At 67.9% G+C, this 57,671-nt stretch carries 53 protein-coding genes and 1 tRNA gene (1 of these 54 running past the window's edge); 39 read left to right on the top strand and 15 right to left on the bottom strand.

What is annotated here, in order from left to right; all coding sequences use genetic code 11:
- Window positions 1-635: the start of an amino acid permease gene (locus tag NN2_RS22660; RefSeq protein WP_063015871.1), read on the bottom strand. Its footprint begins 889 nt before the window's first position; the window shows 635 of its 1,524 coding nt (coding positions 1-635); the start codon lies at window positions 633-635; its stop codon lies beyond the left edge, outside the window.
- A 217-nt stretch (window positions 636-852) separates the two neighbouring features.
- Here NN2_RS22660 and NN2_RS22655 point away from each other — a divergent pair, with 217 nt between their 5' ends.
- Complete coding sequence (locus NN2_RS22655; RefSeq protein ID WP_063015870.1) at window positions 853-1,521, top strand: TetR/AcrR family transcriptional regulator; 669 nt, start codon at window positions 853-855, stop codon at window positions 1,519-1,521.
- 53 nt (window positions 1,522-1,574) lie between these two features.
- On the opposite strand, the gene NN2_RS22650 is transcribed toward NN2_RS22655, so the two are convergent.
- The gene (locus NN2_RS22650; protein WP_063015869.1) at window positions 1,575-2,276 is read right to left on the bottom strand and encodes an HNH endonuclease family protein; all 702 of its coding nucleotides are present in this window, start codon (window positions 2,274-2,276) and stop codon (window positions 1,575-1,577) included.
- A gap of 188 nt (window positions 2,277-2,464) precedes the next feature.
- Between NN2_RS22650 and NN2_RS22645 the strand changes: the two genes are divergently transcribed.
- The 3 genes from NN2_RS22645 to NN2_RS22635 are packed head-to-tail and all read left to right on the top strand — an operon-like array spanning window position 2,465 to window position 6,898.
- Window positions 2,465-5,323: a DEAD/DEAH box helicase gene (locus tag NN2_RS22645; RefSeq protein ID WP_063015868.1), complete on the top strand. Its 2,859-nt coding sequence runs from the start codon at window positions 2,465-2,467 to the stop codon at window positions 5,321-5,323.
- Window positions 5,320-6,108, top strand: coding sequence for an SWIM zinc finger family protein (locus NN2_RS22640; protein WP_063015867.1), 789 nt, complete (start codon window positions 5,320-5,322; stop codon window positions 6,106-6,108). The genes NN2_RS22645 and NN2_RS22640 overlap by 4 nt, the downstream gene beginning before the upstream one ends.
- Before the next feature lie 16 nt (window positions 6,109-6,124).
- A complete protein-coding gene (locus NN2_RS22635) occupies window positions 6,125-6,898 on the top strand; it encodes a helical backbone metal receptor (protein ID WP_063015866.1) in 774 nt (257 codons plus the stop codon).
- Here the strand turns inward: NN2_RS22635 and NN2_RS22630 are convergent.
- The 3 genes from NN2_RS22630 to icmF all read right to left on the bottom strand — a co-directional run bounded on the left by NN2_RS22630 (window position 6,871) and on the right by icmF (window position 12,918).
- On the bottom strand, window positions 6,871-8,385 hold the full coding sequence (locus NN2_RS22630) for a flavin-containing monooxygenase (protein WP_063015865.1): 1,515 nt from the start codon (window positions 8,383-8,385) through the stop codon (window positions 6,871-6,873). The genes NN2_RS22635 and NN2_RS22630 overlap by 28 nt on opposite strands.
- Before the next feature lie 93 nt (window positions 8,386-8,478).
- Complete coding sequence (locus tag NN2_RS22625; protein ID WP_063015864.1) at window positions 8,479-9,564, bottom strand: amidohydrolase family protein; 1,086 nt, start codon at window positions 9,562-9,564, stop codon at window positions 8,479-8,481.
- A gap of 84 nt (window positions 9,565-9,648) precedes the next feature.
- A complete protein-coding gene (gene icmF / locus NN2_RS22620; protein WP_063015877.1) occupies window positions 9,649-12,918 on the bottom strand; it encodes a fused isobutyryl-CoA mutase/GTPase IcmF in 3,270 nt (1,089 codons plus the stop codon).
- A 219-nt stretch (window positions 12,919-13,137) separates the two neighbouring features.
- Here icmF and NN2_RS22615 point away from each other — a divergent pair, with 219 nt between their 5' ends.
- The 7 genes from NN2_RS22615 to NN2_RS22585 all read left to right on the top strand — a co-directional run bounded on the left by NN2_RS22615 (window position 13,138) and on the right by NN2_RS22585 (window position 19,740).
- Window positions 13,138-14,658, top strand: a complete 1,521-nt coding sequence (locus NN2_RS22615) for a CoA-acylating methylmalonate-semialdehyde dehydrogenase (RefSeq protein WP_063015863.1) — start codon at window positions 13,138-13,140, stop codon at window positions 14,656-14,658.
- 4 nt (window positions 14,659-14,662) lie between these two features.
- Window positions 14,663-15,802, top strand: a complete 1,140-nt coding sequence (locus NN2_RS22610) for an acyl-CoA dehydrogenase family protein (protein ID WP_063015862.1) — start codon at window positions 14,663-14,665, stop codon at window positions 15,800-15,802.
- Between the two features lie 82 nt (window positions 15,803-15,884).
- Entirely contained in the window at window positions 15,885-16,967 is a 1,083-nt protein-coding gene (locus NN2_RS22605; protein WP_063015861.1) for an enoyl-CoA hydratase/isomerase family protein, read from the top strand.
- Window positions 16,968-16,972: 5 nt separating this feature from the next.
- Window positions 16,973-17,881, top strand: a complete 909-nt coding sequence (mmsB, locus tag NN2_RS22600; protein WP_423423535.1) for a 3-hydroxyisobutyrate dehydrogenase — start codon at window positions 16,973-16,975, stop codon at window positions 17,879-17,881.
- A 16-nt stretch (window positions 17,882-17,897) separates the two neighbouring features.
- Entirely contained in the window at window positions 17,898-18,674 is a 777-nt protein-coding gene (locus NN2_RS22595) for an enoyl-CoA hydratase (protein WP_063015859.1), read from the top strand.
- Window positions 18,675-18,727: 53 nt separating this feature from the next.
- On the top strand, window positions 18,728-19,228 hold the full coding sequence (locus NN2_RS22590; RefSeq protein WP_169812434.1) for a DUF3558 family protein: 501 nt from the start codon (window positions 18,728-18,730) through the stop codon (window positions 19,226-19,228).
- 5 nt (window positions 19,229-19,233) lie between these two features.
- Entirely contained in the window at window positions 19,234-19,740 is a 507-nt protein-coding gene (locus NN2_RS22585) for a DUF3558 family protein (protein WP_104407629.1), read from the top strand.
- Window positions 19,741-19,747: 7 nt separating this feature from the next.
- Here the strand turns inward: NN2_RS22585 and NN2_RS22580 are convergent, their stop codons facing one another.
- The 3 genes from NN2_RS22580 to NN2_RS22570 form a co-directional block, all read right to left on the bottom strand.
- Complete coding sequence (locus NN2_RS22580) at window positions 19,748-20,830, bottom strand: Hsp70 family protein (RefSeq protein ID WP_063015856.1); 1,083 nt, start codon at window positions 20,828-20,830, stop codon at window positions 19,748-19,750.
- Between the two features lie 73 nt (window positions 20,831-20,903).
- Entirely contained in the window at window positions 20,904-21,440 is a 537-nt protein-coding gene (locus tag NN2_RS22575) for a MarR family winged helix-turn-helix transcriptional regulator (RefSeq protein ID WP_030518305.1), read from the bottom strand.
- Between the two features lie 62 nt (window positions 21,441-21,502).
- Window positions 21,503-22,912: a metallophosphoesterase gene (locus tag NN2_RS22570; protein ID WP_063015855.1), complete on the bottom strand. Its 1,410-nt coding sequence runs from the start codon at window positions 22,910-22,912 to the stop codon at window positions 21,503-21,505.
- 143 nt (window positions 22,913-23,055) lie between these two features.
- On the opposite strand from NN2_RS22570, the gene NN2_RS22565 reads away from it, so the two are divergent.
- Window positions 23,056-24,090 carry an extracellular solute-binding protein gene (locus NN2_RS22565; protein ID WP_063015854.1) on the top strand — a complete coding sequence of 345 codons (1,035 nt, stop codon included), beginning with the start codon at window positions 23,056-23,058 and terminating at the stop codon, window positions 24,088-24,090.
- Window positions 24,091-24,094: 4 nt separating this feature from the next.
- On the opposite strand, the gene NN2_RS22560 is transcribed toward NN2_RS22565, so the two are convergent.
- The gene (locus tag NN2_RS22560; protein ID WP_063015853.1) at window positions 24,095-24,769 is read right to left on the bottom strand and encodes a hypothetical protein; all 675 of its coding nucleotides are present in this window, start codon (window positions 24,767-24,769) and stop codon (window positions 24,095-24,097) included.
- A 194-nt stretch (window positions 24,770-24,963) separates the two neighbouring features.
- Between NN2_RS22560 and NN2_RS22555 the strand changes: the two genes are divergently transcribed.
- A complete protein-coding gene (locus NN2_RS22555; RefSeq protein WP_146098777.1) occupies window positions 24,964-25,374 on the top strand; it encodes a hypothetical protein in 411 nt (136 codons plus the stop codon).
- A gap of 7 nt (window positions 25,375-25,381) precedes the next feature.
- Here the strand turns inward: NN2_RS22555 and NN2_RS22550 are convergent, their stop codons facing one another.
- A complete protein-coding gene (locus tag NN2_RS22550; protein WP_063015851.1) occupies window positions 25,382-26,551 on the bottom strand; it encodes an FAD-dependent oxidoreductase in 1,170 nt (389 codons plus the stop codon).
- A 105-nt stretch (window positions 26,552-26,656) separates the two neighbouring features.
- Here NN2_RS22550 and NN2_RS22545 point away from each other — a divergent pair, with 105 nt between their 5' ends.
- Complete coding sequence (locus NN2_RS22545) at window positions 26,657-27,232, top strand: TetR/AcrR family transcriptional regulator (protein ID WP_174555003.1); 576 nt, start codon at window positions 26,657-26,659, stop codon at window positions 27,230-27,232.
- Window positions 27,233-27,370: 138 nt separating this feature from the next.
- Here the strand turns inward: NN2_RS22545 and NN2_RS22540 are convergent, their stop codons facing one another.
- Together NN2_RS22540 and NN2_RS22535 are read right to left on the bottom strand one after the other, a co-directional pair.
- On the bottom strand, window positions 27,371-27,859 hold the full coding sequence (locus NN2_RS22540) for an FBP domain-containing protein (protein WP_063015849.1): 489 nt from the start codon (window positions 27,857-27,859) through the stop codon (window positions 27,371-27,373).
- Between the two features lie 82 nt (window positions 27,860-27,941).
- Complete coding sequence (locus NN2_RS22535) at window positions 27,942-28,535, bottom strand: TetR/AcrR family transcriptional regulator (RefSeq protein WP_227462901.1); 594 nt, start codon at window positions 28,533-28,535, stop codon at window positions 27,942-27,944.
- Between the two features lie 153 nt (window positions 28,536-28,688).
- Here NN2_RS22535 and NN2_RS22530 point away from each other — a divergent pair, with 153 nt between their 5' ends.
- Both NN2_RS22530 and NN2_RS22525 read left to right on the top strand, forming a co-directional pair.
- Window positions 28,689-30,104 carry an MFS transporter gene (locus NN2_RS22530; protein ID WP_063015847.1) on the top strand — a complete coding sequence of 472 codons (1,416 nt, stop codon included), beginning with the start codon at window positions 28,689-28,691 and terminating at the stop codon, window positions 30,102-30,104.
- A 162-nt stretch (window positions 30,105-30,266) separates the two neighbouring features.
- Complete coding sequence (locus NN2_RS22525) at window positions 30,267-31,205, top strand: undecaprenyl-diphosphate phosphatase (protein WP_063015846.1); 939 nt, start codon at window positions 30,267-30,269, stop codon at window positions 31,203-31,205.
- A gap of 11 nt (window positions 31,206-31,216) precedes the next feature.
- Here the strand turns inward: NN2_RS22525 and NN2_RS22520 are convergent, their stop codons facing one another.
- The 3 genes from NN2_RS22520 to NN2_RS22510 all read right to left on the bottom strand — a co-directional run bounded on the left by NN2_RS22520 (window position 31,217) and on the right by NN2_RS22510 (window position 32,384).
- Window positions 31,217-31,621 carry an SgcJ/EcaC family oxidoreductase gene (locus NN2_RS22520; RefSeq protein ID WP_063015845.1) on the bottom strand — a complete coding sequence of 135 codons (405 nt, stop codon included), beginning with the start codon at window positions 31,619-31,621 and terminating at the stop codon, window positions 31,217-31,219.
- Between the two features lie 261 nt (window positions 31,622-31,882).
- A tRNA-Arg gene (locus NN2_RS22515) sits at window positions 31,883-31,955 on the bottom strand.
- 120 nt (window positions 31,956-32,075) lie between these two features.
- Entirely contained in the window at window positions 32,076-32,384 is a 309-nt protein-coding gene (locus NN2_RS22510) for a hypothetical protein (RefSeq protein ID WP_063015844.1), read from the bottom strand.
- A gap of 135 nt (window positions 32,385-32,519) precedes the next feature.
- On the opposite strand from NN2_RS22510, the gene argS reads away from it, so the two are divergent.
- The 23 genes from argS (at window position 32,520) to murA (ending at window position 57,409) form a co-directional block, all read left to right on the top strand.
- Window positions 32,520-34,178 carry an arginine--tRNA ligase gene (gene argS / locus NN2_RS22505; protein ID WP_063015843.1) on the top strand — a complete coding sequence of 553 codons (1,659 nt, stop codon included), beginning with the start codon at window positions 32,520-32,522 and terminating at the stop codon, window positions 34,176-34,178.
- 40 nt (window positions 34,179-34,218) lie between these two features.
- Complete coding sequence (gene lysA / locus NN2_RS22500; RefSeq protein WP_063015842.1) at window positions 34,219-35,649, top strand: diaminopimelate decarboxylase; 1,431 nt, start codon at window positions 34,219-34,221, stop codon at window positions 35,647-35,649.
- A complete protein-coding gene (locus NN2_RS22495; protein WP_063015841.1) occupies window positions 35,646-37,046 on the top strand; it encodes a homoserine dehydrogenase in 1,401 nt (466 codons plus the stop codon). Before lysA ends, NN2_RS22495 begins: the two co-directional genes overlap by 4 nt.
- Window positions 37,043-38,140 (top strand): threonine synthase, encoded by a 1,098-nt coding sequence (gene thrC / locus NN2_RS22490; protein WP_063015840.1) that lies wholly within the window; start codon window positions 37,043-37,045, stop codon window positions 38,138-38,140. The genes NN2_RS22495 and thrC overlap by 4 nt, the downstream gene beginning before the upstream one ends.
- 97 nt (window positions 38,141-38,237) lie before the next feature.
- Window positions 38,238-39,197 (top strand): homoserine kinase, encoded by a 960-nt coding sequence (gene thrB, locus NN2_RS22485; protein WP_063015876.1) that lies wholly within the window; start codon window positions 38,238-38,240, stop codon window positions 39,195-39,197.
- 432 nt (window positions 39,198-39,629) lie between these two features.
- Complete coding sequence (gene rho, locus NN2_RS22480) at window positions 39,630-41,633, top strand: transcription termination factor Rho (protein ID WP_104367467.1); 2,004 nt, start codon at window positions 39,630-39,632, stop codon at window positions 41,631-41,633.
- 873 nt (window positions 41,634-42,506) lie between these two features.
- A complete protein-coding gene (gene rpmE / locus NN2_RS22475; RefSeq protein WP_030518286.1) occupies window positions 42,507-42,743 on the top strand; it encodes a 50S ribosomal protein L31 in 237 nt (78 codons plus the stop codon).
- A gap of 90 nt (window positions 42,744-42,833) precedes the next feature.
- On the top strand, window positions 42,834-43,916 hold the full coding sequence (gene prfA, locus NN2_RS22470; RefSeq protein WP_063015839.1) for a peptide chain release factor 1: 1,083 nt from the start codon (window positions 42,834-42,836) through the stop codon (window positions 43,914-43,916).
- Window positions 43,916-44,815: a peptide chain release factor N(5)-glutamine methyltransferase gene (prmC, locus tag NN2_RS22465; protein ID WP_063015874.1), complete on the top strand. Its 900-nt coding sequence runs from the start codon at window positions 43,916-43,918 to the stop codon at window positions 44,813-44,815. Before prfA ends, prmC begins: the two co-directional genes overlap by 1 nt.
- Before the next feature lie 71 nt (window positions 44,816-44,886).
- Window positions 44,887-45,552 (top strand): L-threonylcarbamoyladenylate synthase, encoded by a 666-nt coding sequence (locus NN2_RS22460; protein ID WP_036498542.1) that lies wholly within the window; start codon window positions 44,887-44,889, stop codon window positions 45,550-45,552.
- A gap of 11 nt (window positions 45,553-45,563) precedes the next feature.
- Window positions 45,564-46,715 carry an MraY family glycosyltransferase gene (locus tag NN2_RS22455; protein WP_030518282.1) on the top strand — a complete coding sequence of 384 codons (1,152 nt, stop codon included), beginning with the start codon at window positions 45,564-45,566 and terminating at the stop codon, window positions 46,713-46,715.
- A 22-nt stretch (window positions 46,716-46,737) separates the two neighbouring features.
- Window positions 46,738-47,190, top strand: coding sequence for a Cg1360 family ATP-synthase-associated protein (locus tag NN2_RS22450; RefSeq protein WP_063015838.1), 453 nt, complete (start codon window positions 46,738-46,740; stop codon window positions 47,188-47,190).
- Between the two features lie 319 nt (window positions 47,191-47,509).
- Window positions 47,510-48,286 (top strand): F0F1 ATP synthase subunit A, encoded by a 777-nt coding sequence (gene atpB / locus NN2_RS22445; RefSeq protein WP_081879867.1) that lies wholly within the window; start codon window positions 47,510-47,512, stop codon window positions 48,284-48,286.
- 70 nt (window positions 48,287-48,356) lie between these two features.
- Window positions 48,357-48,605 (top strand): ATP synthase F0 subunit C, encoded by a 249-nt coding sequence (locus NN2_RS22440; RefSeq protein ID WP_025347580.1) that lies wholly within the window; start codon window positions 48,357-48,359, stop codon window positions 48,603-48,605.
- Window positions 48,606-48,610: 5 nt separating this feature from the next.
- Window positions 48,611-49,165 (top strand): F0F1 ATP synthase subunit B, encoded by a 555-nt coding sequence (locus NN2_RS22435; protein WP_036526120.1) that lies wholly within the window; start codon window positions 48,611-48,613, stop codon window positions 49,163-49,165.
- Between the two features lie 89 nt (window positions 49,166-49,254).
- Entirely contained in the window at window positions 49,255-50,064 is an 810-nt protein-coding gene (locus tag NN2_RS22430) for a F0F1 ATP synthase subunit delta (RefSeq protein WP_030518278.1), read from the top strand.
- A gap of 60 nt (window positions 50,065-50,124) precedes the next feature.
- Entirely contained in the window at window positions 50,125-51,762 is a 1,638-nt protein-coding gene (gene atpA / locus NN2_RS22425) for a F0F1 ATP synthase subunit alpha (protein WP_063015837.1), read from the top strand.
- A gap of 54 nt (window positions 51,763-51,816) precedes the next feature.
- Window positions 51,817-52,785: a F0F1 ATP synthase subunit gamma gene (locus NN2_RS22420; RefSeq protein ID WP_063015836.1), complete on the top strand. Its 969-nt coding sequence runs from the start codon at window positions 51,817-51,819 to the stop codon at window positions 52,783-52,785.
- A gap of 26 nt (window positions 52,786-52,811) precedes the next feature.
- Window positions 52,812-54,260 carry a F0F1 ATP synthase subunit beta gene (atpD, locus tag NN2_RS22415; RefSeq protein WP_039776817.1) on the top strand — a complete coding sequence of 483 codons (1,449 nt, stop codon included), beginning with the start codon at window positions 52,812-52,814 and terminating at the stop codon, window positions 54,258-54,260.
- 6 nt (window positions 54,261-54,266) lie between these two features.
- Window positions 54,267-54,641, top strand: coding sequence for a F0F1 ATP synthase subunit epsilon (locus NN2_RS22410; RefSeq protein ID WP_030518274.1), 375 nt, complete (start codon window positions 54,267-54,269; stop codon window positions 54,639-54,641).
- A 439-nt stretch (window positions 54,642-55,080) separates the two neighbouring features.
- The gene (locus NN2_RS22405; RefSeq protein ID WP_030518273.1) at window positions 55,081-55,503 is read left to right on the top strand and encodes a DUF2550 domain-containing protein; all 423 of its coding nucleotides are present in this window, start codon (window positions 55,081-55,083) and stop codon (window positions 55,501-55,503) included.
- Between the two features lie 24 nt (window positions 55,504-55,527).
- Window positions 55,528-56,136, top strand: coding sequence for a cob(I)yrinic acid a,c-diamide adenosyltransferase (locus NN2_RS22400; RefSeq protein WP_063015835.1), 609 nt, complete (start codon window positions 55,528-55,530; stop codon window positions 56,134-56,136).
- Window positions 56,137-56,146: 10 nt separating this feature from the next.
- Complete coding sequence (gene murA, locus NN2_RS22395; protein ID WP_063015834.1) at window positions 56,147-57,409, top strand: UDP-N-acetylglucosamine 1-carboxyvinyltransferase; 1,263 nt, start codon at window positions 56,147-56,149, stop codon at window positions 57,407-57,409.
- Window positions 57,410-57,671: the final 262 nt, after the last annotated feature.

Raw genomic sequence — 57,671 nt, 5'->3', positions numbered from 1 at the left:
CCGCGTTCGGTATGGGTGAAGAACAGGGCGATGACGGCGAGCACACCCACGATTTCGACGGTGACGCCGATCGAATTGATCCGGGCCATCAGATCGATGCCGATCACATTGATCACCGTCGTGATCACGAGCAGCACGCTGCCCAGCAGGACCGCGTTCGCCGCGCCGTCGGTGGAGGTGAGGGCGGTATCGGTGCCGACCAGTTGGAAGCCGCTCCAGATCGAGGGCAGGACCACCTGTAGCGCGATGGCGGCCGCGGCGGCGGTGACGATCTGGGCGATGATCATCATCCAGCCCGCGAACCAGCCGACCACCTCACCGGCGAGCCGGCGCGACCACTGGTAGATGCAGCCCGAGATGGGATAGCGCGCGGCGAGTTCCGCGAAATTCAGCGCGACGAGGAACTGGCCGGCGAACACGATCGGCCAGGTCCAGAAGAACGCGCCGCCGCCGAAACCGTAACCGAATCCGAAGAATTGGAAGATGGTGGTGAGGATCGAGACGAAGGAGAATCCCGCGGCGAACGAGGCGTAACGGCCGAGTTTGCGATGCAGCACCGGCTGATATCCGAAACGTTCGAGATCGGCGCTGTCACCGATCGGGGATTGCGAGGGGGGATCGAGCGTGATGGCCATGGGCTGTCCTTCGGCGTCGCGGCCAATATCTATCAGGTGACAGTTTTGCGGGCCGGATCGCGCTTTCGGTGACGGCTGTGTATCGCTTGCGGTAACCCGCGTAACGTCTGCGTTGCCGGTATTTCTGTCGAGTGACAGATATTTCACAACCGCAGGTGGGACGTGGTGCGCGGCGTAGAGCCGGTCCGCGTGGCGGTGGCGATGGCAGGATGAGACGGTGACACACCTGGGTCCGGGCCGTCCTCGCGTCGATCAGCGCAGCCGTCGCGGGCGGACACCGCGCGCCGAGATCCTCGACGCCGCAGCGGAATTGTTCACGGCCAACGGGTACGGCAGCACGTCCACGCGCGGTATCGCCGACGCGGTCGGTATCCGGCAGGCGTCGCTCTATCACCACTTCGCCGCCAAGGACGACATCCTGGACGCCCTGCTCGCCGAAACCATCACCGGCCCTTTGGAATTGGCCGAGCGGTTGCGTGCCGAACCCGATCCGGCCGCGGTGCGGCTGTACGCACTGGCCCGGGCCGACGTGCGCCAGCTGTGCGCCGCCAAATGGAATCTCGGCGCGCTGTATCTGCTGCCCGAACTGCGCAGCGACCGATTCGCCGACTTCCGCAGCCGCCGGGCCCGGTTGCGCCGCCACTACGAGGAACTGGCGGCGGCGGCGATCGAGGCCGCACCCGCCGGCGTCCCCGGCGCGCATGTCCTGCCCTTCCGGATGGTGGAAACGGTTATCAACATTCGCTCCGACGAGGGCACCGCCCCCGACTACGCGGAAACCGCCATCCCCGACGCCGCGCTGCGGGTACTCGGTGTCACCGACGACCCGGCCGCGCTGCGCGCCGCCGCCCAGCGGCTGCTCCGGCGACTGGATGCGGGCGAATAAGTTCGACCGGGCCGGCAAACAGTTCGCGAGTATCGGCCGAGCCGATCGTCGCATCAGGGGCATTGCCGTGCGATGCGGGCGAGCGCGGCGTGGTCGGCGGCGGTGATCGGCAATCGGTACTGCGCCGCGGTGGTGAGATATTTGCCGGCGTAGAAGCAGTGATAGGCGCCGGCGGGGGGAAGCCAGTCGGCGGGTGTGCGGTCGCCCTTGTCCATATTGGCCGGGCCGTCGACGGCCAGCAGATTGAATTCGATGTCGTTGGCGAAGCGCATCCGCTGTTCGGGCGACCAGGCCGCCGCACCCAGATCCCAGGCGGCGGCCAGCGGGTAGACGTGGTCGATCTGCACCTCCCGGGCCCGCGCCTTGTCGAAGGTGATCGCGCGGCCGGTGTACGGATCCCGCAGCGTGCCCGCGAGCACCACACAATCGTCGGTACCCGGCCGGAATCGCACCTCGCGCAGCTGCCGTGCCAGCACTCCGTTGCGCGAATCGCACCCGTCGTGCCCGCCCGGCCCGTCCTGGTCGTCCGACCACGCCGGTCCGAACACGCATCCGTGCCCCGTCCCGCAGTCCCGGTCGTACCCGCCCGGGTGCGGCCGCCGGGCCACCACGGCCACCGCACCCAGCAACTGCTCGATCCGGGCCCGGCTCGGGCTCCCCGGCGCGGGTTCGGGCCCTCCGATCACCCCACACCCCGCCACCGTCACCAGCACGACGATCCCCGCCGCCCATCCGAAACCTCGTCCCCACCGCATAACGCAGATCTACCGACCCCGCCCGACAACTTCCGCACCGGAAGTCACGCACGGGGTGCGTTCGTTCGATACGTCCGGATGGCGCGCTGCGGTACAGCCGGGCAGTACCGTCATGCGCGGTCTGTGCACTGCTCGCCTCCGCACCGGCCACGGACGGGCGTGTCGGTGGTGGCTGATTGGATGGGGACATGCTGCACGGTTTGTGGTCGCCCGGATCGGGGTTGGTGCTCTGGCGCCTGCCCGGGTCGGCGGCGCAGCCGGCCGCGGACGCCGGGGGTGAGCTGCCCGATCCGCTGGGGACGATCGCGCGGACTGCGCGGTTTCGGCATCGGGTGCGGGTCCTGGTGGCGGGAGATTCCGGGCCGGAGGTCGTCGAGGTGCGAGGGCACGCCCTGGCGCCGGAGGTGGCCGCCCGCGTCCTCACTCAGCCGCTGCCCGACACGGCGGTGGCGGCGGATCTGCGGTTTCTCGCGCATGCGGCCCGGGGACTGCGGCGCTGGGTCCGGGCGGGGCGGATCGTGCCCGAACTGCATCGCGCCGACGGCGAGTGGTGGGTGCGGTGGCGGCTGGTCGGCGGCCGGCGGCAACGGGCCTGGCTGGCCGAACTGGCCGCGGCGATGCCGCCCGCGCTGCGGGTGCCCGATGCCCGGTCCGCGTCCTCGATCCTCGAGGATTTCGTCGCCGAACTCGCCGACCCGCTCGTCCGGCTCGAGCTGAGTGTCCGGGAACCGTCGCATCCGCTGACGGCAGCGCTGGTCGCGGAGGTCCCGCTGGAATCGGGATCGCATCGGGTGGCCTCGGTGCTCGACGAGTGGCGCGCGAGCCTCACCGCCGGCGAGCCCGAACTGGTGCTGCGCCTACTCGAACCGGACGACGATCCCGACGACGACCCGCAGGCGGTCGACGCCCTGTGGCGGCTCGAAGTCTGTCTCCGCTCGGAAGGTGAAGCGCCGCAACCGGTTCCGATCCAGGGCGACCCGGCGTTGATCCGGCTCGCCGGGGAGAAGGTGGCGGCCGCGATCCAGGCATACCCGCGGCTGCAGCAGGTCCCGCGCGATCCGTACGGAATGGATTTCCTGCTCCCGACGCCGGTCGTGCAGGAGCTGGTCGCCCACGGTGCGCACGAATTGCGTTCGGCCGGTGTGCATCTGATGCTGCCGCGCGCATGGCGCATCGTCTCGCCGAGTATGCGGCTGCGGGTGCAGTCCCCGGCCGCGACCGAAACCGCGGTCGGACTCAGTGGATTGGTCTCCTACCGCTGGGAACTGGCCCTGGGCGATACCGTCCTCACGCCGGCGGAAATGAGCCGGCTCATCCAGGCCAAATCGGATCTGGTGCGGCTGCGCGGCCACTGGGTGCAGGCCGATCAGCGCAGCCTGGCCGCCGCGGCCGCCTATCTGGAGGGCAAGGTCGACGAACGCCCGGCGACCCTGACCCAGCTTCTGGGCGAGATCGCCGCCACGCAGGTGCGCCAGGTGCCGATCGAGGAGGTCACGGCGACCGGCTGGGTTCGCGAACTGTTCGACGGTGTCCACTCCGGCGATCCAGTCGACCCGCCCGCCGGCTTGAAGGCGCAGCTGCGCCCCTACCAGCTGCGCGGACTGTCTTGGCTCGCGACGATGAATCGTCTCGGTTGCGGCGCCATCCTCGCCGACGATATGGGCCTCGGCAAGACGGTGCAGGTGCTCGCGCTACTTCTGCACGAGAACGAAAGTCCCGCAACCGATTCCGTCCCGGGGCCGACTCTGCTGGTGTGCCCGATGTCGGTGGTCGGCAATTGGCAACGCGAAACCGAACGCTTCGCCCCCGGGCTGCGGGTGCTGGTGCATCACGGCTCGTCACGACGCTCCGGTCCGGAGCTGGACGCGGCCGTGACCGATTCCGACCTGGTGCTGACCACCTACGCGCTGCTGGCGCGCGATGTCGAGGAGTTGAAGCGCCAGCCCTGGGAGCGTGTCGTCCTCGACGAGGCGCAGCACATCAAGAACGCCGCGACCCGTCAGGCTCGCGCCGCCCGCGCGATTCCGGCCCGGCATCGGCTGGCGCTGACCGGCACTCCGGTGGAGAACCGGCTCGAGGAATTGCGGTCGATTCTCGATTTCGCGGCGCCGAACGTGCTGGGCAAATCGTCGGAATTCCACGCCCGCTTCGCGGTGCCGATCGAACGCGAACACGACGAGAACGCCGTCAGCCGCCTGCGCGCCGTCACCGCACCGTTCGTCCTGCGCCGAGTGAAAACCGATCCCTCGGTCATCTCGGATCTGCCGGAGAAGTTCGAGATGACGGTGCGCGCCAACCTCACGGTCGAGCAGGCCGCGCTGTATCAGGCGGTGGTCGACGACATGCTCGCGCAGCTGAAGGCTTCCCGGGGTACCGGCTCCAGCGCGGTGAACATGGCTCGCCGGGGTGCGGTCCTGGCCGCGCTCACCAGGCTGAAACAGGTGTGCAACCATCCCGCGCACTACCTCGGCGACGGATCGGCGCTGCTGCGGCGGGGGCGCCACCGCTCCGGCAAGCTGGCCCTGGTCGAGGATGTGCTGGAGTCGGTGCTGGCCGAGGGGGAGCGGGCGCTGCTGTTCACCCAGTTCCGGGAATTCGGCGATCTGATCACGCCGTATCTGAGCGAGCGGTTCGGCACCGCGATCCCGTTCCTGCACGGCGGTGTCGCCAAGAAGCGCCGCGACGGGATGGTGGAACGCTTCGCCGAGTCCGACGGACCGCCCATCATGGTTCTGTCCCTGAAGGCCGGTGGTACGGGCCTCAATCTCACGGCCGCCAATCACGTGGTGCACCTGGACCGCTGGTGGAATCCGGCGGTGGAGAATCAGGCCACCGACCGCGCCTTCCGCATCGGTCAGCGCCGCGATGTGCAGGTGCGCAAACTGGTCTGTGTCGACACCATCGAGGAGCGCATCGACGATATGCTCACCGGCAAACAGGAATTGGCGAATCTCACCGTCGGCACCGGGGAGAACTGGATCACCGAACTGAGTACCGACGAATTGCGCGATCTGTTCGCGCTCGGCGCCGAGGCGGTCGGCGAATGAGTCCGGCACCCGATTTCCCGGTCCCCGATTTCAGCGTCTACGGGAAGCGCCGCCCGGTGCGCGGCGGCGTCGAACCACGCAGCCGCCGTGGGTCTTTCGCGCGAACCTGGTGGGGCCGGGCCTTTCTGGAAGCTGTGGAGGAGGTCGCGGATGCGGGTCGGCTCTCCCGGGGGCGCACCTACGCCCGCTCGGGGCAGGTGGTCAGCTACCACATCGAGCCCGGGGCGGTGGCCGCCGAGGTCCAGGGCAGTCAACCGCGGCCGTTCACCTCTGTGCTGACGCTGCGGGTGTTGCGCGACGACCGGCTGGACGAGCTGGTCGAGCAGGTCCGCGGCACACCGGGCATGCTCGCCCAGCTCGCCTCCGGCGCCCTGCCGCAGGAGCTCGGTCCGCTGTTGCTGCCCGGCACCGCCGCCGAACTCGATTTCTCCTGCACCTGCCCGGACGACGGCTGGCCGTGCAAGCACGTCGCCGCGCTGTGCTACATCGTGGCCGAACGCCTCGACGAGTCCCCGGCCATCATGCTGACCCTGCGTGGCCTCGATCTCGACACTCTGATTCGCGGGGTGCAGGAGGACAGCGGCCCGACGATCTCCGACGACCTCTACGGCGAGAACGTCGCGCTGCCCGAGCTGCCGGCACCGCAGTTCCGTGCGGCGATCGAGGACCTCGATCCGATTCCCCTGCGGCAGGCGTTGCGGATGACCAGTGAGGACGAAGCCGTCGCCGAGGCCGGTATGCGGGAACTCCGTGCCCTGTACCGCGCCCTCGAGAGCTCCGGCTAGCCCCTATGCTGGCCTCGTGCCCGAAGATCTCGTCGACGATCTGAATGCCGCGGTTGCGCTGCGGCGTCCGGTCCGCCGGGTGATCTCGCTGGTTCCGTCGCTGACCGAAGCGATCGCGGCGAGCCGCCCGGAGTTGCTGCTCGCCGCCACCGACTGGTGTACCCATCCGCCGGAGCTGGCGGTCGAACGGGTGCGGGGGACGAAGAATCCGAATCTGCGCCGGATCGCCGAGCTGGCGCCGGATCTGGTGGTGTGCAATCAGGAGGAGAACCGCCGCCTCGATGTCGAGCGGATGCGCGAGGCGGGAATTCCGGTGTGGGTCACCAGGATTCGCACCGTGGACGAGGCGTTCACCTCGATGACGCGACTGTTCGGTATCGCCCTGGGCGGCGCGGTGCCGTCGTGGCTGACCCAGGCCCGCGCGGTCTGGTTCGCGCCCGCGCCGCATCCGCCGATCGATGCGGTGATCCCGATCTGGCGCAAGCCGTGGATGGTGGTCGGTCGCGATACGTTCACCGCGGACCTGGCCGGACGCCTGGGGCTGAACCTGGTGCACGCCACGGGTCCCGAGCGCTATCCCACGGTGACGGAATCCGAACTGGTACAGGGTGTTCGGCTGGCGGTGCTGCCGGACGAGCCGTACGTGTTCACCGCGACCGACGGCCCGGAGGCGTTTCCGGGCATCCCGGTCGCCCTGGTGAGCGGCCGCGATCTCACCTGGTACGGCCCGTCGCTGGTCGAGGCGCGCGAGCGGCTGACCGCTCAGCTGGCCCGTGTGGTCGGCAGCTGAGCCGGGATCCGTTCGAAGCTGTAGTCGCGTAGATCGAAATGCGCAGCGCGCCAGGCCGCTTCGACGGTGCTCATCGGTTTCAGCGGCACATCGCCGTGTTTGTCGAAGTAGTAGCTGTTCGAGACCGCGCAGCTGTCCTGCCAGAACACCTGTCCGTCGCGGCGTTCGAGCATTTCCCGGAAGTATCGCTCGTTGGCCGCCGCGGTGACCTCGATGCGGCCGGCCCGCTTGCTCCGCGCGTGCCGCAACAGCCGCACAATGTGCTGGGTCTGCATCTCGATCAGCGTGAAATACGACGCGCCGTTGTATCCGTAGGGCCCGATGATCGAGAAGAAGTTCGGAAAGCCCGGCACGCTGACGCCCTCGTAGGCCTGCAGGCGGTTCTCGTCCCACCACTTCTCGAGATCACGGCCGCCGACGCCGGTCATCTCGAAGGTCGGCATGTTGCCCGATTCCATGACCTTGAAGCCCGTCGCGAGGATCAGCACGTCGGCCGGGTATTCGGTTCCGTTCGCCGTGCGCACGCCGGTGGGGGTGATCTCGGCGATCGGATCGGTTTCCAGCGTCACGTTGTCGCGGTTGAAGGTCGGCAGGTAATCGTTGGAGAAACCGGGCCGCTTACATCCGAGCGCATACCGCGGGGTGAGTTTGTCCCGGATCGCCGGGTCGTGCACCTGGCGCCGCAGATGGGCCAGTCCGGAGCGCTCGCCGAGTTTGGCCAGGGGCAGCTTCGAATAGTAGTGCGCCGACAACGGGAAGGTCAGTTCGACGAACGCCTGGCTCGCCAGGCGCGAAACCGCCTGTCCGCCCGGCAGATACCGCAGTGCCCAGCGGGCGGGCGCGGGCAGCGTGGCGTCCGGCCGCGGCAGGCACCAGATCGGCGTGCGCTGGAATACCGTCAGCTCGGCGACCTCCGGGGCGATCGAGGGAATGACCTGCACCGCGGAGGCTCCGGTCCCGATGATCGCCACGCGCTTTCCGCGCAGGTCCCGGTCGTGGTCCCAGCGTGAGGTGTGCATGGTGATGCCCGAAAACGATTCCACGCCAGGAATATCCGGCAGTTTCGGCCGGGTCAGCACTCCGGTCGCACCGACGACGTAGCGCGCGGTCAAGCTCTCACCGTCGCTGGTGCGCAGCGTCCACACCGAGGCGTCCTCGTCGAATTCCGCGGCGGCGATGGTGGTGCTGAACCGGATGCGCGGTCGCAGCCCGTACTTGTCCACGCAGTGTTCGGCGTAGTCCTTCAATTCCCGGCCGGGTGCGTAGACGCGCGACCACCGGGTGCTCTGCTCGAACGAATACTGATAGCTGAACGAGGGGATGTCCACGGCGATGCCGGGGTAGGTGTTCCAATGCCAGGTGCCGCCCACGCCGTCGGCGTCGTCGACGATGAGGAAGTCCCGGAAGCCGGCCTTCCGTAACGCGATGGCCACCCCGATACCGGAAAATCCGGCGCCGACGATGATCACTTCGTGGTCGATGGCCATGACTGCTCCTGTGCCGTCCTCGGCCAGGGCACCTGACTGGCCGCACCTGCCACCAATTAACCGCGCGGTGGCCGGGATGTCAATGGTCCGGCCTCAGGCCAGCAGTTCCGCGTCGATGCCGTAGGTTCGCTGGGCGTTGGTGCGGAAGACCTGCTCGAGCTCCTCGGCGCTGCCGCCGCGGTCGGCCAGTACGTCGATCACCGCCTGCGCGCCGTTGGCGATACTCGTAATCGGTTTGTCCACAGGGTAATTCGAACCCCAGATCAGCCGCTGCGCACCGAAGACGTCGAAGGCGTGGTGCAACAGCGGCGCGGTGCGGTCCAGTAGTTCGGAGACGGGTGTCGGTAGGCCTCGCATCGGCACCGGATGGCCGAGGATCGGCATGGCCAGCCCGCTGACCTTCGCCATCACATTCGGATGGGTTGCGAGCGTGGCGATATCGTCGCGCCACTGTACGAACAGTTCGCGGCGCCGGCCCGGTTGGGTGCCGGTGCTCTTGCCGACCGGGCCGAATATCCCCGCGGGTGTGCCGAGATGGTTGAGCACGATGGTGACCTCGGGATAGCGCTGGGCCAGGGCGGTGACCTGCGGGATCTGATGCGAGTAGACCCAGGCCTCGAACGACAGCCCGCGTTCGGCCAGAACCGCGAAGCCGTCGAGGAAGGCCGAATCGGTCAGTGCGCCCTCGGCCCGGCAGAACGACCGCACCCCGGGGTCCGGATGGTGAGCGACCATGGTGCGGATACCGCGGAACAGCGGTGACGCGGACTGATGCTTGTCGATGAGTTCGGCGAATCCGGGCGCGGCCGGATCGCCGCTGCCGATGATCGCGCCCAGGGCCGGGGTGTCGACCCCGAACGGCAGGCTGGCCACCCACCGCGTTTCGTCGGCCTTGGCATCCGGCGCGCGTCCGGCCCACTCCACCTCGATGTGCACCAGCGCCTCCACCGGCACCGTGCCCAGGTCCTCGCGGTAATCCGCGGGCAGATACGGCCGCAGATACGCATCGGGAGTGCCGACGAAATCGCGGTCCCGCTTGGGAGCGAGCCGAGCGGCCTTGTCGACCGGCACGGGCACGAACCGGAACAGTTTCGCCAGCATGCTGAAATCCCGCGGGGTGTTCAGCGGATCCCACTGATGGATGTGCGCATCCACAACGCTGATACCGGCGAGGTCCATGGCGCCCTTCCGTCGCGTTCGACTGTCCGCTCTCCGGCATTGTCACACGCCCGTACACACCGGCGGGTCACATCCGAACCCTTGTCACACATTGCGGCGGTATTGCCCGCCGACGGTGAAGAAACAGTCGGTGATCTGCTGCAGAGTGCAGACCCGCGCGGCGTCCATCAGCACGTCGAAGACGTTGTCGTCGCCGCGTGCGGCGGCCTCGAGCCGGGCCAGTGCGGCCTGCGCCGGCTCGCGATGCGCGGTGACGAATTCCTCGGTGCGACGCAGCTGCGATTGTTTCTCGGCCTCGGTGCCGCGGGCCAGTTCCAGCACTTGATGGGTTTCCCCGTTCGGATTGCGGAACGTGTTCACTCCGATGATGGGCAGCGTGCCGTCGTGCTTGCGGTGTTCGTAGCGCATCGATTCGTCCTGGATGCGCCCGCGCTGATATCCGGTCTCCATCGCGCCCAGCACCCCGCCGCGTTCGCTGATCCGCTCGAATTCGGCGAGCACCGCCTCCTCCACCAGATCGGTCAGTTCGTCGATGACGAAACTGCCCTGTAGCGGATTCTCGTTCATCGCCAGGCCCCATTCCTTGTTGATGATCAACTGGATGGCCAGGGCGCGCCGCACCGATTCCTCGGTGGGTGTGGTCACCGCCTCGTCGTAGGCATTGGTGTGCAGGCTGTTGCAGTTGTCGTAGATGGCGATCAAGGCCTGCAGCGTGGTGCGGATATCGTTGAAGTTCATCTCCTGGGCGTGCAGCGAACGCCCGGAGGTCTGAATGTGGTACTTCAACTTCTGCGAGCGGTCGTCGGCGCCGTATTTGTCGCGCATCGTGATCGCCCAGATCCGCCGGGCCACCCGCCCGATCACCGAATACTCCGGATCCATGCCGTTGGAGAAGAAGAACGACAGATTCGGTGCGAAATCGTCGATGGCCATGCCACGCGCCAGATAGGCCTCGACATAGGTGAATCCGTTGGCCAGGGTGAACGCCAGCTGACTGATCGGATTCGCGCCGGCCTCGGCGATGTGATAGCCGGAAATCGATACCGAGTAGAAGTTGCGCACGCCGTTGCGGACGAACCATTCCTGGATATCGGCCATCATGCGCAGGCTGAATTCGGTGGAGAAGATGCAGGTGTTCTGCCCCTGATCCTCCTTGAGAATATCGGCCTGGACGGTGCCACGCACCGTGGCGAGGGTGCGGGCACGCAGGTCGGCGGCCTCGTCGCTGCTCGGCTCGCGCCCGTTGTCCTCCCGAAACCGTTGCAGCGCTTGATCTATCGCGGTGTTGAGGAAGAAGGCGAGAATCGTCGGCGCCGGACCGTTGATGGTCATCGAGACCGAGGTGCTGGGCGCGCTCAGGTCGAAACCGTCGTAGAGGGCCTTCATATCGTCGACGGTCGCGATGGAAACCCCCGAGGTGCCGACCTTTCCGTAGATGTCGGGCCGCGGGGCCGGATCGTGACCGTAGAGGGTCACCGAGTCGAAGGCGGTCGAGAGGCGTTTGGCCTCGGCGTGTTCCGAGAGCACCTTGAACCGCCGGTTCGTGCGGAAGGGATCGCCCTCGCCGGCGAACATGCGGGCCGGATCCTCGTTGTCGCGCTTGAACGCGAACACGCCGCCGGTGAACGGGAAGCGCCCCGGCAGATTCTCCGAGCGCAGGAAGCGCAGCAGCTCGCCGTGATCGGTGAAGCGCGGCAGCGCCACGCGCGGAATCGAGTTGTCCGACAACGTGGTCCGTCGCAGCGGCGTGCGAATCTCGCGATCGCGGACCCGCACCACCTGTTCCTCGCCGCGATACGACTCCACGGTCGCGGGCCAATCCCGCAGCAGCGCGGCGGATTCCGGGGTGAGATCCGCGCTCGCCCGCCCGAGCAATCCGGACACCGTCCGTTTCGCGGCCGAGAGATCTTCCGCCGTAGCGTCTTCCGTGCCGGCCGGATCGTCGGTAGCCCCCGCGGGCAGTTCCGCCAGCACCTGTTCGAAGCGCTGCACCCGCTGGGCCGCGACCACCTGCCGCCGGGTCTCGGCGTGGTAATCGCGGACGGTCTCGGCGATCTCGGCCAGGTAGCGCACCCGCCCCGGCGGAATGATCTGTGCGAATCGGGTGGAGGCGCGGGTGTCGACCCGCGGCAGCACCCCGGTCTCCAGCGGCAGGCCGCGCGCACCGAGCAGCCCGGCCAGATGCTGATAGAGCGCGGTCACCCCGTCGTCGTTGAACGTCGCTGCGCTGGTGCCGAATACCGGCATATCCTCCGGCGCCGCCCCGAACGCCTCGCGGTTGCGCACCAGCTGGCGCGAGACGTCCCGCAGCGCATCCTCGGCGCCGCGGCGCTCGAACTTGTTGATCGCCACCACATCGGCGAAATCGAGCATGTCGATCTTCTCGAGCTGGGAGGCCGCGCCGAACTCCGGCGTCATCACATACATCGAGATGTCGACGTGGTCGATGATCGCCGCATCGCCCTGACCGATACCGGGCGTCTCGAGAATCACCAGATCGAATCCGGCCGCCTTGCAGGCCAGGATCATCGCGTCGATATTGGTCGGCAATTCGTGTGCGCCACGGGTGGCCAGCGAGCGGAAGTAGACGTGTTCGCTGTCGAGCGAGTTCATCCGGATGCGGTCACCCAGCAGTGCGCCGCCGCCGCGGCGCCGGGTCGGGTCGACGGCGAGGATCGCCACCCGCAGTTTGTCCTGCTGATCGGTGCGCAACCGCCGCACGAGTTCGTCTGTGAGCGAGGACTTTCCGGATCCGCCGGTGCCGGTGATGCCGAGTACCGGCACGGTGCGGCCGGCGGCCGCGGCCCGCAGTTCGTCCAGATCCGCCGCGGGCAGCGCATCGGCCTGCAGGCAGGTCATGGTGCGCGCCAGCGCATATCGCTCACCCGCCAGCACCGCCTCGATGGCGGCCGGTTCGGTCGACAGATCCACATCGCAAGCCCGGACGAGTTCGTTGATCATGCCGGGCAGCCCGAGTCGCTGGCCGTCTTCGGGGGAGAAGATGCGCACCCCCGCCGCCGCCAGCCGTTCGATCTCCTCGGCGACGATCACGCCGCCGCCCCCGCCGAAGATCTCGACGTGCCCCGCCCCGGCCTCGCGCAGCGCGGTCGCCAGGTATTCGAAGTATTCGACGTGCCCACCCTGATACGAACTGACGGCCACACCCTGGACGTCCTCGGTCAGCACCGCGTCGACCACCTCGTGGACCGCCCGATTGTGGCCCAGATGGATCACCTCGGCGCCCTGCGACTGCAGGATGCGCCGCATGATGTTGATCGCCGCATCGTGGCCGTCGAAAAGGGCCGCGGAGGTGACGAAACGGACGGGATGGACCGGAACGTGCAGGTCGGCCATGTAATCCTCCACCAGAGGCCGGCGTGGGACCGCCGGGCGCCTACGCTTGGCGTCCCGATAGTAGGACGTCAAATCAACTGTACTGTGATGCGGACCACGACGCCATCGGTGGCTTAAATCACATGGCTTCCAATACTTGGATGTCCAACTATAGGATGGCCGCGTACTGCGTCGGCTCCGGCGTGGGCAGGCATCGACCGCATCGAGAACAGGACTGGCATGGTTCGCGAACTCACTCATTTCATCGGCGGGCAGCGGGTGGCCGGGACCTCCGGTAACTTCGGCGACGTCTACGACCCCAGCACCGGGCAGGTCCAGGCGCGGGTGCCGCTGGCCAGTGTGTCCGAGGTCGAGGCGGCCATCGCGAATGCGGCCGAGGCGCAGCGCACATGGGCCGCGTTCAATCCGCAGAAGCGGGCCCGGGTGCTGATGAAGTTCGTCGCCCTGGTCCAGGACGAGATGGATTCGCTGGCCGCGCTGCTGTCGAGCGAACACGGCAAGACCATCCCGGACGCCAAGGGCGATATCCAGCGCGGCCTCGAGGTGATCGAATTCGCGATCGGCATCCCGCATCTGCTCAAGGGGGAGTACACCGAGAGCGCGGGCACCGGGATCGACGTCTATTCGATGCGGCAGCCGCTCGGTGTGGTCGCCGGCATCACCCCCTTCAACTTCCCGGCCATGATTCCGCTGTGGAAGGCCGGACCGGCGCTGGCCTGCGGTAACGCCTTCCTGCTCAAGCCGTCCGAGCGCGACCCCTCGGTGCCGCTGCGGCTGGCCGAATTGTTCCTCGAGGCCGGGCTGCCGGCCGGTGTGTTCAACGTCGTCAACGGCGACAAACAGGCCGTCGACACGCTGCTGAACGACGAGCGGATCAAGGCCGTCGGCTTCGTCGGCTCCACTCCGATCGCGCAGTACATCTACGAGACCGCCACCGCGAACGGTAAGCGCGCCCAGTGCTTCGGCGGCGCCAAGAACCACGCGATCGTCATGCCGGACGCCGACCTCGACGACGTCGCCGACCAGCTGATCGGCGCCGGTTACGGCTCGGCGGGCGAACGTTGCATGGCCATCTCGGTGGCGGTGCCGGTCGGCGAGGAGACCGCGGATCGCTTGCGCGCCAAGCTCGTCGAGCGCATCGGCAAGCTGAACGTCGGCCGCTCCGACGATCCGGGCGCGGACTTCGGCCCGCTGGTCGGCCGCGACGGTGTGGACCGCGTGAACAACTACGTGCAGATCGGTGTCGACGAGGGCGCCGAGCTCGTGGTCGACGGCCGGGGACTGAAGGTCGCGGGCGCCGAGGACGGATTCTTCGTCGGCGCGACGCTGTTCGACCGCGTCACCCCCGAGATGCGGATCTACAAGGAGGAGATCTTCGGCCCGGTGGTCGCGATCGTGCGCGCCGCCGACTACGAGGAGGCGCTGCGCCTGCCGAGCGAGCACGAATTCGGCAACGGCGTCGCGATCTTCACCCGCGACGGCGACACCGCCCGCGACTTCGCCGCGCGCGTGCAGGTCGGCATGGTCGGCGTCAACGTCCCGATTCCGGTGCCGATCGCGTATCACACCTTCGGCGGCTGGAAGGCGTCCGGCTTCGGCGACCTGAACCAGCACGGTCCCGACTCGATCCGCTTCTACACCAAGACCAAGACGGTCACCCAGCGCTGGCCGCAGGGTCTGCGGACCGAACCGGCCGCGGGGGCCGGTGCCGATCACTTCGTCATCCCGACGATGGACTGAGGCGATGTTCGTACTCGACGAGGACGAACAGGCGATCGTGGACACCGCGCGCAGTTTCGCCGACGAACTGCTCGCCCCGAACGCGCTGGAATGGGACGAGCACAAGCACTTCCCGATCGATGTGCTGCGCAAGGCCGGCTCGCTCGGCATGGGCGGCATCTACGTCGGTGAGGACGTCGGCGGTTCCGGATTGCGCCGCGTGGACGCGGTGCGGATCTTCGAACAGCTCGCCACCGGCTGCCCGGCGATCGCGGCCTACATCTCCATCCACAACATGGCCGCGTGGATGATCGACAGCTACGGCACCGAGGCCCAGCGCAACCGCTGGCTACCGGGGCTGACCTCGATGGATCTGCTGGCCAGCTACGCGCTCACCGAACCGGGCGTCGGCTCGGACGCGGCCGCGCTGAGCACCAGGGCCGTTCGCGACGGCGACGACTATCTGCTCACCGGGGTCAAGCAGTTCATCTCCGGTGCGGGCAGCACCGATGTGTATGTCCTGATGGCGCGGACCGACGACGCAGGCGCCCGCGGCATCTCGGCGTTCATCGTGCCCGCGGATACGCCCGGACTCTCCTTCGGCGCCAATGAGAAGAAGATGGGCTGGAACGCTCAGCCGACCCGGCAGGTCATCCTCGACGAGGCCCGGGTGCCGGCCGCGAATCTGCTCGGCGGTGAGGGCAACGGATTCCGGATCGCGATGAACGGCCTCAACGGCGGCCGGCTCAACATCGCGGCCTGCTCCCTCGGCGGCGGCCAGACCGCGCTGGACCGGACCGTGGCATATATGGCCCAGCGCAAGGCATTCGGGGCCCGGCTGCTCGACAACGCGGCACTGCAGTTCGACCTCGCCGATATGCGCACCTCGCTGGAGGCGGCGCGGACCCTGCTGTGGCGGGCGGCGGCCGCCCTCGACGCCGATGCCGCCGACAAGGTGGAGTTGTGCGCGATGGCCAAGCGCTTCGCCACCGATGCCGGATTCGAGGTGGCCAACAAGGCCCTGCAATTGCACGGTGGCTACGGCTATCTGGCCGAGTACGGAATCGAGAAGATCGTGCGCGACCTGCGCGTGCACCAGATTCTCGAGGGAACCAACGAGATCATGCGGGTCGTGGTGGCCCGCTCGGTGGTCGGCGCGGCATGAGCGGTCAGCGCCCGGAGGCGGCAGCCTGCGTAACCACGGAGGGCGCCCGCTCATGCCGAGCGGATACAGCGTAAGGAAGAATATGACCGAAGCAGAAGTACTGTTCGACAAGCGCGACGGCGTCGGCCTGATCACGCTCAACCGGCCCAAGGCCATCAACGCGCTCAATCATCCGATGGCGCAGGCGATTCTGTCGACCCTGCGCGAGTGGGCCGTCGACGACGAGGTCCGCACGGTGGTGCTGACCGGCGCGGGGGAACGCGGGCTGTGCGCGGGCGGCGATATCGTCGCCATCCACACAGACGCGAAGAACGCGGTGGCGCACGGCATTTCGCGCCACGACAGCGCCGATTCGCCGAGCGGCCGGTTCTGGCGCGACGAGTACATCCTCAACGCGCTGATCGGCAACTATCCGAAACCGTATGTCGCCGTGATGGACGGCATCGTGATGGGTGGCGGCGTGGGACTGTCCGCCCACGGCAATCGCCGCATCGTGACCGAGCGGTCGATGGTCGGCATGCCCGAGACCGGTATCGGTTTCATCCCCGATGTGGGCGGTACGTATCTGCTGGCGCGCACACCGGGTGAACTGGGTACTCACGTCGCCCTGACGACGGCGCGCATGGGCGCCGGAGATGCGATCGCGGCCGGGTTCGCCGACTATTTCGTTCCCGCCGAACGCATTCCGGATCTGCTGGCCGAACTGCGCCGCACCGATGCCGACGCCGCGATCGCGGCCGTCGCGCAGCCCGCGCCGGTGTCGGACCTTGCCGCGCAGCGGTCGTGGATCGACGCCTGCTACAGCGCCGACACGGTCGAGGAGATCGTCGCGCGGCTGCAGCGCCACGACGCCCCCGAGGCAGCCAAAGCGGCCGGCGACGTGTTGTCGAAATCGCCGGTGGCACTGAAGGTGACGTTGCGTTCCCTGCGCAACGCCCGCGCGGCGGCGAACCTGGAACAGGCGCTGGACGAGGAGTACCGGGTCTCGGTGGCCGCGCTGACCACGCACGATCTGGTCGAGGGCATCCGTGCCCAGGTGGTCGACAAGGACCGCAACCCGCAGTGGTCGCCCGCCACCCTCGCAGAGGTGTCGGAGGCGCTGGTGGACAGCTATTTCGCCGGTCTGGGCGACCGGGAACTCGGACTGAGCGGAGCACAGGAGTGACGAACGTGACGAAGGTGGCCTTCCTGGGCCTCGGGCATATGGGCGGCCCGATGGCGGCGAATCTGGTGCGTGCCGGATATCGGGTACTGGCCTACGACCCGGTGCCGGCCGCGCAGGAACAGGCCCGCGCCGACGGAGCGGAGGTCTTCGACACCGCCGCGGCGGCCGTGACCGAGGCCGAGATCGTGATCACCATGCTGCCCAACGGCCGCATCGTGCTCGACGTCTACGACAACGTACTGCCGTCCGCCAAGCCCGGGACCCTGTTCATCGACTGTTCCACCATCGACGTCGCCGACGCCAAGCGCGCCGCGGAAGTCGCTGTGGCAGCGGGACATCGGGCCCTGGACGCGCCGGTGTCGGGTGGCGTCGGCGGTGCCACCGCCGGCACCTTGACCTTCATGGTCGGCGGCGAGGCCGACGATTTCGCCGCGGCGCAGCCGGTGCTGGACGTGATGGGCGGCAAGGTCGTGCACTGCGGCGGCGCGGGGGTGGGCCAGGCCGCCAAGATCTGCAACAACATGATGCTGGGCATCTCGATGATCGGGCTGTCCGAGGCGATCGTGCTGGGCGAGAAGCTGGGCCTCACCCACGACAAGTTCTACGACGTGGTCTCCACCGCCTCGGGCCAGTGCTGGTCGCTGACCACCTATTGCCCGGTGCCGGGCCCGGTCCCGACCAGCCCGGCCAACAACGAGTACCGGCCCGGATTCGCCACCGCGTTGATGAACAAGGACCTGGGCCTGGCCGCGAACGCCCTGCGCGACAACGATGTCGAGGGACGGTTCGGTCTGCTGGCGGCCGAGATCTACGAGCAGTTCAACCGGTCGGCGGGGGACCTGGACTTCTCCGCTATCGTCACCGATATTCGCCGCCGTTCCGGCGCGAAGCCGGGCCAGGATTCCGGCGAGTAGCCGAGAAAGGGAAACAGTGACCGACTTCGAAACCATTCTGCTGGAGCGCACCGGACGCGTCGCGGTGATCACCCTGAATCGGCCGAAGGCACTCAACGCGTTGAATACGCAGGTGCTCACCGATATCACCGCCGCACTCGACGAGGTGGAGGCCGATGCCGGCATCGGCGCGGTGGTGCTGACCGGTTCGGAGAAGGCGTTCGCCGCCGGCGCCGATATCAAGGAGATGCAGTCCAAGTCCTATATGGACATGTTCCTCGCCGATTTCTTCCAGGGCTGGGACCGGGTCGGCGCGTTCCGCAAGCCGATCATCGCGGCGGTGGCCGGATACGCCCTCGGCGGCGGCTGCGAGCTGGCGATGATGTGCGACATCCTGATCGCCGCCGACACCGCGAAGTTCGGGCAGCCGGAAATCAAGCTGGGTGTGATTCCCGGCATGGGCGGCTCCCAGCGCCTGACCCGCGCGGTCGGCAAGGCCAAGGCCATGGATCTGATTCTCACCGGCCGCAATATGGATGCCGAGGAGGCCGAACGGGCCGGACTCGTGGCCCGCGTCGTCCCGGCGGCGGAACTGCTGTCCACCGCGTGCGAGGTCGCCGAGACCATCGCCGGCATGTCGCTGCCGTCGGTGATGATCGCCAAGGAGGCCGTGAACCGCTCGTACGAGACCACGCTCGGCGAGGGCTTGCGTTTCGAGCGCCGGGTGTTCCACTCGCTATTCGCCACCGAGGATCAGACCGAGGGCATGACCGCCTTCGTGGAGAAGCGCGCGGCGAACTTCGAACACCGCTGAGCAGTCTCGGCACGAGCGGTCGCGTGCCCGGGAATTCCCGTACGCTCATCGGCGTGAGATGGGTAGTCGCCGCGGTCACGGTGGCCACCGCTGTGGTGGTGGCGGGATGTGGCGCGTCCGGGCCCGCGCCGGTCACGACGAGTCCGGCCCCGGCGCCGGTCTCCGCGCAGGCACTGGCGGTCGCCGAGTGCGGGTCCGCCACCGATGCGGATGTCGTTGCCGCAACAGGCATTTCCGGGTTCCAGCAGGTGTCGGCCAATCCGCTGCGCTGCCGGTGGGAGGCGGCCGCCGGCACCGCGGTGACCTTCGAATGGTTCCGTGCCAGTCCGATCGCCGCGCATACCGCCACCGACCCCGCGGCCCAGGCGGCGCCGCTGCGGATCGGCGACCACACCGGCCGGATCTTCTCCACACCGCAGTGGTGTGAGGCCGCCGTCGATTCCGGTGCCGCGGATTTCGTCGACTGGCGTGCCGACGAGCCGCAACCCGCTGCGGCACAAGCCTGTTCGGCCGTGCGGCAGCTGGCCGCGGCGACCCTGGCGAAGGCGGGGTGACGACGATGCGCCGAGCGCGCCGGCTCCTCGTCGCGGTGGCGTTGATCGCCGCCGCGGCCGGATGTTCCTCGGGGCCGACGCCCGCGCAGCGGCCGGCGCAGGCCGAGGACGAACTCCTGCAGGGGTGCGGCCCGGAAACCGATGCCGAGATCGCGAATCTGGTGCACGCCACCGCCGTTCACCGCGAGGGCGGACCGACCGTCTGTGCCTGGGAGGGCAACTACCCGGACGGCGGCGTCGTCGATATCACCTACGCCTGGTTCGCGCGGGACTCGCTGTTGCGCGACGGCCAGGTCGCCGCGGCGCTCGGCTACCGCACCGAGCATCTGGTGATCGGCAGTTTCGGTGGGCTCATCTGGCACGATCCCCGGGATCCCGGCAGTTGCGGGGTCTCGGCCGCCGATTCCGGGACTGTCACCTACTGGGTGCAGAACCGCTCCCGCCTCGCCACCCCGGACCCGTGCGCCGCGGCGACGGACGCGGAGAAGGCGACCGTCAAACTGGACGGATGATCCGCCGTCACTTCCCGGGTGGGGGTTCGGCACTGCTGCCCGCGACCTCCACGGGACGTGCCGGTGTGCCGTCGTGCGCGGGCCGTGCCGCATCGTGCCCGGTGACCAGCAAGCCGGTGACCGTCGCGCCGAGCGCCGCGGTCACCGCCAGCGCCGCGACCACCTTGCGTCGCGATACCGCCGGCCGCGGCGTCGAGGCCGCCGATCCGCACTGCGGCGGGGTGAATCGGATACCGCGTACCCGGCGCGCCGACGGTTGTTCCGTGGCCATCAGTACCGCGCCGCGAGCGGAGACGAAATCGGGCTCCGGATCGTAGATCACCGGCAGATCCAGCAGCTGCTCGAGCGACTCGCGGATACTCGGGCTGCGTGTGCAGCCGCCGAGCAGCGCCACCGCCCGCGGCGGGACCCCGGTCTCCTCGATCAACTGCCGCACATACGACACCGAATGGTGGATTCCGGCCACGACCAGATCGTGGAAGTCGCTGCGGGTCACCACGATTCGCATGCCCGAGCGGGGATCGCCGGCGGTCACCACCCGGGTGCCGCTGAGCTGTTCCTTGTATTCGCGCCCGGTGGCATTGTCGATCTCGACACCACCGTGCGCGAGATGCCAGCGCAGCAGGGCGTCGTGGCCGTCGCCGCCCAGGAGGGTGCTGCGCTTACCGGCCAGAATGGCCTGGGTGCGGCAATCGGCCTCGGTGAGGGTGAGCCCGGAGCTGCCGAGGTCGTAGAGCAGCACCGCACCCTCGTCGGGCAGCTGTCCGCTGAACCGCAGATAGCGCAGCTGGGCCGGCGGTTCGTCGATGATGGTGAGCCGGCTGCGTCCGGCCGCGGCCCGGATGGCCTCGGCATGCAGGGCGCAGCGTGAGGTGACGGCGATGCCGGTGACGAATTCGTCGCGGTCGGCCGCGGAGGCCCGCATCGCGTCGATGGCCTGGAAGACCGGCTCCTCGACCCCGGCTCCCGCGCGACGAGCGACCACGCAGCGATCGATCGGCGGCAGATGGGGCTGATCGGAGTGGGTGAGCATGGCGCGCGCGCCACCAGCGCCCGCCGACACGCCCAGGACCAGCACCATGGCGTCCATGGTGAACCTTTCGGCCGCCGATGGGAAGGCAGCGCCCCGGGATGTCGCTGCCGGAATGCCGGCAACCCGGTGGTCAGGCCCAGCGAGTCGGTGTGTCGCCGCTGTCGAAGTCCCCCGCCTCGCGCCGGAATTCCGCCAGCAACTGCAGCAGCAGGTGGAGACGCTCCGGGGGCAGCCCCGGCCGGGCGAAGACCTTCTCGTTCAACTCCCGGGTGGCCGCCGCCGCCAGATCGCGCCCGGCGGCCGTGATCTCGATCAGGGTTGCCCGGCGGTCGCTGGGGTGTGGTACTCGTTTGACCAGTTGGGCGGCTTCGAGCCGATCGACGGTATTGGTCACACTCGTCGGGTGAACCTGCAGCCGGGCGCTGGCCGTCGCCATCGGCAGGGCCCCGGTCTTGCTGAAGCTGAGCAGCGTCAGCAGTTCGTAGCGGGAGAACGTCAGTCCCGACGGGCGCAGTGCCTCGTCGACCCGGGCCATCACGATCTGCTGGGCACGCACCAGGGAGGTCACCGCCGCCATCCCGTCGGCGACATCGCCCCAGCCGTGCGAGGTCCACTGGCGGTGGGCCTCTTCGATGGGGTCCAGCGGAAGCGGGCGAGGTGCGGCCATACCGCCGAGTGTATTTGCCCGTCCGCTCCCACGCTGCGGTCCGGAGTCGCCGAATCGGTAATTCAGGACAGTCCCGAAAGATCACCGAGGACAACATGGTTGCGATCGGCCGTGCTGCCCAGTGTGTATTCGGGCATCAACCCGAGATATTCGGCCCGGCTGCGGGTGCTCCACCGCCGCGCGTCCGCGGTGCGGGTTTTGTAGAAATTGACCATGTAGCCGCCTTCGTAGAGGCGCAGCAGGGTGTAGCCACCCGGATACTCCTTCACCGCGCCCACTTCCAGAAATTCCACCCGGAGCGGGATGTCGGGCCGGGTGCGGCGATTGCGGTGGGTATGGCCCGCATGGTGGAAGAACACCCCGGGCGTCGCTTGATACAGCTGTTGCAGGGTGAGCGCGTCCGATCGATTCAGCACGAAATTCGGCCCGGCGAGATTGGTCAGGCCCGATTCCGCGGTGACCGGATGATGTCCGAAGACGACCGTCGGCCGATCAGGGTCGCGGTTCAGTGATTCCCGCAGGCGATCGAATTGCCCGGGACCGATACTGCCCCCGGATCCGTCGAGTTCGGTGGTGTCGAGCCCGATCAGCCGCAACCCGCCGAGCCGGTGCTCGCTGAATTGTTCCGGGGGAAGGAAGGATTCGCCCCAGCAGTCGTGGTGATCGGCGGTCACCGTCGGGCAGGCGGCGTAGTCGGCGCCGGTATGCGGCCGGTCGTGATTGCCGCGCGCGGCGAACCAGTCCCGTCCCTCGATTCCCCAGGCGTCCAGCCGGTTTCGTACGGTCCGGGTCTGCTCGGGAGTAGCTTCCGCGGTCAGATCACCGGCCAGGATCAGATGGTCGGCGCCGCGATCCGGTAGGCGTAGATCGTCGAGCAACGCCCCCAGCATCACCTCGGGGTAGGGCGGCAGTCCCGGTTCCTGCCGCACACCCGGTGGCAGGCCGGCGGCGATGATGCCGCTGGTCTCCTCACCGATGTGCACGTCGTTGCAGAGAGCGAGGGTGCGCAGCAGCCGGCCCGGGGGAGCGACCAGAGTGGTGAATTCGCCGGTGCATTCGGGTGCGTCCGGCAGATGGGTGACCAGCTCCGGCGCCGGTACCGCCCGCACGCCGTCCGACCATGCCTCGAATCGATACCGCCGCCCCGGTTCCAGACCGTCGATCTGCGCGTAGTGATACGGCGTCCGATCGGCGCCCGCCACGGCAACCGTCCGGGCGGGACCGGTGGAATCCGCGGGAGCCAACCGGATTTCGGTGCCCGCATCGACCGGTACCGGGGTTCCCGACGCATCGACGCCGAGGGTCGTCCAGGTGATGATCGCAGACGTGTCGGTGATCGTGACCACCTCGAGATCGGTCGCGCGCAGTGAATCAGCCTGGGCCCGAGCCGAACCCGGGAGTACGAGCGGTGCGGCGGCCGCCGCGGCCAGAGCCGCGAGCAGCCGGCGGCGATTCGGCCCGCAGCAGGTCATCGTCGCTCCCTCGGAGGTGGTCGGTTCCGATCCGAAGCCGACCCTACCCAGATCGGCGCCATACCGCGTTTCGTGTCGCTAACCCACGCGGTAGGTTGGCTAGCCGGTCGCCTCGGCGCAATTTCCGATCGGAAGGACGGTCCATGGCAACGGCGCAGCAGCACGAACGCACCCGATGGAAACTCGTGCTCGGCGTGGTGGCGCTGGCCGCCTCGGCGCTGGTCACCGCCTGTTCGGCGTCGTCGGACGCGCCGGAGATCGTGGTCTACAACGCACACGATCAACGCCTGACCCGGCAGTGGGCCGACCTTTTCACCGAGCAGACCGGAATCCGGGTGACGCTGCGCGACGGCGCCGATGCCGAAGTCGCCGACCAGGTGCTGGCCGAGGGGGATCGATCGCCCGCCGATGTGGTTGTCACCGAGAATTCACCGGCCATGGCCCGGATCGAACGCGCCGGGCTGTTCGCCGACCTCGATCCCGCCACCCTCGCGCAGGTGCCGGAACGGTTCCGCCCGAATTCGGGTCACTGGACCGGAATCGCCGCGCGCGCAACCGCTTTCGTTGTCCATCCGGCCGAGATTCCGCCCGCCGAGCTGCCCGCCGGGTTGCTGGACCTGCAACAGCCACAGTGGCACGGCCGCTGGACCACGGATCCGCACGGCGCGGATTTCCAGGCGATCGTCGCGGCGCTGCTGGAACTCGACGGCGAGAACGCCACGCGCGCGTGGCTGCACGGGGTGAAGGACAACGCGTCCGTCGCGCCGAACGGTTTCGCCGCACTGAAATCCGTCGGCGCGGGCGGGGTCGGCGGCGCGCTGGTCTTCGCCACCGACTGGTACCGCGCGCAGCTCGCGCCCGAGCGGATCACCGGTCCCTCGGTGCCGCATTATTTCCGCGGCGGCGATCCGGGCGGATACCTCTCGCTGTCCGGTGCGGGCGTGCTGAAATCGAGCCGGCACGCCGCCGACGCGCAGCGTTTCGTGCGATTCGTGACGGCCGCGGCCGGTCAGGGTCTGCTCAGCGGCGGGGCGGCCATGGAGTATCCGGTGGCCCCCGGCGTACCCGCCGACCCGGCGCTGCCGCCGCTGGATTCACTGGACCCGCCGCGCGTGAATCCGAGCGACCTCGACCCGGTGAGGGTCGAGGCGCTGATGCGCGAGGCGGGGCTGCTCTGATCCGCTACGAGGCGGTCAGGTCGTAGCGGTACCTGCTGGTAGGGATGACGTCGAGGTCGCGATCGGCGCCGAAGGTCGCGACGCTGGCCATCATGCGACCGGCGCGGCGCTGCAACTCCGCGTCGTCACCACCGCTGCCCCAGAACGCGTGCTGGTCGGTCATCGCATCCATCGGGAACAGTTCCTCGACCAGCGCGTCCACCCGCGGCCCCGGAGTCACCGCGGCGACCACCGTGTTCTGCACATAACCGAAGGTGGCCTGGGTTTCGATCGCCACTGTCGTATGGCGATCCTGCCAGTTGTGCAGCCATTCGGCGCGGCTCAGTTCCTTCGGAATTCGCAGCAGCGCGATATTGGCCAGTGCGTCGTAGCGGGTTCCGTCCGGGGGCCGCGCGGTGGTGAGCGGTTCGCGTTCTTCCACGATCCAGCCGTTGATCCGCTCGGCGACGCCGCTGAGCACATCGGTGATCGGCCCGTTCTGCCCTTCGCTCCAGACGGCGACGATCGCGGCGACCGGTTCGTCGTAGCTGCTCACCCGCAGTTGTGCGGCGGCGACGTCGGCATCGCCGATGTTGACCTGCAGTTCGGTCGCCCCCGCGGCGGCCAGCCGCCGGTGGAAATCCGGCGCGTGGAGGATATCCGCGAGATCCGGCCCCCAGAGGGCGTACATCAATTTCATGCCGGATCCTTTCGGGGAACTGCGTTCGGCTGCGACGACGGTAATTCCGTCTACCGCGCGACACTCGCGATTCGCCGAACCCGGTCCCGCTCACCGGGACCGAATCGGATGCCGGATCGCCGCGCATGTGCGACGGTCCGGACGGGTCGGTCGCCTACAGTGAGAGCGACATTCATCCGGTGAGAGGAGACCAGGTGCGCCGCATACTGTTCGCGATGACGCTGTGTGCCGCTGTACTGCCCGCGCTCGCCTGCTCCGCCGAGGCCGACCGCGCACCGGCGGGTACATCGGCGCCCGCGTCCGCGCCCGCGGCTGCCGACCACGGCACCAACGGCACGATCGAGGTGGTGGCCACCCACGGTCCCGAGAAGTACGCCGCCGCCGGCCTCGCCGCGGGCATCACCACCTGTCAGGCCGGTTCGGTGCTGGCGACCCTGACCACCGGCCGCGACGGCAAGGCCCACCAGGATGTCGCCGCCGACTGCTATCAGGTGCAGGTGACGTCGGTGCCGATGGGATGCCGGTTGGCCACCGACACCGCCGAGAAGGTCGATGTGGTGGCCGGCCGGACCGCGACGGCGGAGTTCGGATTGGCCTGCGCCTGAGCGCATGTCACCGGTTGGCGAGTTCGGCGAGCCGGTAGGCCAGCGTCGTGCGCACCGCCGGAACGCGGGTGACGAGGCGGATCGCGGTATTGCGCAGCAGGCGGGCCGGGCGCGGGCGCAGGGTAGCCATCCGGGTCATGCGATCGGTGAAGGCGACCACGTCCAGCGCGACCGGGCGGCGGGTGCGCTCGTACTCGTCGAGCAGCGTGTCGGGTTCACCGCGCAGGACCCGGGCCAGCAGCGTGCCCAGTAGCGCGGCGTCCTGAATGCCGGTGTTCATTCCCTGCCCACCGGCGGGGCTGTGCACGTGTGCGGCGTCTCCGGCCAGCAGAATCCGCCCGGCGCGGTACCGGTCGGCCACGCGGTGATGTACGCGGAAACGCGAGCTCCACAACACCTCTCGCACCGTGGCGCCGGGGCAGCGGGCATCGAGCAGCGCCTGCACTTGCGCGCGGGTGGGCTGTTCGGGTGCTTCGGCGACGGTGGCGACGATGCGGAAACGATCGTGCTCGGGGTCCGGCAGCGGCGCGACGACGGTGATGCCCTCCGGTGAGACGTGCAGCGATACTTCGTCGCGGGGCGCGGGCCAGTCCATCCGCACATCCGCGAGGACGAACGATTCCGGATAGGTGGCGCCGGTGAATCCGATTCCCGCCGCCTCGCGGACCCGGCTGTGCATCCCGTCCGCCCCGATGACGTAACCGGCCCGGATCGACCCGGATTCACCTGCGGCATCGGTGAATTCGACGGTGACCGCCTGCTCGCCCGGCATTACCGCGGTGACCTCGACGGGCCGCAGAACCGTTCCGCCCGCCCGCTGCAGCCGGTCGAGCAGGACCGCCTCGGTCGTCTCCTGGCCGATCATCAGCGTGTAGGGGAACGGTGTGGGCAGCCCGGAGAAATCGATGGTGGTCAGCCGATCGGTGCCTTCGTACATGACGAAGCGCGGTACCTCCAGGCCGCGATCGTGCAGGTCCGCGGCGATGCCGAATCCGTCGAGGACCTCCAAGGTCCGGGCATGGACCACCGCGGCGCGGGATGTGTTCGCCCCGGCGGCCAGCCGATCCAGCAGGACCACGTCGGCGCCGGCATCGGCGAGCGCGATCGCGGCGGTCAGCCCGGCGGGCCCGGCGCCGACGATGACGACCGCGGCGGTGGCGGGAACGGTGCTGTTCATGGCTACTCCCTCAGTTTGCCAACCTGTGTTGGCCAACGGCTGTTGACTTAAGAATAAGGTCGCGGCCGCTGGAAAGTCAACAGTTGTTGGCCTACGGTTGTGGGCATGAGTGAGGAAACTGCGCCGCGCCGCTCGGACGTCACCCGCGCGGCGATTCTGGAGGCGGCTCGCCGGCATTTCGCCCGCGAGGGATTCGCCAAGGCGACCATTCGGGCCATCGCCGCCGACGCCGGCATCGATCCGTCGATGGTGATGCGGTACTACGGCAACAAGGACGGCCTGTTCGACGCGGCGCTCGACGTCGATCTCGGCCTCCCGGATCTGGCGGCGGTGGCCGAGGACGAGTTGGGTGAGACGGTCGCGCGACGGTTCCTGGAACTCTGGGAGACGCCACCGAGTAACGAACTGCTGCTGACCCTGCTGCGTTCGTCGGTGTCGGACGAGGCTGTGGCGCAACGGTTTCAACGCGTCTTCGCCGAACAGCTGATGCCGATGGTAACCCGGGTCGGTGATCCCGCGGACGCGCCGCGGCGAGCCGGATTGGTGGTCTCGCAGATTCTGGGACTGGCGGTGTGCCGCTATGTGCTGCGTCTGCCGCCCGTGGTGGCGTTGACGGCCGAGGAGATCGTCGCGGAGATCGGTGCGACGGTGCAGCGGTATCTGGTGTCGGTGCCGAAGTGAGGGTCCGAGTGGTCCGGAGGTGGACATGAAAATGCCCCGAGTCCGGCGGGCTCGGGGCATCAGGGCTGCGGCGCGGTCCTCGAGTGTCGGCGCACGGCATCTACCTCCGTTCGATCGGGTGGGCGCTGTCCTGGTCGGTCAGCTGTAGAGACGCTCGACGAATGCGCGCAGGTTCGTGCGCACCCGCTCGGCCTTCTCCTCGTCGGTCAGATCCTCGCGGTAGCGGTTGCCCAGCGCCGGACGCTTCTTGTTGCGCGCGTACAGCGAACAGGCGAGATCGGTGCACATGTAGATGCCGATCGAATTACCGCGCCGCCCGGAGTCGCCGACCTTGTGCGCGGTGAGCAGCGACACGCCACTACCGGTATGCGTGGTCAGGCAGATCGAGCACAGCTGGGCCCGGCCGGATACGCCCGTCTCGTAGCGCAGGGCCACGCCGACCAGCCGATCGTCCTGCGGGGTCACCAGATAGGCGCGGCCCGGCATCGACCGATCGTTCCAGCCGAAGAAGTCCAGGTCGTCCCACGGTTGCGCGTCGAGATCCCGGGGGACCGGCATGCGTTTGGCCTCGCCCTTGGAACAGTTCACGAACGACGAGCGGATCTCGCGTTCGGTCAGTGGTTGCACGTGTTCACTCCCTTCCGAATGGATGAATGGAAAACGGAGCGAGGCTACGGCCACCGATCGCGGCGGGCAATCGAATATCGGCTCAGCCGGTGGTCCGCAGGCCGGCCAGGGTGACCGTGATCAGCCGTTCGGCCGCATCGGGTGATGTCTCGCACGCGACGCCGATCCCGTGGCCCAGGCGCAACAGATCGCGTGGTTCGATCTCCGGGCGGATCAACCCGGCGTCCTGGGCGGGTTGCAGGACCGAGGTCGCGGCGTCGGTGATCAGATTCGAGCACAGCGTGAAGGTCTGCGATCCGCGGTCGATGGCGGCCTTGAGGGTCACCGCCAGACTGCGTTTGTCCATCACGAACCGCACCTGGGCGCGGAACCACTGCTCCAGGGCCTCGAGCGGGGGGAGGGTTTCGGTCAGCTCGGCGGCGAGTTCGGCCAACGCCTCGATGCTCGATCGGTAGACGGCCTCGATGAGTGCGTCCCGGTTGGGAAAGTGCCGGTAGAGGGTGCCCGGCCCCACCGCAGCGCGGCGCGCGACCTCGTCGAGGGGCGCCTCGGGACCGTGTTCGGCGAACGCCTCGCGCGCGCATTCGAGTATGCGCTCGTAGTTACGCCGCGCATCCGCGCGCATCGGACGCGGCGGCGCCGCGCGCCCGGACCCCTGTGTCGACGGTGCGCTCACGATTCCTCCAGTGGAAACGGACGAACTCTCCGCTTAGTCTTGCGTAACCGGAGAACTTCTCCATATGCTATCTCCATTGGAAACGGAGACATTCTCCGTTTTAGTTCCGCATCCGATGGAGCCTCCTTGTCTACCTCCACGACCTCTACCTCCGTGCTTTCCTCGTCTGCGCAGGCCGGCGCACCGCCCGGCCGCCTGCGCTCCGGCATCGTGCTCGTCACGCTGCTGACCTGCCAGTTGATGATCGTGCTCGACATCACCGTCATGAATGTGGCGCTGCCGCGCATTCAGCACGATCTGCACTTCAGCGCCACCGGCCTGTCCTGGGTGATGAACGCCTACACGCTGGTCTTCGGTGGGCTGCTGCTGCTCGGCGGCCGGGCCGGTGACCTGTTCGGACGCCGGCGCCTGTTCATCCTCGGGACCGTGCTCTTCACCCTCGCCTCCCTCGGCGGCGGTCTGGCGCCGTCGGCCGCCTGGCTGATCGTCGCGCGCATCGTGCAGGGCCTGGGCGGCGCGATGGCCGGACCGAATACTCTCGCCCTGCTCACCACCACATTCGCCGATCCGAAGATGCGGGTCCGGGTGCTCGCCCTGTTCTCCGGAATGTCGAGTGCGGGATTCGCGATCGGGTTGATCCTGGGCGGGCTGCTGACCCAGTGGCTGAGCTGGCGCTCGGTGCTGTTCATCAACGTGCCGTTCGGACTGGTGGTGGCCCTGCTGGCGGTGCGGTATCTGCCCGACGCGCCGCGCCGTCGCGCGCACCTCGACCTCCCCGGAGCGGTGACCGCGACGGGTGCGGTGGCCGCGTTGGTCTACGGCTTCATCAGTGCCGCGGCGCACGGCTGGGACGATGTGACGACCGATGTGTCGCTCACGGTCGGCGTCGTCGCACTGGTGGCGTTCCTGCTCATCGAACGCCGCGCCGTCCAGCCGCTGCTGCCCCTGCACCTGTTCGCCGACCGCAATCGCGCCGCCGCGTACGCGAATATGTTCCTCGGCCCGATGGCGGGAACCTCGATGTTCTTCTTCCTCACCCAGTATCTGCAGGAAGTGCGGGGAATGAGCGCGCTGGCAACGGGTTTCGCCTTTCTGCCGACCGCGGTGACGATGTTCACCATGATCCGGCTGATTCCCCGCCTGCTGCCCCGTTTCGGACCCAAGCCGGTGACGCTGGTGGGGACGGCCGCGATGATCGCCGGACTGGTCCTGCTCACCCTGCTCGATACCGATACCGGTTACTTCCCGCTGCTCGCGGTGGCGACGGTCTTGATGGGATGCGGTATCGGCCTGGCATTTTCGCCGCTGAACGTGATCATCATGGCGAATGTGGCGCCTGAGGAGGCCGGTGCGGCGGGCGGTGCGCTGCAGACGCTGCAGCAGACCGGTGCGGCGCTGGGGCTGGCGGTGCTGGTCACGGTCTTCGGCACCGCTGTCCGGGCCGCGTCCGGCTCGGCCGTGCATGTGCTCGTCTCCGGCATCACGACCGCCTTCGCCGCGGCGGCGGGGATCGCGGTACTGACATTGCTTGTGGCGTCGACATTTCGGAGCGTACGGACGCAGCGGTGAGTGCCGGGACGGCGGCCCTCGGAGATGCCCCAGGGCCGCCGTCCTCGATATCCAAGATCAACTTCGGGCATATCGGACGATTCGAAACTCATTGTCGCGCAGTGACTTATCCGAGATTCGGCTCACAGGAACCTTTATGATTGCCGTGCGAAACTCGTCGCGATGCTCACCTATTTCGAAGCGATGGTCATCGGCGCGGTGCAGGGTTTCACCGAGCTGTTCCCGATCTCCAGTCTCGGACATTCGGTTCTCGTGGCGGCCTGGCTGGGTGGACGCTGGGGAGCGCTGGCCGACCGGGGCGGAACCGAATCCGCCGCAACCTATTTGGCGTTCGTCGTCGCCCTGCACGTGGCGACGGCGGTCGCGCTGGTGATCTACTACCGGCGCGACTGGTGCGCGATCATCGTCGGATTCGTCGAGATGGTGCGGACACGGCGCTTGGATACCGTTCCGCAGCGGCTGGCCTGGTTGATCATCGTCGCGACCGTGCCGGTCGCGGTGCTCGGCCCGCTGCTCGAACATCCCCTGCACGATGTCTTCGCGGCTCCGTTGTGCGCCGCGGCCTTTCTGACCGTCAACGGCGTGGTGCTGGTCGTCGGCGAGGGGCTGCGTCGCCGCAACGAGCCCACCCTCGCCGAATACGGCCGTCGCTTCGCCCTGAACCAGGCGAACGGCCGAACTCGCACGGCGACAACGCTTTCCCTCCCGCAATCGGACCGCCGCTTGGCGGCCCTCGACTCCCGGGACGCGGTCGGCATCGGCCTGGCTCAGGCCGGCGCCCTCCTCACCGGCTTCAGCCGGGCCGGCCTCACCATGGTCGGCGGTCTCTGGCGCGGTCTGGAGCACGAACACGCCGCCAAATTCGCCTTCCTCCTCGCCACCCCCGCGATCTTCGGCGCCGGGATTGTCGACCTCCCGGACCTGATATCCCCACGCGCCGAGGTGATCTGGGGGCCGATCCTCGTCGGCGCGGTGGTGTCCGGTGTCACGTCGTGGTTCGCCGTGCGCTATCTCGAACGCTACTTCCAGACTCGAACCCTGTTGCCGTTCGCGGCGTACTGCGTGATCGTGGGGGTGGTGTCGATCGTTCGATTCGGGTGAGTGGCGAGCCGCTAGCGCGCCGCGGCGGGGCTGTTGTGGTACGCGGCAACCGTCCACTTGCCGTCGCGCCGGTGCAGGATCCAGGTCGCGTTGACGTACCGGTCGGCGGGGACGTCGGTTTCCCCGGCGAACAGAATCGCGGCCCTGCTGACCACCACGGCGTGGTCCGCGCCGAGGAATCGGATATCTCCGATGTCGTCGATGACGGTCGAGTTCGCGAGAACGGTCGCGAAACTGTCCGCCATACCCTGCCGGATCTCCGCCCGGCTGCGCCGATAGGTCCCCGGCATGATCGCCGTGGCGTCCTCGGCGTAGTCCGCGACGAAAGCGTCGGCGTCCCCGGCCGCCCAGGCCTTGTACTGCTCGGCCAAGATCTGCGCGATGGCGGCCGAGTCGTCGGTTCGAGTCGTGGTCATGGCATGTCCTTCGTTCGTCGGCGTGGCCCTCGTTCGGGCCGTACACCCCTCCGACGCGCGAGCATCCCCGGAATCGACAACCCGAACGGGACTGTGTGCCTACTGGCCCGACCGGACCGTCCTGAATGGGGTGTGGGAGCCGCCCCGGCAAAGCGAGCTACTGAATTCTCCAGCGGTCCGGACCACAACTGCGCGCGCAGAAGGTGTGGACGAAAAAAAAGCCCCTGACCAGTGCATCGCTGGTCAGGGGTCTGTTTTCTGTGCCCTCGGCAGGATTCGAACCTGCGGCCTTCTGCTCCGGAGGCAGACGCTCTATCCCCTGAGCTACGAGGGCGGGGATTGGACCCGGTCGACACCAGTGGATACGTCGTCCGATCGGGCGGGGAAAGCGTATCGCATCACACGGCGTGCGCCAAAAGACAGGTCCGAGCAGGGATTGCGCGGCGGCGCGGCATCAACGCGTCGGCATCGGCGCACCCGGCATGCCGGGAATGGCAGGGATGCCGGGGATGCCGGCGGGGAGTTCGTCCATCTGACCGGTGGGCGGGACGGCCTTCTCCTTGTCGGCGTGGTGGCGCGATTTGGGGACGAAATAGACGACCAGGGCGACGACCAAGGCGGCGATCACCACGACCGCGCCGACCAGCGCCCAGGGAACACGCCGGTGCTTCGGCGGGTTGGAATTACCGTTGTACGCCCCGCCGGGGGCGGATTTCGCGGCGGCACGAATCGCCTTGGCTGATTTCGCGCTGGTGTTCGGCATCGGCGTAGCGCTCTCTTCGGGTATGTCGGAGGGGTACGGGCGCGGCGGGCCGGGGCCGCCGGTGCCGGATGCCGGGTGCGCCGAGCAGGTGCCCGCTGGCGGCGCACACCCGCTCGGACCATAGGATAGAGACTCGTGACTCCAGCTGACCTTGCAGAACTCCTTCGTGCGACCGCGGCGAAGGTGCTCGTCGAACGTGGATCCGACCCTGCGGTCCTGCCCGACGAGGTCAAGGTGGAGCGTCCCCGTAATCCGGAACACGGAGACTATGCCACGAATGTGGCCATGCAGGTGGGCAAGAAGGCCGGAATGAATCCGCGCGAACTGGCCGGTCTGCTGGCCGACGCGCTGGCCGCCACCGACGGCATCGAATCGGCCGATGTGGCCGGTCCGGGCTTCCTCAACATCCGTCTCGCCGCGGCCGCCCAGGGCGCCATCGTGGAGCAGATCCGCGCCGCGGGCGCCGCCTACGGCACCGCGCAGACGCTCGCCGGCACCAAGATCAACCTGGAGTTCGTCTCCGCCAATCCGACCGGCCCGGTCCATCTGGGCGGCACCCGCTGGGCCTCGGTCGGCGACGCGCTGGGCCGCATCCTGGCCGCTCAGGGCGCCGACGTGACCCGCGAGTACTACTTCAACGACCACGGCGCGCAGATCGACCGCTTCGCCGAATCGCTGGTCGCCGCCGCCACCGGCGCGCCCACCCCGGAGAACGGCTACGCCGGTGCCTACATCTCCGATATCGCCGGCCAGATCACCGCCGCGCATCCGGATGCGGTGACGCTGCCGGAGGACGAGCGGCACGAACTGTTCCGCCGCGAGGGTGTCGAGCTGATGTTCGCCCACATCAAGCAGACGCTGCACGATTTCGGCACCGATTTCGACGTGTACTTCAACGAGAGCTCGCTGTTCGCCTCCGGTGCCGTCGAGAAGGCGCTCGACCAGCTCAAGGCCTCGGGCAACCTGTACGAGAAGGACGGCGCCTGGTGGATCGCCAGCACCGAATACGGTGACGACAAGGACCGCGTCGTCATCAAGAGCGACGGCAAATCCGCCTATATCGGCGGCGACATCGCCTACTTCCAGAACAAGCGCTCGCGCGGGTTCGATCTCTGCATCTACATGCTCGGCGCCGACCATCACGGCTACATCGGCCGGTTGAAGGCGGCGGCGGCCGCGTTCGGCGACGATCCGGACACCGTCGAGGTGCTGATCGGCCAGATGGTGAATCTGTTGCGCGACGGTGTGGCGGTGCGGATGAGCAAGCGCGCCGGCACGGTCGTCACACTCGACGATCTGGTCGAGGCGATCGGCGTCGACGCCGCCCGCTACGTGCTGGTGCGCAGTTCGGTGAACTCGAGTATCGATATCGACCTGGATCTGTGGACCAAGCAGAGCAGTGAGAATCCGGTCTACTACGTGCAGTACGCGCACGCCCGCACCTGTGCGGTCGCCCGCAACGCCACGGACTTCGGATTCGCCGGTGTCACACCGGATCTCGGTCTGCTGTCCGCCGACGAGGAGGGTGAGCTGATCCGCACCCTCGGCGAGTTCCCGGCCGTGGTGGCGAGCGCGGCGAGCCTGCGTGAACCGCACCGCGTGGCCCGTTATCTGGAGGAACTGGCCGGCGCCTACCACCGCTTCCAGACCAACAAGACGCTGCGGATCCTGCCGCAGAACGACGACCCGGTCCTGCCGGTCAACGCCGCCCGCCTGCAACTGGTCGACGCCACCCGTCAGGTGCTGTCCAACGGTCTGGCGCTGCTGGGCGTATCCGCCCCGGAGCGCATGTGAACCGCCGTCGGTCAGGTCATCGTGTGAGGAAGGAATTATTGTGAGTGCGCATCCGGCGGGACCTCGGCACGCCGAGATCCCCCACGCCCCCAACCTGCCGGAGCGGCCCGCCGACCCCCGCGCGATGATCGACCTGCCCGAAAAGGTCTGGCCCCGCAACGCCTCTCGCGACGCCGACGGCGTGGTGCGCCTGGCCGGTATGCCCGTCACGCAGCTCGCCGCCGAATTCGGCACGCCGCTGTTCGTGGTCGACGAGGACGACTTCCGTTCCCGCTGCCGCGATATGGTCCGCGCCTTCGGGCCCGGCGCGCGAGTCCACTACGCGTCCAAGGCATTTCTGTGCGGCGAGATCGCGCGCTGGGTGCGTGACGAGGGTCTGCACCTGGACGTGTGTTCCGGCGGTGAACTGGCCGTGGCGCTGCACGGCGGCTTCCCCGCCGAGCGAATCGCCTTGCACGGCAACAACAAATCGGTCGCCGAGCTGGAGCAGGCCGTCGCGGCGGGCGTCGGGCACGTCGTGGTCGACTCGCTGATCGAAATCGAGCGCCTGGAGTCGGTCGCCGCCCGCGCGGGCGTGGTGCAGGACGTGTTGGTCCGCGTCACCGTCGGCGTGGAAGCGCATACGCACGAATACATTTCGACCGCGCACGAGGATCAGAAGTTCGGCTTCTCGATCGCCGGCGGCGATGCGATGGAGGCGTTGGCCCGGGTCTTCGAGGCGGACAATCTGCGCCTGGTCGGCCTGCACAGCCACATCGGATCGCAGATCTTCGACATCGACGGCTTCGAGATCTCGGCGCGGCGCATGTTGCGACTGCTGCGCGATGCGATCGAGAAGTTCGGCGTCGAGCGCACCGAACAGATCGCGATCCTGGATCTCGGTGGCGGCCTGGGCATTTCGTATCTGCCGAGCGACGATCCGCCGCCGCTGGACGACTTCGCCGCGAAGGTGCGCGACATCGTCGAGGTGGAGGCGGCGCAGATCGGCCTGCCCACCCCGACCATCGCGGTGGAGCCCGGCCGCGCGATCGCCGGCCCCGGCACCGTCACCCTCTACGAGGTCGGTACCACAAAGGACGTCTCGCTCGACGCGGGCGCGCAGCGCCGCTACGTCAGCGTCGACGGCGGGATGAGCGACAACATTCGCCCCGCGCTGTATCAGGCCGACTACGACTGCCGGCTGGTCTCGCGCTCCAGCGAGTCCGCCCCCGTGGTGGCGCGTGTGGTCGGAAAGCATTGTGAGAGTGGCGATATCGTCATCCGGGACACGTGGATGCCCGCCGACGTCGGACCGGGAGACCTGGTTGCGGTCGCGGCCACGGGAGCGTACTGCTATTCGATGGCCAGCCGCTACAACATGCTCACCCGCCCGGCCGTGGTCGCGGTCCGCGACGGGCAGGCGCGGCTGCTGCTGCGCCGCGAGACGGTGGCGGATCTGATGAGCCTGGAAGCGACGGAGGTGCACTCATGACCGAGGCGACGAACCAGGCCCGAGGCGGTGCGTTCGGAATCGAACATCCCATCGGGGTCGCGGTGCTCGGCATGGGCAATGTCGGCACCGAGGTGGTGCGCATCCTGCGCGAGCACGCCGACGACCTGCGCTCGCGGGTCGGCGCCCCGGTGGTGCTGCGGGGCGTCGCGGTGCGGCGCCTCGACGTCGACCGCGGCATTCCGGCCGAGCTGCTGACCACCGACGCCGAAGCGCTGGTCGCCCGCGACGACGTCGACCTGGTGGTCGAGGTGATGGGCGGTATCGATCCGGCTCGCAAGCTGATCCTGTCCGCGCTCAACGGCGGCAAATCGGTGGTGACCGCGAACAAGGCGCTGCTGGCCGACTACACCGGTGAGCTGGCCGCGGCGGCCGAGGGCAGCCGCGCCGACCTGTACTTCGAGGCCGCGGTCGCCGGCGCCATCCCGGTGGTGCGCCCGCTGATCCAGTCGATGTCCGGCGACCGGGTGAACCGGGTGGTCGGAATCGTCAACGGCACAACGAATTTCATTCTCTCGGCGATGGACGAGACCGGCGCCGACTACACCGATACGCTCGCCGAGGCGACCCGGCTCGGTTATGCCGAAGCCGATCCCACCGCCGATGTCGAGGGGTACGACGCCGCCGCCAAGGCCGCGATCCTGGCCTCGCTGGCCTTCCACACCCGCGTCACCGCGGCCGATGTCTACCGCGAGGGCATTTCGAAGATCACCGCCGAGGATCTGGAGACCGCGGCGGCGGTCGGCTGCACCGTGAAGCTGCTGGCCATCTGCGAGCGGATGCCCGGCGGCGAGCGGCTGTCGATGGACGGTTCGGCGGTGGCCGCGCCGGGGGAAGCGGGCAGCACGCCCGCCGGTAAGGACCGGGTGTCGGTGCGCGTCTACCCGGCGCTGATCCCGCGGCGGCATCCGCTGTCGTCGGTGAACGGCGCCTTCAACGCGGTGGTGGTCGAGGCCGAGAACGCCGGCCGGCTGATGTTCTACGGCCAGGGCGCGGGCGGCGCGCCGACCGCCTCGGCCGTCATGGGCGATCTGGTGATGGCGGCCCGCAACAAGTTCTACGGTGGCCGCGCACCGGGTGAATCGGTTTATGCTGAGCTGCCGATCGCGCCGATCGGCGACATCCCGACCCGCTATCACGTGAACCTGCAGGTTGCCGACCGCACCGGGGTTCTGCAGGCGGTGTCCGGCAAATTCGCCGAGCACGGTGTCAGCATCTCGACGGTCCGCCAGGAGGGACACGACGAGGGCGCCCGACTGGTCGTGGTCACCCACCACGCACCGGAGTCGGCGCTGGCCGATACGGTGGCAGCACTTGCCGAGCTGGAATCCGTCACGTCCGTGACCAGCGTCTTGAGATTGGAAGGCACCGAGGAATGAGTCAGACAGGAGCGCCGCCGTCGGCCGGGGCCGTGCACACTCCGTGGCCGGGGCTGATCGCCGCCTATCGGGAACGCCTGGCGGTCGGCGCCGATTGGGAGCCGGTCACCCTCTACGAGGGCGGCACGCCGCTGGTGCCCGCGCATCACCTGTCCGAGCTCACGGGCTGTGAGGTGTATCTCAAGGTCGAGGGCCTCAACCCGACCGGTTCCTTCAAGGACCGCGGCATGACCATGGCGATGACCGATGCGAAGGCCCGCGGCCAGAAGGCGGTGCTGTGCGCCTCCACGGGTAACACCTCCGCGTCGGCGGCGGCCTACGCCACCCGGGCCGGCATGCACTGCGCGGTGCTGATCCCGCAGGGCAAGATCGCGATGGGCAAGCTCGCGCAGGCGGTCATGCTCGGCGCCAAGATCATTCAGGTCGAGGGCAATTTCGACGACTGCCTCGAGCTGGCCCGCAAGGTCACCTCGGACTTTCCCGAGGTCGGTCTCGTGAACTCGGTCAACCCGGCCCGCATCGAGGGGCAGAAGACCGCGGCCTTCGAGATCTGCGACGCGCTGGGCAAGGCCCCCGATGTGCACGCCCTGCCGGTCGGCAACGCGGGCAACATCACCGCGTACTGGAAGGGCTACAGCGAATATCACGCCGACGGCCTCACCGCGAGCCGTCCGCGCATGCTCGGTGTGCAGGCCGCCGGGGCCGCGCCGCTGGTCAACGGCGCGCCGGTGAAGGACCCCGAAACCATCGCGACCGCGATCCGGATCGGCGCGCCCGCGTCCTGGAACAGCGCGGTGGCCGCCAAGGAGCAGTCCGGCGGCGCCTTCCGGGCCGCCACCGACGAGGAGATCCTCGCCGCGTACCGCCTGGTCGCGAGCACCGAGGGCGTCTTCGTGGAACCCGCCTCGGCCGCGAGCGTGGCCGGTCTGCTGGCCGCGCGCAAGGAGGGCTGGCTCGATTCCGGGCTCACCGTCGTGTGCACCGTCACCGGCAACGGTCTCAAGGATCCCGACACCGCGCTGCTGGGTATGCCCGCGGTCGAGGCGATCGCGGTCGATCCGGTAGCGGTGGCTCGCGAGCTCGAGTTGGCCTGAGTTGAGTGCGCGCGAAGGTCAGCTCAGTGAGCGGGCGCGGCGAGTCGACCCCGCAGCGCCTTCGTCGGACGGCGCCGAGCGACAGCACGGTGCCGCGGTGACGCGAACCCTGCCCCCCGGAATCACCGTCACGGCCCGGGTGCCCGCCTCCAGCGCCAATCTCGGCCCCGGATTCGATTCGCTCGGTATCGCTTTGGGGCTGTACGACGAAATCGTGGTACGTACCACCGATTCCGGGCTTACCATCCGAGTGGAGGGTGAGGGCGCCGACGACGTTCCTTGGGGCCCTTCACATCTGGTGGTGCGCGCGATCGAACGCGGTCTGGAAGCCGCGGGCGTGTGGGCCGACGGGCTGGACGTGGTGTGCCGCAACGTCATTCCGCATTCGCGCGGGCTGGGATCCTCGGCCTCGGCGGCGGTCGGCGGACTCGCCGCCGCGCGCGGACTGGCCGCGAAATTCGACCCGGCGCTCACGGGTTCGGATGCCGAATTGGTGCAGCTGGCTTCGGAATTCGAGGGACATCCCGACAACGCGGCCGCCAGCGTGCTCGGCGGCATCGTGGTGTCGTGGACCGAATCCGACCGGGCCGGCGAACTCGACGCGAGCAGCTCGGTCGAGCGCTACCAGCGCGTCTACCGTGCGGTGCGGCTGGATCCGCACCCGCGACTGCGTGCGACGGTGCTGATCCCGCAGGAGCGGTCCTCGACCGCGCACACCCGCGGCCTGCTGCCGGAGATGGTCCCGCACGGCGACGCCGCGTTCAACGTCAGCCGCGCCGCACTGTCGGTGGTCGCCCTGACCGAGCGTCCCGACCTGCTCCTGCCCGCGACCCAGGACCGTCTGCACCAGGGTTATCGCGCCGCCGCGCTGCCGCTGACCACCGCCTGGATCACCCGGCTGCGCACCGCCGGACTCGCCGCGATGGTGTCGGGCGCCGGTCCGACCATCCTGGCGCTGGGCACCGGAGAATTTCCGGACGACCTGCGCAAACTCGCCGAGGACGACGGTCTGCGCGTCGTCGAACCCGACATTTCCGCGGGTGTACGCGTGGATTGATGGCGTGGCTGCCTTGCTGACGTGGTCATACAGAGCTATCCTGAGCACGTCCGTACATCGTGCGCGTCAGACGCCGGTGCTTCATCAGGGCAATCGCTCCAGCAGGCTCCTTGCTCAAGCTCGGTGGCTCGGGGGCTCGAATCACTCGGGACTTCGACCTCGACGTCGGGGACAGCGACTGGAATGATCACTCCCACTCAATGAACCGGTGGCCGTGACCAGGTGGTGATTCCATCGGTCCGGCGGGGCAGGCGATACGGCATCCGAGCTCGGCACAGTGATCGGGCTTCGGGACGAACCCTCGAATATGCACACGGCAATCGAGGGAAGGAAAGGATCTCCGTGACAGATACGGACCTGCTCGCGACACCCGGGGTGGACACTGCAAATCCCTCGGACGGCCGCGAAAGTGACTCCGGACAGATTTCGAAGATGAGCGAACACACCGACGTCGCACGATCGGGGCTGACTGGAATGTTGTTGCCGCAGTTGCGTGCGCTTGCCGGAGAGCTCGGTATCCGAGGCACATCCGGAATGCGTAAGGGCGATCTCATCGCCGCCATCAAGGAAAATCAGGCTTCCGCCGGCGCCGGCAAGTCCGCGCGTGGTGGCCGGGGTGATGCGAAATCCGCCGAAGCGGACTCGGGCGTCGAGCCCGTCGCGAAGTCCGCGTCGAATGCCGGCGCTGCGACCGAATCCGGCGCGGCGGCGAAGACGGACTCCCCCCAGACCTCCGAGAACGCCGCCGAGTCCACCGGCAAGGGCCGCGCCAAGAACGATGCGCCGAAGGGCACCCGCAACGGTGCCGCGCGCGGTCAGCAGCAGACTCTCGACGGTGTGGGCGCCGAGAACGCGTCCGCCAAGGCGGAAACCGCGGAATCGGCTGCGCGCCCGGCCGATTCGGGTGACGAGTCCGGCCGTGACGGCGGCCAGCGTGGCCGCGGCCGCCAGCGTCGTGGCCGCGACCAGCGTGGCGAGGGCGGCGACAACCGTGGCGACAACCGCGGTGGTGAGGTTCGCGCCGAAACCAAGACCGAACCGAAGGCCGAGGGCGGCGACGCCAAGGCGGATCAGGAGTCGGGCGATCGTCGCCGCGACCGCAACCAGTCCGGCGGTCAGAACCAGGCCGGCCAGAACGGTGCCGCCCGCGGTGGCGACCGTGGCGGAGACCGTGGTGGCGACGACGAGGAAGGTGGGCGCGGGCGCCGCGGCCGCCGGTTCCGGGAGCGCCGTCGTGGCGGGCGTGACCGCGAGGGTGGCGAGGGCCGCGAGGTCGAGATCCGCGAGGACGACGTCCTGCAGCCGGTCGCCGGCATCCTCGACGTGCTGGACAACTACGCGTTCGTCCGCACCTCCGGCTACCTGGCCGGCCCGAACGACGTCTACGTGTCGATGAACCTGGTGCGTAAGAACGGCCTGCGCCGCGGCGACGCGATCACCGGTGCGGTGCGTGCTCCGCGCGAGGGCGAACAGGGCAACCAGCGGCAGAAGTTCGATCCGCTGGTGCGGCTGGACACGGTCAACGGCTCGGATGTCGAATCCGCCCGCCGTCGGCCGGAATTCAACAAGCTCACCCCGCTGTACCCCAACCAGCGGCTGCGGCTCGAGACCACGCCGAACAAGCTGACGACCCGCGTGATCGACCTGATCATGCCGATCGGTAAGGGTCAGCGTGCGCTGATCGTGTCGCCGCCCAAGGCGGGTAAGACCACGATCCTGCAGGACATCGCGAACGCGATCGCCACCAACAACCCCGAGTGCTACCTGATGGTGGTGCTGGTGGACGAGCGTCCCGAAGAGGTCACCGATATGCAGCGCTCGGTGCGCGGCGAGGTGATCGCCTCCACGTTCGACCGTCCGCCGAGCGACCACACCTCGGTCGCCGAACTCGCCATCGAGCGGGCCAAGCGCCTGGTCGAGATGGGGCAGGACGTCGTCGTGCTGCTCGACTCGATCACCCGGCTGGGTCGTGCGTACAACAACTCCTCGCCGGCCTCCGGTCGCATCCTGTCCGGTGGTGTGGACTCGACCGCGCTGTACCCGCCCAAGCGGTTCCTCGGCGCGGCTCGCAACATCGAGAACGGCGGCTCGCTGACCATCATCGCCACCGCCATGGTGGAGACCGGTTCCACCGGTGACACGGTGATCTTCGAGGAGTTCAAGGGCACCGGTAACGCCGAGCTCAAGCTCGATCGCAAGATCGCCGAGCGCCGCGTGTTCCCGGCCGTCGACATCAACCCGTCCAGCACCCGCCACGACGAGCTGCTGATGTCGCCCGACGAGATGGCGGTCATCCACAAGCTGCGCCGGGTGCTCTCGGGCCTCGATTCGCAGCAGGCGATCGACCTGCTCATCGACCGTTTGAAGAAGTCGAAGAGCAACGTCGAATTCCTGATGACGGTCTCGAAGACCGCGCCGGGCGCCTTGGACGAATAGGAGAGCAGTACATCTCTCCGTGCCCGGTGCGCACCCGCAGGTGCCGCTCGGCTCGCGATAATGCGGCCCCGCTTCGGCGGGGCCGCATTGCTGTCTGCGCGAACCGTCCACGTCGATGATCGCGTCGCCGGTCGGCGTGTGGCGGGGTCGGCGCATAGAACAGCAGGCCGATCACCGCGGCGCCGGTGATCAGGCAGATCAGAATCAGGGCGGTGACGCCGGTGATGGACCCGGTGGAGACCGAGGTCGCGGCGAATTCGTAGGGCCGATCCGGTCCGGCGGGCGTCGCGACGGTCGCGCGGGGCGGGGTGCCGGAGGCGGTCAGCCACCCGGTGACGACGAGTACGCCCAGCGTGGCCAAGACGGTCGCCGCGCCGATCTCCTTCGCATGTTCGTGGCCCGGCACCGGGCGGATGGTGCGATCTCCCAGGCGGCGGTCTCCGGGGCGGGGCTCGCCGACGGCGGGGGCGCGCGATCTCCTACTCGCCCCCCGCGCGGTGTGGAAATTCACTGCTGTCCCTCGGATCGTCGGCTCGATTGCCATGGGTCTTCTTCCTGCAACGAATCTACGAACAAAGGTGTTCATATTCCCGAGTAGCCGACTACTCGTTTTCAGGGTGGCTCGAGAACCGCGAGTTCGCGTGCCGTCAGTTCCTTGGGGTGTGCGGCCTTCCGGTGCGCGCCGATGCCGGAACAAATCCGGTGCGGGGTGCGTTGTGAGTGCGTATCGGCGGTTCTGGCATACTGGACCGTCGGTGCGTCTGCGATCGGCAGACCATCCCGCCTAGTCGGTTCCGGTTCACGTCCAGCACGGCAGCACGGCAGATACAGCCGTGGGCCGGGGCGACCCGGGGCCAGATCGAGAGGACACCCATGAAGGCAGGAATCCACCCGGCATACGTGCCGACCACCGTTGTCTGCGGTTGCGGCAACACCTTCCAGACTCACAGCACCAAGGAGTCGGGCCACATCACCGTCGAGGTCTGCTCGCAGTGCCACCCGTTCTACACGGGCAAGCAGAAGATCCTCGACACCGGCGGTCGCGTCGCCCGCTTCGAGGCCCGCTACGGCAAGCGCGCCAAGAAGGCCGAGGGTTCGGAAGCCAAGTAGCTGCCCCGCCAACGCCCGTCCTGCATTCGCAGGCCGGGCGTTGGTGCGTTTATAGGTGACCGAAAGCTCCCAGCAGGAGGCATAACCGCCATGGCCGACAAGATCACGGCCCCATCCGCCATCGACGACATTCTCGCCGAGCACGCCGGCCTGGAAACCCAGCTGTCGGATCCGGCGCTGCACAACAATCCCGGTGAGGCCCGTCGCGTCGGTAAGCGGTTCGCCGAATTGGCGCCGATCATGTCGACCTACACCAAGCTCACCGCGGCCCGCGACGATCTGGCCGCGGCCCGGGAGCTGGCAGCCGACGACTCGTCCTTCGCCGCCGAGGTGCCCGGCCTCGAACACCAGGTCGAGGAACTGGAGAAGACGCTCACCGATCTGCTCGCCCCGCGCGATCCGCACGATGCCGACGATGTCGTGCTCGAGGTGAAGTCGGGGGAGGGCGGCGAGGAGTCGGCCCTGTTCGCCTCCGATCTGGCTCGCATGTACATCCGCTACGCCGAACGCCACGGCTGGAAGGTCGAAGTACTCGACGCCAACGTGTCCGACCTGGGCGGATACAAGGAGGCGACGCTGTCGATCAAGAGCCGCGAGCCCAGTCGCGACGGCGTCTGGTCCCGGCTGAAGTTCGAGGGCGGGGTCCATCGCGTGCAGCGCGTGCCGGTCACCGAATCGCAGGGGCGCATCCACACCTCGGCGGCCGGCGTGCTGATCTACCCCGAACCCGACGAGGTCGAACAGGTCCAGATCGACGAATCCGATCTGCGCATCGACGTCTACCGCTCCTCCGGTAAGGGCGGCCAGGGCGTCAACACCACCGACTCCGCGGTCCGCATCACGCACCTGCCCACCGGGATCGTCGTGACCTGCCAGAACGAGCGTTCGCAGCTGCAGAACAAGATCCGCGCGATGCAGGTCCTCTCGGCGCGGTTGCAGAGCCTGGCCGAGGAACAGGCCGAGGCCGACGCGGCCGCGGGCCGTGCCTCACAGATCCGCACGGTCGACCGCTCCGAGCGCATCCGCACCTACAACTTCCCCGAGAACCGCATCACCGACCACCGCATCGGCTTCAAGGCCCACAATCTGGATTCGGTGCTGGACGGCGAACTGGACGCGCTGCTGGACGCTCTGGGCGAAGCCGATCGCACCGCCCGGCTCGCGGCGGAATGATGCCGGACCCGGGTGAGGCGGGCAAGCACCGGCTGCCGCTGCGACCCGCGATCCTCGACGCGGCCCGCACGCTCGCGGCGGCCGGGGTGCACAGCCCGCAGATCGACGCGGAATTCCTGGCCGCTTTCGTCCTCGAGGTCGAGCGTTCGCGCCTGGCGCTGATTCCGATGGTCACACCGGAACAGCTCGAACGGTTCCACAAACTGGTGGCTCGCCGGGCCGAGCGGGTGCCGCTGCAGCATCTGACCGGCGCCGCCTCCATGGGCGAGGTGGATCTGGCGGTGGGCCCCGGCGTCTTCATTCCGCGACCGGAGACCGAGCTGATCTTCGCGTGGGCGCTGGCCCAGCTCGAGGCCGCCGGCCACGGGCACCCCCCGATCGTCGTCGACCTGTGCACCGGATCGGGCGCGCTGGCCCTGGCGATCGCCAACGCCCGTCCCGACGCCGAGGTGCACGCGGTCGAAATCGACGCCACCGCAAGGCAATGGACGCAGCGCAACGCCGAACGGCAAGTAGCGCAGGGAGATACGCCGATCGTTCTGCACGCCGGCGATGTCACCGACGCGCACGTGCTGGCCGAGCTGAACGGCCGCGTCGACGTCGTGGTCGCCAACCCGCCCTACATCCCCACCGGCGGGCGGCTGGATCCCGAAGTGGCCGAACACGATCCGCATCTCGCGCTGTTCGGCGGCCCGGACGGACTCGAGGTGATCGCCCCGATGGTCGCCACCATCGCGCGGCTGCTGCGGCCCGAGGGCGTGACCGCCGTCGAACACGACGACTCGCACGGTGCCCAAGTCGCGGCGTTGTTCGCCGGGCACGGCGGATTCTCCGACATCGTCGAACATCCGGATCTGGCCGGCCGGCCGCGCTTCGTCGCCGCGCGTCGCACTCGCTGACGCACGGATTGCCGAGAATTTGCGCGAAGCCGGGCAACGTGCCGTGAGACACATTCAATAGACTCACCGCCGTGAGTACCGTCTACGACTGCTCCGATCCCGATTCTCGTGCCGCCGGATTGACCGCCGCGCGGACCACCTTGAAATCCGGACGGCTGGCCGTCATCCCTACCGATACGGTCTACGGAATCGCCGCGGACGCGTTCGATTCCACGGCTGTGGCCGGTCTGCTGGCGGCCAAGCGGCGCGGGCGCGACATGCCCGTGCCGGTGCTGGTGGGCTCGTGGAACACCATCGACGGACTCGTCTTCTCCGTGCAGCCGCAGGCACGGGATCTGATCCGTGCCTTCTGGCCGGGCGGGCTGAGCCTGGTCGTGCAGCAGGCGCCCTCGCTGGCCTGGGATCTCGGCGACGCCCGGGGCACGGTGATGTTGCGCATGCCGCTGCACCCGATCGCGCTGGAACTGCTGCGCGAGGTCGGCCCGATGGCCGTATCGAGCGCGAACGTCTCCGGGCAGCCGCCCGCCACGACGGTCACCGAGGCGCGACACCAGCTCGGGAACCAGGTCGGCGTCTACCTCGACGGCGGCCCGGCCGAACACGGCGTGCCCTCCACGATCGTGGACCTGACCGGCGACCGCCCGCGGGTGCTGCGGGCCGGCGCGGTGACCGTCGCGCAGGTCGCCGAGGTGCTGGGCATGGCGCCGGACGAACTCTCGCCCGAGACCACCCGCTGACGGCCCGGTAGATGGTTTTCAGTCAGGGTGCGGTCGTCCCGCTGCGCGAGCTGCTTCTGGTGCTGCTCGTGTCCGCGGTGGTGACGATGTTGTCCACCGGCGGAATTCGGGTGCTGGCCATCGGTTTCGGCGCCATCGCGGTGCCACGTGATCGTGATGTGCATCTCGAGCCGATTCCCCGCATGGGCGGGGTCGGCATCTATCTGGGCGTACTGGCCGCGGTGCTGTTCGCCCACCAGCTGCCGGCGCTGCGCCGCGGTTTCGACTACCCGCGCGACATTCCGGCCGTGCTGGTCGCGGGCACGCTGATCGTCCTGGTCGGCATCGTCGACGACCGCTGGGGCCTGGACGCGCTGACGAAGTTCGTGGGCCAGATCTCGGCCGCCGGGGCGATGGCCGTAATGGGCCTGAGCTGGGTGGCCATCTACAACCCGTTCAGCAACACCACGGTCGTGCTCGACCAGCTGCAGGGCTGGGTGGTCACGGTGGCCATCACCGTCACCATGATCAACGCGATGAACTTCGTGGACGGCCTCGACGGTCTCGCGGCCGGGCTGGGGCTGATCGCCGCGGCGGCGGTCTTCGTGTTCACCGTGGGTTTGCTCTACCAGCAGGGCGGTGCCACCGACGGCTATCCGCCGGCCCTGCTGGCCGCGGCGCTGGCGGGCGGATGTCTGGGATTTCTGCCACACAATTTCCACCCGGCGCGAATATTCATGGGCGATTCCGGATCGATGTTGATCGGTTTGATGCTCGCCGCCGTGTCGACCGGCGCGTCCGGCCGAATTCCGCTCACCGGATACGGGCCGCGCGACATCGTGGGTCTGCTGTCACCGCTGTTGCTGGTGGGAGCGGTGATGTTCATTCCGGTATTGGATCTGGTGCTGGCAATCGTGCGTCGCGTGCGCGCGGGTGTGAGTTTCTCCACTCCCGACAAAATGCATTTGCATCACCGTTTGTTGCAGATCGGCCATTCGCACCGACGCGTGGTGTTGTTGATCTATCTGTGGGTCGGCGTGCTCGCATTCGCGGCCGTCGGAACCTCTTTGATGGACCGTCGCGTGGTGGTTCTGCTGTTCGCGGCGGGTTTGGTTTTCGCCTTGGTTGTGACGGCCGTCCCATCGCTGCGCGAAGTGGTCGGGCTCCGCGGTCGCCGCAAGTAAGGAACGGGTAAAGTGGCTCGACGTGAGCACGGCACCCGAATTGCACCCCGACGCGCCACTACGAGCAGCGCTGCGTTACGGCATCGCCGGATTGTGCGTGCTGGTGGTGGTTTCGGTCGTCGCCGGCTCGGTCGTCGCGGGCTGGGCCGGTTTCTGGGGCGCGCTCATCGGATCCGCGATCGGTGGTTTCTTCATTCTCACCACGGCCGCGCTCGTGCTGTTCAGTGCGAAATTGGATTCCGGCATTCAGGGCATGGTGATGCTGGCGAGCTGGATCGGCAAAATACTGGTCGTGATGATCGTGGTCGCGATCTTGCACCAGTTCGATTTCTACAGCCCCGGCACCCTCTTCCTGACCGTCGTGGGCGCGTTGCTGATTGTTCTCGGAGCCGAGACGTACGGGCTTCTGCGCCAACGTGTTCCGGTGATCGACCCGCCCGCGGGCTCCGCCGACCAAGATCGTTCGAACGTGTGAACAAGACCCCCTACACGTTGTCGTAGATACCTTGGTAAACTCTTTACCGTAAGCATCCGAACCAACGGGGCCGACCGCATCGTCGCCGGTGCGAGAGGTTATGCTTGCTGCCGTGCCGGTCCTTCGGTGAGAAGATCCGGCCCTGCACCGTCGACGATGTCGCCGACGTACAGACGCCACGGCGGGACTTCCCGCGCAGCTGCTGACGAACTTCGAGCCGACCTGAGTCGACCCACCTGATCGTCAATGTCCGATCGAACCGCGAGATGGAACATGTCTCGCGGCCCGAACACGGGAGAGAACGCTGAGCGTCACCACTTTGGCGGGCGAGTTCCACGCGCCTTCGCTGCAAGACTTCTTCCCTCCGGCTGTGCTGTTCGAGGGGACGCCTTTCGAGCTCGACCGTTTGATGCTCATTCGCATCATCATGGCGGCAGTCCTGGTCGCGGTCATGTTGCTCGCATTCCGGAGCCCGCGCCTGGTGCCGCGCGGACTGCAGAACGCCGCGGAAATCGGTCTGCTGTTCGTTCGGGAGCAGATCTGCGAAGAGGTGCTCGGCAAGGAAAGTGGCCGCCGGTATTTCCCGTTGATCGCCACGATCTTCTTCACGGTGCTGTTCCTGAACTTCTCCAGCGTCATCCCGTTCTTGAACATCTCCTCGAACGCACGCGTCGGTATGCCGTTGGTGCTGGCGGTCATCGCCTATATCGCCTTCAACTACGTGGGTATCCGCAAGTACGGCTTCTGGAAATACATGCGCTCGTCCATCGTCGTGCCGAATGTTCCGGTCGCGCTGCACGTGCTGCTGATTCCGATCGAGTTCATCTCGACCTTCATCCTGCGTCCGTTCACGCTGACCGTCCGACTCATGGCCAACATGCTGTCCGGTCACATCATGCTGGTGCTGTTCTTCAGCGCCACCCAGTTCTTCCTCTTCGACGCCGCTTCGTGGATGAAGATCTTCTCGCCGTTCTCCTTGCTCGCGGGATTCGGATTCACCCTGTTCGAACTTCTGGTGATCTTCCTGCAGGCCTACGTGTTCGCGCTCCTGACGGCCGTCTACATCGGCCTCGCGCAGCACGCCGACTCGCACTGACCGCACGACCGCACAAGAACTGCCCCACCGGCCGCCGGGTGGGTGGGCAACAGAAAGGGAAAGAAATCTCATGAGCCTCTCCTACGTGGCCGCCGAACTCGCCCAGACCTCGGATCGGGTCAAGGGCTACGGCGCTATCGGTTACGGTCTGGCCGCGATCGGCCCGGGTGTCGGCGTCGGCATCGTCGTCGGTAAGGCGATCGAGGGCATCGCCCGTCAGCCTGAGCTGCAGGGCACCATCCGGACCAACATGTTCCTGGGTATCGCGTTCACCGAGGCCCTCGCGCTGATCGGCCTCGTCGCCGGCTTCATCTTCTGATTCCGATGAACAGCATGTACTTGCTCGCCGAGAATGCAGAGGACAAGAACCCTCTGATTCCGGAGCCATACGACATCGTCTGGTCGGTGGTGTGCGTTGTCGTCATCGGGATCCTGTTCTACAAGTACGTGGTTCCTCGATTGACGAAGGTGCTCGACGAGCGCTCGGAGAAGATCGAAGGCGGCATGGCCAAGGCCGAGGCCGCACAGGCCGAGGCGCAGGAAACCCTGCAGCAGTACCAGCAGCAGCTGGCCGAGGCTCGGCTCGAGGCCGCGCGCATCCGTGAGGAAGCGCGTACCCAGGGCCAGCAGATCCTCGCGCAGTTGCGCTCGGAGGCTCAGGCCGAAGCCGATCGCATCGTCTCCGCCGGAAACGCGCAGCTCGACGCGCAGCGTCAGCAGATCGTGACCGAGCTCCGGTCCGAGCTCGGCCGCACCGCGGTCGACCTGGCCGAAAAGATCATCGGGCAGTCCGTGGCGGACGAAGCCAAGCAGGCGGCGTCCATCGATCGGTTCCTCACCGAGCTGGATCAGAAGGCCGGCATCGGGGTCGGAAGGTAACCTGCGCCTGAGAGGTCTTGTCGGTGACGCAAGTCACCGGCGCCCGACCACTCCGGGCCCCGGAATTCAACACAGTGAAAGTGGGAAGCATGTACGCAGCGAGCCGCGAGGCGAGTTCCCGTGCGAGGGAAGCTCTTTCGGCCGCACTCACCGGGAGTGACTCCGTCGCCGCCACGACGGGCTCCGAACTGTTCGCCGTAGTCGCCGTGCTCGACGACCAGCGTTCGCTGCGTGTGGCGCTCGCGGATAAGTCGGTGTCGAGTTCGGTGCGTGCCGAACTGGCCGAACGCGTGTTCGGCGGCAAGATCAGCGCGGCCACTCAGGCCGTGCTGACCACTGCCGTCGCCCAGGACTGGTCTCGGACCCGAGACCTGGTCGACACCCTGGTGCTGCTCGGGCAGGAGGCGCTGTTACGCGCCGCGGCCGACCGCGGACGTATCGACGCCGTCGAGGACGAGTTGTTCCGGTTGGGCCGCACCGTCGAAGACAACCCGGATCTGGAGCAGGCACTCACCGATCGCGGTAAGCCGGCGGCCGCCAAGCGCGACCTGCTGGCGCGGCTGCTCGCCGGGAAGGTCGAAGACGTCACCATGCAGCTGGCCGAGCAGGCGGTCGGCCGGTCGCGCGGTGATGTCGGCGTCGCCTTCGACCAGCTGTCCGATCTGGCGGCGTCGCTGCGCAAGCAGATCGTCGCGCACGTTCGTTCGGCGACGGCCCTGACGCAGCAGCAGCGGGAGCATCTCGCCGCATCGCTGCAGCGAATCTACGACAAGCCGGTCACCATCCACGTGCAGGTCGATCCGGCACTGCTGGCCGGTGTCGTCGTGCGCATCGGCGACGACGTCATCGACGGCAGCGCCGTCGGCCGACTGCAGCGCCTGCGCCAGGCCCTGGCCTAGCCGAGCCCCGAGCCCGGCACCCACCCGACATTCCAGACCACAGCGAGAGCAGGAAGAACCATGGCGGAGCTGACGATCTCCCCCGATGAGATCCGTAGCGCGATCGAAAGCTACACCCAGAGCTACACCCCCGAAACCTCCATCGAGGAAATCGGCACGGTCACCGACACCAGTGACGGCATCGCGCACGTCAGCGGCCTGCCGTCGGCGATGACCAACGAGATCCTCGAATTCCCCGGCGGTGTGCTGGGTGTCGCGTTGAACCTCGACCCCGACGAGATCGGTGCGGTCATCCTCGGTGAGTTCGACGGCATCGAAGAGGGCCAGCAGGTCCGCCGCACCGGTGACGTGCTCTCGGTGCCGGTCGGCGACAAGTTCCTGGGCCGCGTCATCAACCCCCTCGGCCAGCCGATCGACGGCCTGGGCGAGATCGAGGCCGACGAGCGCCGCGTGCTGGAGCTGCAGGCCGCGACCGTGCTGGAGCGCCAGCCGGTCGAGGAGCCGATGGCCACCGGCATCACCGCCATCGACGCGCTGACCGCCATCGGCCGCGGCCAGCGTCAGCTGGTCATCGGCGACCGCAAGACCGGCAAGACCGCGGTCTGCATCGACGCCATCCTGAACCAGAAGGCCAACTGGGAGTCCGGCGATCCGAAGAAGCAGATGCGCTGCATCTACGTCGCGATCGGCCAGAAGGGCTCCACCATCGCCGGCGTGAAGTCCGCGCTCGAGGCGCACGGTGCGATGGAATACACCACCATCGTCGCGGCCCCGGCCTCCGACTCCGCCGGTTTCAAGTGGCTCGCGCCCTACACCGGTTCCGCGCTCGGCCAGCACTGGATGTACCAGGGCAAGCACGTCCTGATCGTGTTCGACGACCTGTCCAAGCAGGCCGAGGCCTACCGCGCCATCTCGCTGCTGCTGCGTCGCCCGCCGGGCCGTGAGGCGTACCCCGGTGACGTCTTCTACCTGCACTCCCGTCTGCTGGAGCGTTGCGCGAAGCTGTCCGACGCGATGGGCGCCGGTTCGATGACTGGTCTGCCGATCATCGAGACGAAGGCCAACGACATCTCGGCGTTCATCCCGACCAACGTCATCTCCATCACCGACGGCCAGGTCTTCCTCGAGTCCGACCTGTTCAACAAGGGTGTGCGTCCGGCCATCAACGTCGGTACCTCCGTCTCCCGTGTCGGTGGCGCCGCGCAGACCAAGGGCATGAAGAAGGTCGCCGGTTCGCTGCGTCTGGAGCTGGCCTCCTACCGCGAGCTGGAGGCGTTCTCCGCCTTCGCCTCCGACCTGGACGCCGCCTCGCTGGCCCAGCTCGAGCGTGGTGCCCGCTGGGTCGAGCTGCTCAAGCAGGACCAGTACTCGCCGGTCGCCGTCGAGGACCAGATCGTCTCGATCTACCTGGTCGACGCCGGCTACTACGACTCGGTGCCGGTCGGCGACGTCCGCCGCTTCAACTCCGAACTGCTGGAGACGCTGCACCGCGCCGCGCCGCAGGCCTTCGAGTCGATCGCCGGTGGCAAGGTCCTCGAGGGCGAGGCCGCCGACGCGATCAAGACCGAGACCGAGCGCTTCAAGCAGGGCTTCCTGGCCTCCGACGGCAGCCGCGTGGTCAACGAGGCCGAGGCCGGCGAGCTGGACCACGAAGAGGTCGAGTCGCTGTCGGTCACCCGTAAGCACGTCGAGAAGTAAGCCGGGTCCGACGATGCCTACGAATTCGATACGCGAAGGGAGTGTGAACCGCTGATGGCGAACTTGCGTGAATTGCGCTCCCGTATTCGTGGCGTGAGCTCGATCAAGAAGATCACCAAGGCCCAGGAACTGATCGCGACCTCGCGAATCAGCAAGGCCCAGGCCCGGGTGGCCGCCGCGAAGCCGTATGCGGAAGAGATCACGAAGGTGCTCGGCGAATTGGCCAGTGCGTCCTCGAATCTCAACCACCCGCTGCTCACCGAGCGGGCCACTCCGCGCCGCGCCGCCATCCTGGTGATCACCAGTGACAGCGGTATGTGCGGTGGCTACAACTCCAACGTGCTCAAGCGCACCGAGGAGCTCATCACGACGCTGCGCTCCGAGGGCAAGGAGCCGGTGCTGTACGTGATGGGCAACAAGGGCCTGACGTACTACACGTTCCGCAACCGGCCGCTGGCCGGTTCGTGGACCGGGTTCTCGCAGCAGCCGCACTACACCGACGCCTCGGCCGCATGCCATCACCTGGTGGACGTGTTCATGGCGGGTTCCGAGACCGAGGTGGAGGCTCCGGGCGGCGGGACCATGGAGGGCGTGGACGAGATCCACATCGTCTACACCCGCTTCGTCTCGATGCTGTCGCAGGTGCCCGAGGTTCGCCGGCTCGCTCCGATCCAGGTGAGCTTCATCGACGAGAACTTCGAACTCGGCGAGGACATGCTCACCGACTCGCCGGACGCGAAGATCACCTCGCTCTACGAGTTCGAACCGGATGCGGACAAGCTGCTCGGCGCCCTGCTGCCGAAGTACATCAACACCCGCATCTACTCGTCGTTGCTCGAGGCCGCGGCCTCGGAGTCGGCCGCGCGCCGCACCGCAATGAAGGCTGCCACCGACAACGCCACCGAGCTGGTCAATACCCTGACCCGCCAGGCGAACTCGATCCGGCAGGCGAACATCACGCAGGAAATCAGTGAAATCGTCGGCGGCGCGAACGCGCTGGCTGCGTCCTCGGATCGCGACTAAGCCCTAGCCCCCATGGAAGAGAACAAATGACCGCAGCTGTCACGCAAGAAAACGCAAGCCGGGCGGGCGCTGGCACAGGCCGCGTCGTCCGGGTCAACGGCCCCGTTGTGGACGTCGAGTTTCCGCGCGGCGCCATCCCAGATCTGTTCAATGCGCTGCACGCCGACGTCACCCTGCCGTCGGTGGCCAAGACGCTGACCCTCGAGGTCGCGCAGCATCTGGGCGACAACATCGTCCGCACCATTTCGATGCAGCCGACCGACGGCCTGGTCCGCGGCGTCCCGGTGTCCGACACCGGCAAGCCGATCTCGGTTCCGGTCGGCGACGTCACCAAGGGCCACGTGTTCAACGCCCTCGGCGACTGCCTCGACACCCCCGGCCTGGGCCGCGACGGCGAGCAGTGGGGCATCCACCGCCAGCCGCCGGCCTTCGACCAGCTCGAGGGTAAGACCGAGATCCTGGAGACGGGCATCAAGGTCATCGACCTGCTGACCCCGTACGTGAAGGGCGGCAAGATCGGTCTGTTCGGTGGTGCCGGTGTCGGCAAGACCGTTCTGATCCAGGAGATGATCACCCGTATCGCGCGTGAGTTCTCCGGTACGTCGGTGTTCGCCGGCGTCGGTGAGCGCACCCGTGAGGGCACCGACCTCCACCTGGAAATGGAAGAGATGGGCGTCCTTCAGGACACCGCCCTCGTCTTCGGCCAGATGGACGAGCCGCCGGGCACCCGTATGCGCGTCGCGCTGTCCGCGCTGACCATGGCGGAGTACTTCCGCGATGTGCAGGGCCAGGACGTGCTGCTGTTCATCGACAACATCTTCCGCTTCACCCAGGCCGGTTCCGAGGTCTCGACCCTGCTGGGTCGTATGCCTTCGGCCGTCGGTTACCAGCCGACCCTGGCGGACGAGATGGGTCAGCTGCAGGAGCGCATCACCTCGACCCGTGGTCGTTCGATCACCTCGATGCAGGCGATCTACGTCCCCGCCGACGACTACACCGACCCGGCGCCGGCGACCACCTTCGCCCACCTGGACGCGACCACCGAGCTCTCCCGCCCGATTTCGCAGAAGGGTATCTACCCCGCCGTCGACCCGCTGACCTCGACCTCCCGAATCCTCGAGGCCTCGATCGTCGGCGAGCGGCACTTCGCGGTGGCCAACGAGGTCAAGCGAATCCTGCAGAAGTACAAGGAACTGCAGGACATCATCGCGATTCTGGGTATGGACGAGCTCTCCGAAGAGGACAAGGTCCTGGTCGGCCGGGCGCGTCGTCTGGAGAAGTTCCTCGGCCAGAACTTCATCGTGGCCGAGAAGTTCACCGGTCAGCCGGGTTCGGTCGTGCCGCTGGAGCAGACCATCGACGACTTCGAGCGGGTCTGCAAGGGCGAATTCGACCACCTGCCGGAGCAGGCGTTCAACTCCTGCGGTGGCCTGGACGACGTCGAGGCGGCCGCGAAGAAGATCGCCGGGAAGTAGTCCACCATGGCGGATATGTCAGTTGATCTGGTCGCCATCGAGCGGCGGCTGTGGTCGGGGACGGCGAGTTTCGTCAGCGCCCAGACCACGGAAGGTCAGATCGGTATTCTGCACGGCCACGAGCCCGTACTCGGCCAGCTGGTCGAGGGCGGGATCGTGACCATCGACAGCACCGAGGGCGAGCGGATCGTCGCGGCCGTGCACGGAGGTTTCTTCTCGTGCACCGGTGAGGCGGTCCGGATTCTCGCCGAATCGGCGGAATTTGCGGGCGATATCGATCTCGACGCCGCCCGCGCGGTCCTGGCCGATCCGAATGCCTCGGAGCAGGAACAGAACGCGGCGACCGCGCGAATTCGCGCGGTGGAAGCGATGAGCGCCTGACGCGAACGCCTCAGGGCGACAACGGAATAGCGCAACCGTGTGGCGGTCCGGATCTCCGGGCCGCCACCCGGTGTTTCTGCCGGAATTTCGCTGGTGATGAATCGGCCACACCCTCGCCGGGGTGACCGTCCGGGGGTGCGCCCTCCACCCTGTCCTGAGCGCGACCCGATGCCGGCGGGCGAATACGAGACCCATCGTGAACCCGCGCACAGCCAACCCTGACGGGCTTCGAATGCCCTTGTGCGAGTGTGCCTCTGATCACCTTCCTCCGGATCGGCGAATCGGCCGATATCCTCGTTTGTGGAACGGATGTACCGGCTGTGTGCCGCGGCGCCCTGGTTTGTAGACTCGCTGCGGGAGCGGCCTTGTTCGGGGATGGCACGGCGCTGGCGACGGCACAGGGGCGAAGCGAAGGGACGGACCTGGATTGCGGACCGGGATGGTGCTTCTGATCATTCTGGTGCTGCTGCTGGTCGGCGTAGCGCTGGTGTCGCTGTATCGCCTGATCATGTTGCGCCGAGGTGGAACCGCGGCGATTCTGCGCGTCCTTCCGGCGCAGGGTGGTCAAGGGTGGCGGCACGGCCTGATTCGCTACGGCGAATCCCGGCTCGTCTTCTACAAGCTCACCAGCCTGAAGGTGGGACCGGATTCGACCATCCGGCGGCTGGGCATCGAAGTGGTCGATCGGCGTTCTCCGGTGGGCGACGAGTACGACATCATGACCGACGACATCGTCGTGATCGCGGTCTCCGACGGTGACGGCAGCTATGAACTCGCCCTGGATCGGCCGGCGCTGACGGCATTCCTGTCCTGGGTCGAATCGCGGCCCTCCGAACGCATCCGGCGCCGACCGGGACGTTGACCCAGAAATAGGTGGTCACCAGCAATGAGTGTGCATCTGACCAAGATCTATACCCGGACCGGAGACGACGGCACCACCGGTTTGAGCGACTTCTCCCGGGTTCCGAAGACCGATCCGCGGCTGGTGGCCTACGCCGACTGCGACGAGACCAACGCCGCACTCGGTGTGGCTCTCGCCCTCGGCCGGCCGGAATCGCGCATCGCCGAGGTGCTGCGCCAGGTGCAGAACGATCTGTTCGACGCCGGCGCCGATCTGTCCACCCCGGTCGTGCCAGATCCGAAATATCCGCCGCTGCGGATCACCCAGTCCTATATCGACCGGCTGGAACGCTGGTGTGACGAGTTCAATGCCGAACTTGCTCCGCTGAATTCGTTCATCCTGCCCGGCGGCACGCCGTTGGCCGCGCTGCTGCATACGGCCCGCACCGTGGCGCGCCGGGCGGAACGCGCGGCGTGGGCGGCGGTGGACGCACATCCGGACGACATCAGCGTGTTGCCCGCGAAATACCTCAATCGGCTGTCCGATCTGCTGTTCATCCTCGGCCGGGTGGCCAACCCGGACGGTGACGTGCTGTGGCGGCCCGGGGGATCGGAGACCGGCGGACCGGCCGCGACCGACCAGCCCTCCCGTTAGGCTGGCCCCCGTGAGTGAACGGTTTCTGGTGACCGGGGGCAGTCGGCTGGTCGGCGAGGTCGCAGTGGGTGGCGCGAAGAACAGCGTCCTCAAGCTGATGGCCGCCGCCCTGTTGGCCGAAGGCACGACGACGATCACCAACTGCCCGGACATCCTCGACGTACCGCTGATGGCGGAGGTTCTGCGCGGTTTGGGCTGCGATGTCACCGTCGACGGATCGGTGGTCACCATCACCACCCCGGCCGAGCCGAAGTATCACGCCGACTTCCCGGCGGTGACGCAGTTCCGCGCCTCGGTCTGCGTGCTGGGGCCGCTGATGGCGCGGTGCAAGCGCGCGGTCGTCGCGCTGCCCGGCGGCGATGCGATCGGGTCCCGTCCACTCGACATGCATCAGGCCGGTCTGCGACTGCTCGGCGCGACCAGCGAAATCGAGCACGGCTGCCTGGTCGCGCGCGCCGACGAGCTGCAGGGTGCGCGCATCCGGCTGGATTTCCCGTCGGTCGGCGCGACCGAGAACATCCTCATGGCCGCGGTCCTCGCGGAGGGGGAGACGGTGATCGACAACGCCGCGCGCGAACCCGAGATCGTCGACCTGTGCACCATGCTCACCCGGATGGGCGCCCGCATCGACGGCGCAGGCACCTCGGTGCTCACCATCTCCGGCGTGCGCAAACTCGCGCCCACCACCCATCAGGTGATCGGTGACCGGATCGTGGCCGCGACCTGGGGAATCGCCGCCGCGATGACGAGGGGCGACGTGCGCGTCACCGGCCTGAACCCCAAGCACCTCTCGCTGGTGCTGGACAAACTGCGTTCGGCGGGTGCGCGAATCACGTTCGAACCCAACGGTTTCCGGGTGGAACAACCGGAGCGGCCGCGCGCGGTGAACTTCTCCACCCTGCCGTTCCCGGGCTTTCCCACCGATCTGCAGCCGATGGCGATCGGCCTGGCGACCATCGCCGACGGGACGTCCATGATCACCGAGAACATCTTCGAGGCGCGCTTCCGTTTCGTCGAGGAGATGATCCGCCTGGGCGCCGACGCCCGCACCGACGGCCATCACGCGGTGGTCCGGGGCATCCCGCGGCTGTCCAGTGCGCCGGTGTGGTCGTCGGATATTCGCGCCGGCGCGGGTCTGGTGCTCGCGGGTCTGGTCGCCGACGGCGTCACCGAGGTGCACGACGTGTTCCATATCGACCGCGGCTACCCGCACTTCGTGGAGAACCTACGCTCGCTGGGCGCCGAGGTGGAACGGGTCGGCACGCCGGCGTAGTCGGGCGTACATCCGAAAGACCTTCCTGACCAGGCGATTTGACATAGAATCAACCGCCACGTAACTTATTCCAGGTCAGAGCGACACGGACACCAACCCCGGGCCGAAAGGCAAGGGGACAACGAGGTAGTACGGGGAGCGCCTGACGATCACACTGGTTCGACCGAGACCCCGATTTGGTTCGGGTCCGATGGTTGAGCTAAGCTGGAAAAGTTGCCTCGCCGATCGAACAGATGAAAATCTGGGAGATGGTGAGTGCGTG

The organism is Nocardia nova NBRC 15556 (assembly GCF_001613005.1).
GTDB lineage: Bacteria > Actinomycetota > Actinomycetes > Mycobacteriales > Mycobacteriaceae > Nocardia > Nocardia nova.
Note: the sequence above shows the minus strand (reverse complement) of the source record. Positions and strands in the feature narration are given on the sequence as shown.

Coding starts and splice junctions, on each gene's coding strand:
- NN2_RS22410 (WP_030518274.1), top strand. CDS start 54,267: ATGGCGGATATGTCAGTTGATCTGGTCGCCATCGAGCGGCGGCTGTGG.
- atpA (WP_063015837.1), top strand. CDS start 50,125: ATGGCGGAGCTGACGATCTCCCCCGATGAGATCCGTAGCGCGATCGAA.
- NN2_RS22585 (WP_104407629.1), top strand. CDS start 19,234: ATGCGCCGAGCGCGCCGGCTCCTCGTCGCGGTGGCGTTGATCGCCGCC.
- NN2_RS22605 (WP_063015861.1), top strand. CDS start 15,885: ATGACCGAAGCAGAAGTACTGTTCGACAAGCGCGACGGCGTCGGCCTG.
- NN2_RS22550 (WP_063015851.1), bottom strand. CDS start 26,551: ATGAACAGCACCGTTCCCGCCACCGCCGCGGTCGTCATCGTCGGCGCC.
- NN2_RS22565 (WP_063015854.1), top strand. CDS start 23,056: ATGGCAACGGCGCAGCAGCACGAACGCACCCGATGGAAACTCGTGCTC.
- NN2_RS22430 (WP_030518278.1), top strand. CDS start 49,255: ATGTACGCAGCGAGCCGCGAGGCGAGTTCCCGTGCGAGGGAAGCTCTT.
- NN2_RS22575 (WP_030518305.1), bottom strand. CDS start 21,440: ATGGCCGCACCTCGCCCGCTTCCGCTGGACCCCATCGAAGAGGCCCAC.
- rpmE (WP_030518286.1), top strand. CDS start 42,507: ATGAAGGCAGGAATCCACCCGGCATACGTGCCGACCACCGTTGTCTGC.
- NN2_RS22580 (WP_063015856.1), bottom strand. CDS start 20,830: ATGGACGCCATGGTGCTGGTCCTGGGCGTGTCGGCGGGCGCTGGTGGC.
- NN2_RS22570 (WP_063015855.1), bottom strand. CDS start 22,912: ATGACCTGCTGCGGGCCGAATCGCCGCCGGCTGCTCGCGGCTCTGGCC.
- NN2_RS22455 (WP_030518282.1), top strand. CDS start 45,564: ATGGTTTTCAGTCAGGGTGCGGTCGTCCCGCTGCGCGAGCTGCTTCTG.
- thrC (WP_063015840.1), top strand. CDS start 37,043: ATGAGTCAGACAGGAGCGCCGCCGTCGGCCGGGGCCGTGCACACTCCG.
- prmC (WP_063015874.1), top strand. CDS start 43,916: ATGCCGGACCCGGGTGAGGCGGGCAAGCACCGGCTGCCGCTGCGACCC.
- NN2_RS22545 (WP_174555003.1), top strand. CDS start 26,657: ATGAGTGAGGAAACTGCGCCGCGCCGCTCGGACGTCACCCGCGCGGCG.
- NN2_RS22610 (WP_063015862.1), top strand. CDS start 14,663: ATGTTCGTACTCGACGAGGACGAACAGGCGATCGTGGACACCGCGCGC.
- prfA (WP_063015839.1), top strand. CDS start 42,834: ATGGCCGACAAGATCACGGCCCCATCCGCCATCGACGACATTCTCGCC.
- NN2_RS22420 (WP_063015836.1), top strand. CDS start 51,817: ATGGCGAACTTGCGTGAATTGCGCTCCCGTATTCGTGGCGTGAGCTCG.
- NN2_RS22525 (WP_063015846.1), top strand. CDS start 30,267: ATGCTCACCTATTTCGAAGCGATGGTCATCGGCGCGGTGCAGGGTTTC.
- NN2_RS22510 (WP_063015844.1), bottom strand. CDS start 32,384: ATGCCGAACACCAGCGCGAAATCAGCCAAGGCGATTCGTGCCGCCGCG.
- icmF (WP_063015877.1), bottom strand. CDS start 12,918: ATGGCCGACCTGCACGTTCCGGTCCATCCCGTCCGTTTCGTCACCTCC.
- NN2_RS22405 (WP_030518273.1), top strand. CDS start 55,081: ATGGTGCTTCTGATCATTCTGGTGCTGCTGCTGGTCGGCGTAGCGCTG.
- rho (WP_104367467.1), top strand. CDS start 39,630: ATGAGCGAACACACCGACGTCGCACGATCGGGGCTGACTGGAATGTTG.
- NN2_RS22645 (WP_063015868.1), top strand. CDS start 2,465: ATGCTGCACGGTTTGTGGTCGCCCGGATCGGGGTTGGTGCTCTGGCGC.
- NN2_RS22520 (WP_063015845.1), bottom strand. CDS start 31,621: ATGACCACGACTCGAACCGACGACTCGGCCGCCATCGCGCAGATCTTG.
- NN2_RS22640 (WP_063015867.1), top strand. CDS start 5,320: ATGAGTCCGGCACCCGATTTCCCGGTCCCCGATTTCAGCGTCTACGGG.
- NN2_RS22400 (WP_063015835.1), top strand. CDS start 55,528: ATGAGTGTGCATCTGACCAAGATCTATACCCGGACCGGAGACGACGGC.
- NN2_RS22630 (WP_063015865.1), bottom strand. CDS start 8,385: ATGGCCATCGACCACGAAGTGATCATCGTCGGCGCCGGATTTTCCGGT.
- atpD (WP_039776817.1), top strand. CDS start 52,812: ATGACCGCAGCTGTCACGCAAGAAAACGCAAGCCGGGCGGGCGCTGGC.
- NN2_RS22435 (WP_036526120.1), top strand. CDS start 48,611: ATGAACAGCATGTACTTGCTCGCCGAGAATGCAGAGGACAAGAACCCT.
- NN2_RS22615 (WP_063015863.1), top strand. CDS start 13,138: ATGGTTCGCGAACTCACTCATTTCATCGGCGGGCAGCGGGTGGCCGGG.
- NN2_RS22495 (WP_063015841.1), top strand. CDS start 35,646: ATGACCGAGGCGACGAACCAGGCCCGAGGCGGTGCGTTCGGAATCGAA.
- NN2_RS22440 (WP_025347580.1), top strand. CDS start 48,357: ATGAGCCTCTCCTACGTGGCCGCCGAACTCGCCCAGACCTCGGATCGG.
- NN2_RS22650 (WP_063015869.1), bottom strand. CDS start 2,276: ATGCGGTGGGGACGAGGTTTCGGATGGGCGGCGGGGATCGTCGTGCTG.
- NN2_RS22560 (WP_063015853.1), bottom strand. CDS start 24,769: ATGAAATTGATGTACGCCCTCTGGGGGCCGGATCTCGCGGATATCCTC.
- NN2_RS22625 (WP_063015864.1), bottom strand. CDS start 9,564: ATGGACCTCGCCGGTATCAGCGTTGTGGATGCGCACATCCATCAGTGG.